Origin of the sequence: Rubellimicrobium rubrum, from assembly GCF_006152115.1 — a bacterium.
In the GTDB taxonomy this organism is placed as follows: Bacteria; Pseudomonadota; Alphaproteobacteria; order Rhodobacterales; family Rhodobacteraceae; genus Rubellimicrobium; species Rubellimicrobium rubrum.
In genome coordinates this window covers 113,835-170,122 of the sequence record NZ_VDFU01000007.1, presented here as the reverse complement: position 1 = coordinate 170,122, position 56,288 = coordinate 113,835, and the positions used below count along the sequence as shown (strand labels likewise).

The 56,288-nt window shown below is 64.8% G+C and carries 52 protein-coding genes, 1 tRNA gene and 1 other RNA gene (2 of these 54 cut by a window edge); 24 read left to right on the top strand and 30 right to left on the bottom strand.

The features are described 5' to 3' along the window. The 3 genes in view from gcvP to gcvT are tightly spaced (at most 9 nt apart) and all read right to left on the bottom strand, a layout consistent with a single transcriptional unit that may run on beyond the window. Window positions 1–1,866 carry the 5' portion of an aminomethyl-transferring glycine dehydrogenase gene (gene gcvP, locus FHG66_RS08500; RefSeq protein WP_139076317.1) on the bottom strand. The gene continues 972 nt to the left of window position 1, outside the view, so only the first 1,866 of its 2,838 coding nucleotides appear in the window; its start codon is at window positions 1,864–1,866; the stop codon falls past the left edge of the window. A gap of 4 nt (window positions 1,867–1,870) precedes the next feature. After that, entirely contained in the window at window positions 1,871–2,230 is a 360-nt protein-coding gene (gene gcvH / locus FHG66_RS08495; protein WP_139076316.1) for a glycine cleavage system protein GcvH, read from the bottom strand. A gap of 9 nt (window positions 2,231–2,239) precedes the next feature. Continuing rightward, window positions 2,240–3,370 (bottom strand): glycine cleavage system aminomethyltransferase GcvT, encoded by a 1,131-nt coding sequence (gene gcvT / locus FHG66_RS08490; protein WP_281282910.1) that lies wholly within the window; start codon window positions 3,368–3,370, stop codon window positions 2,240–2,242. A gap of 273 nt (window positions 3,371–3,643) precedes the next feature. Here gcvT and FHG66_RS08485 point away from each other — a divergent pair, with 273 nt between their 5' ends. Next, window positions 3,644–4,942 (top strand): D-amino acid dehydrogenase, encoded by a 1,299-nt coding sequence (locus FHG66_RS08485; protein ID WP_139076315.1) that lies wholly within the window; start codon window positions 3,644–3,646, stop codon window positions 4,940–4,942. 1 nt (window position 4,943) lies between these two features. Here FHG66_RS08485 and FHG66_RS08480 read toward each other — a convergent pair whose 3' ends face one another. After that, window positions 4,944–5,777 (bottom strand): sulfite exporter TauE/SafE family protein, encoded by an 834-nt coding sequence (locus FHG66_RS08480; protein ID WP_139076314.1) that lies wholly within the window; start codon window positions 5,775–5,777, stop codon window positions 4,944–4,946. A 212-nt stretch (window positions 5,778–5,989) separates the two neighbouring features. On the opposite strand from FHG66_RS08480, the gene FHG66_RS08475 reads away from it, so the two are divergent. Further along, on the top strand, window positions 5,990–6,745 hold the full coding sequence (locus tag FHG66_RS08475; RefSeq protein WP_139076313.1) for a cytochrome c biogenesis CcdA family protein: 756 nt from the start codon (window positions 5,990–5,992) through the stop codon (window positions 6,743–6,745). Between the two features lie 7 nt (window positions 6,746–6,752). Here FHG66_RS08475 and FHG66_RS08470 read toward each other — a convergent pair whose 3' ends face one another. The 10 genes from FHG66_RS08470 to edd all read right to left on the bottom strand — a co-directional run bounded on the left by FHG66_RS08470 (window position 6,753) and on the right by edd (window position 15,024). Then, window positions 6,753–7,424 (bottom strand): hypothetical protein, encoded by a 672-nt coding sequence (locus FHG66_RS08470; protein ID WP_139076312.1) that lies wholly within the window; start codon window positions 7,422–7,424, stop codon window positions 6,753–6,755. 37 nt (window positions 7,425–7,461) lie between these two features. Then, window positions 7,462–7,680: a ribbon-helix-helix domain-containing protein gene (locus FHG66_RS08465; protein WP_139076311.1), complete on the bottom strand. Its 219-nt coding sequence runs from the start codon at window positions 7,678–7,680 to the stop codon at window positions 7,462–7,464. Beyond that, a complete protein-coding gene (locus FHG66_RS08460) occupies window positions 7,677–7,859 on the bottom strand; it encodes a DUF4169 family protein (protein WP_139076310.1) in 183 nt (60 codons plus the stop codon). The genes FHG66_RS08465 and FHG66_RS08460 overlap by 4 nt, the downstream gene beginning before the upstream one ends. Next, entirely contained in the window at window positions 7,856–9,247 is a 1,392-nt protein-coding gene (gene fumC, locus FHG66_RS08455; RefSeq protein WP_139076309.1) for a class II fumarate hydratase, read from the bottom strand. The genes FHG66_RS08460 and fumC overlap by 4 nt, the downstream gene beginning before the upstream one ends. Before the next feature lie 64 nt (window positions 9,248–9,311). After that, complete coding sequence (locus tag FHG66_RS08450) at window positions 9,312–9,791, bottom strand: SspB family protein (RefSeq protein WP_139076308.1); 480 nt, start codon at window positions 9,789–9,791, stop codon at window positions 9,312–9,314. A 68-nt stretch (window positions 9,792–9,859) separates the two neighbouring features. Further along, window positions 9,860–11,128, bottom strand: coding sequence for a chromate efflux transporter (gene chrA, locus FHG66_RS08445; RefSeq protein ID WP_139076307.1), 1,269 nt, complete (start codon window positions 11,126–11,128; stop codon window positions 9,860–9,862). A gap of 24 nt (window positions 11,129–11,152) precedes the next feature. Then, a complete protein-coding gene (locus FHG66_RS08440; RefSeq protein WP_139076306.1) occupies window positions 11,153–11,821 on the bottom strand; it encodes a DUF1194 domain-containing protein in 669 nt (222 codons plus the stop codon). 317 nt (window positions 11,822–12,138) lie between these two features. Further along, window positions 12,139–12,497: a transfer-messenger RNA gene (gene ssrA, locus FHG66_RS08435) on the bottom strand. Between the two features lie 3 nt (window positions 12,498–12,500). Further along, window positions 12,501–13,151 carry a bifunctional 4-hydroxy-2-oxoglutarate aldolase/2-dehydro-3-deoxy-phosphogluconate aldolase gene (eda, locus tag FHG66_RS08430; RefSeq protein ID WP_139076305.1) on the bottom strand — a complete coding sequence of 217 codons (651 nt, stop codon included), beginning with the start codon at window positions 13,149–13,151 and terminating at the stop codon, window positions 12,501–12,503. 70 nt (window positions 13,152–13,221) lie between these two features. Further along, a complete protein-coding gene (gene edd, locus FHG66_RS08425) occupies window positions 13,222–15,024 on the bottom strand; it encodes a phosphogluconate dehydratase (protein ID WP_139076304.1) in 1,803 nt (600 codons plus the stop codon). A gap of 147 nt (window positions 15,025–15,171) precedes the next feature. On the opposite strand from edd, the gene FHG66_RS08420 reads away from it, so the two are divergent. Further along, on the top strand, window positions 15,172–16,383 hold the full coding sequence (locus tag FHG66_RS08420) for an RSP_2647 family RNA methyltransferase (RefSeq protein ID WP_139076303.1): 1,212 nt from the start codon (window positions 15,172–15,174) through the stop codon (window positions 16,381–16,383). Further along, window positions 16,380–16,940, top strand: coding sequence for an RSP_2648 family PIN domain-containing protein (locus FHG66_RS08415; protein ID WP_139076302.1), 561 nt, complete (start codon window positions 16,380–16,382; stop codon window positions 16,938–16,940). The genes FHG66_RS08420 and FHG66_RS08415 overlap by 4 nt, the downstream gene beginning before the upstream one ends. On the opposite strand, the gene FHG66_RS08410 is transcribed toward FHG66_RS08415, so the two are convergent. Further along, window positions 16,930–17,517: a retropepsin-like aspartic protease family protein gene (locus FHG66_RS08410; protein WP_139076301.1), complete on the bottom strand. Its 588-nt coding sequence runs from the start codon at window positions 17,515–17,517 to the stop codon at window positions 16,930–16,932. The two genes, FHG66_RS08415 and FHG66_RS08410, sit on opposite strands and share 11 nt — an antisense overlap. A 59-nt stretch (window positions 17,518–17,576) precedes the next feature. Continuing rightward, complete coding sequence (locus FHG66_RS08405; protein ID WP_139076300.1) at window positions 17,577–19,427, bottom strand: ABC-F family ATP-binding cassette domain-containing protein; 1,851 nt, start codon at window positions 19,425–19,427, stop codon at window positions 17,577–17,579. A gap of 357 nt (window positions 19,428–19,784) precedes the next feature. Between FHG66_RS08405 and ndk the strand changes: the two genes are divergently transcribed. The 3 genes from ndk to aguB all read left to right on the top strand — a co-directional run bounded on the left by ndk (window position 19,785) and on the right by aguB (window position 22,193). Then, on the top strand, window positions 19,785–20,207 hold the full coding sequence (gene ndk / locus FHG66_RS08400) for a nucleoside-diphosphate kinase (RefSeq protein ID WP_139076299.1): 423 nt from the start codon (window positions 19,785–19,787) through the stop codon (window positions 20,205–20,207). 104 nt (window positions 20,208–20,311) lie between these two features. Then, window positions 20,312–21,343: a histone deacetylase family protein gene (locus FHG66_RS08395; protein ID WP_139076298.1), complete on the top strand. Its 1,032-nt coding sequence runs from the start codon at window positions 20,312–20,314 to the stop codon at window positions 21,341–21,343. Further along, a complete protein-coding gene (gene aguB / locus FHG66_RS08390) occupies window positions 21,336–22,193 on the top strand; it encodes an N-carbamoylputrescine amidase (protein ID WP_139076297.1) in 858 nt (285 codons plus the stop codon). Before FHG66_RS08395 ends, aguB begins: the two co-directional genes overlap by 8 nt. A gap of 35 nt (window positions 22,194–22,228) precedes the next feature. On the opposite strand, the gene FHG66_RS08385 is transcribed toward aguB, so the two are convergent. From FHG66_RS08385 to FHG66_RS08365, 5 genes are all read right to left on the bottom strand, one after another. Continuing rightward, on the bottom strand, window positions 22,229–23,254 hold the full coding sequence (locus FHG66_RS08385) for an extracellular solute-binding protein (RefSeq protein ID WP_139076296.1): 1,026 nt from the start codon (window positions 23,252–23,254) through the stop codon (window positions 22,229–22,231). 14 nt (window positions 23,255–23,268) lie between these two features. Then, window positions 23,269–24,054 (bottom strand): ABC transporter permease, encoded by a 786-nt coding sequence (locus tag FHG66_RS08380; RefSeq protein ID WP_246082519.1) that lies wholly within the window; start codon window positions 24,052–24,054, stop codon window positions 23,269–23,271. A gap of 76 nt (window positions 24,055–24,130) precedes the next feature. Further along, window positions 24,131–25,045, bottom strand: coding sequence for an ABC transporter permease (locus FHG66_RS08375; protein ID WP_139076294.1), 915 nt, complete (start codon window positions 25,043–25,045; stop codon window positions 24,131–24,133). 3 nt (window positions 25,046–25,048) lie between these two features. Next, window positions 25,049–26,110: an ABC transporter ATP-binding protein gene (locus tag FHG66_RS08370; RefSeq protein WP_425471718.1), complete on the bottom strand. Its 1,062-nt coding sequence runs from the start codon at window positions 26,108–26,110 to the stop codon at window positions 25,049–25,051. Window positions 26,111–26,135: 25 nt separating this feature from the next. After that, window positions 26,136–27,584 carry an amidase gene (locus tag FHG66_RS08365; protein ID WP_139076292.1) on the bottom strand — a complete coding sequence of 483 codons (1,449 nt, stop codon included), beginning with the start codon at window positions 27,582–27,584 and terminating at the stop codon, window positions 26,136–26,138. Window positions 27,585–27,751: 167 nt separating this feature from the next. On the opposite strand from FHG66_RS08365, the gene FHG66_RS08360 reads away from it, so the two are divergent. Further along, the gene (locus tag FHG66_RS08360; protein WP_139076291.1) at window positions 27,752–27,982 is read left to right on the top strand and encodes a con-10 family general stress protein; all 231 of its coding nucleotides are present in this window, start codon (window positions 27,752–27,754) and stop codon (window positions 27,980–27,982) included. Between the two features lie 93 nt (window positions 27,983–28,075). Then, complete coding sequence (locus tag FHG66_RS08355) at window positions 28,076–29,293, top strand: MFS transporter (protein WP_139076290.1); 1,218 nt, start codon at window positions 28,076–28,078, stop codon at window positions 29,291–29,293. A gap of 9 nt (window positions 29,294–29,302) precedes the next feature. On the opposite strand, the gene FHG66_RS08350 is transcribed toward FHG66_RS08355, so the two are convergent. Continuing rightward, a complete protein-coding gene (locus FHG66_RS08350; RefSeq protein ID WP_139076358.1) occupies window positions 29,303–30,883 on the bottom strand; it encodes an alpha-amylase family glycosyl hydrolase in 1,581 nt (526 codons plus the stop codon). 92 nt (window positions 30,884–30,975) lie between these two features. Between FHG66_RS08350 and FHG66_RS08345 the strand changes: the two genes are divergently transcribed. From FHG66_RS08345 to FHG66_RS08305, 9 genes are all read left to right on the top strand, one after another. Continuing rightward, entirely contained in the window at window positions 30,976–32,025 is a 1,050-nt protein-coding gene (locus tag FHG66_RS08345) for a LacI family DNA-binding transcriptional regulator (RefSeq protein ID WP_176556168.1), read from the top strand. A 162-nt stretch (window positions 32,026–32,187) separates the two neighbouring features. Next, window positions 32,188–33,477, top strand: coding sequence for an ABC transporter substrate-binding protein (locus tag FHG66_RS08340; RefSeq protein WP_139076288.1), 1,290 nt, complete (start codon window positions 32,188–32,190; stop codon window positions 33,475–33,477). 116 nt (window positions 33,478–33,593) lie between these two features. Continuing rightward, window positions 33,594–34,574 (top strand): carbohydrate ABC transporter permease, encoded by a 981-nt coding sequence (locus tag FHG66_RS08335; protein ID WP_139076287.1) that lies wholly within the window; start codon window positions 33,594–33,596, stop codon window positions 34,572–34,574. After that, a complete protein-coding gene (locus tag FHG66_RS08330) occupies window positions 34,574–35,407 on the top strand; it encodes a carbohydrate ABC transporter permease (protein WP_139076286.1) in 834 nt (277 codons plus the stop codon). The genes FHG66_RS08335 and FHG66_RS08330 overlap by 1 nt, the downstream gene beginning before the upstream one ends. 3 nt (window positions 35,408–35,410) lie before the next feature. Continuing rightward, a complete protein-coding gene (locus tag FHG66_RS08325; RefSeq protein WP_139076285.1) occupies window positions 35,411–36,436 on the top strand; it encodes an ABC transporter ATP-binding protein in 1,026 nt (341 codons plus the stop codon). Window positions 36,437–36,553: 117 nt separating this feature from the next. Then, window positions 36,554–37,792 carry an efflux RND transporter periplasmic adaptor subunit gene (locus tag FHG66_RS08320; protein ID WP_139076284.1) on the top strand — a complete coding sequence of 413 codons (1,239 nt, stop codon included), beginning with the start codon at window positions 36,554–36,556 and terminating at the stop codon, window positions 37,790–37,792. A 1-nt stretch (window position 37,793) separates the two neighbouring features. Continuing rightward, complete coding sequence (locus FHG66_RS08315; protein WP_139076283.1) at window positions 37,794–40,898, top strand: efflux RND transporter permease subunit; 3,105 nt, start codon at window positions 37,794–37,796, stop codon at window positions 40,896–40,898. 56 nt (window positions 40,899–40,954) lie between these two features. Further along, window positions 40,955–42,127 carry a fumarylacetoacetate hydrolase family protein gene (locus tag FHG66_RS08310; RefSeq protein WP_139076282.1) on the top strand — a complete coding sequence of 391 codons (1,173 nt, stop codon included), beginning with the start codon at window positions 40,955–40,957 and terminating at the stop codon, window positions 42,125–42,127. A 121-nt stretch (window positions 42,128–42,248) separates the two neighbouring features. Then, window positions 42,249–42,530 (top strand): hypothetical protein, encoded by a 282-nt coding sequence (locus FHG66_RS08305; RefSeq protein ID WP_139076281.1) that lies wholly within the window; start codon window positions 42,249–42,251, stop codon window positions 42,528–42,530. A gap of 61 nt (window positions 42,531–42,591) precedes the next feature. Here FHG66_RS08305 and FHG66_RS08300 read toward each other — a convergent pair whose 3' ends face one another. From FHG66_RS08300 to FHG66_RS08290, 3 genes are all read right to left on the bottom strand, one after another. Further along, window positions 42,592–44,403, bottom strand: a complete 1,812-nt coding sequence (locus FHG66_RS08300; RefSeq protein WP_218013806.1) for an MFS transporter — start codon at window positions 44,401–44,403, stop codon at window positions 42,592–42,594. Between the two features lie 151 nt (window positions 44,404–44,554). Beyond that, a complete protein-coding gene (gene acs / locus FHG66_RS08295; protein ID WP_139076356.1) occupies window positions 44,555–46,522 on the bottom strand; it encodes an acetate--CoA ligase in 1,968 nt (655 codons plus the stop codon). Between the two features lie 293 nt (window positions 46,523–46,815). Next, window positions 46,816–48,009: a low temperature requirement protein A gene (locus tag FHG66_RS08290; RefSeq protein ID WP_139076280.1), complete on the bottom strand. Its 1,194-nt coding sequence runs from the start codon at window positions 48,007–48,009 to the stop codon at window positions 46,816–46,818. 112 nt (window positions 48,010–48,121) lie between these two features. Between FHG66_RS08290 and FHG66_RS08285 the strand changes: the two genes are divergently transcribed. Continuing rightward, on the top strand, window positions 48,122–48,958 hold the full coding sequence (locus FHG66_RS08285) for an SIR2 family NAD-dependent protein deacylase (RefSeq protein WP_139076279.1): 837 nt from the start codon (window positions 48,122–48,124) through the stop codon (window positions 48,956–48,958). A 13-nt stretch (window positions 48,959–48,971) separates the two neighbouring features. Here FHG66_RS08285 and FHG66_RS08280 read toward each other — a convergent pair. Then, a tRNA-Ile gene (locus tag FHG66_RS08280) sits at window positions 48,972–49,047 on the bottom strand. A 101-nt stretch (window positions 49,048–49,148) separates the two neighbouring features. Between FHG66_RS08280 and purM the strand changes: the two genes are divergently transcribed. The 4 genes from purM to FHG66_RS08260 all read left to right on the top strand — a co-directional run bounded on the left by purM (window position 49,149) and on the right by FHG66_RS08260 (window position 52,464). Further along, window positions 49,149–50,183, top strand: coding sequence for a phosphoribosylformylglycinamidine cyclo-ligase (gene purM / locus FHG66_RS08275; protein WP_139076278.1), 1,035 nt, complete (start codon window positions 49,149–49,151; stop codon window positions 50,181–50,183). Then, window positions 50,180–50,794: a phosphoribosylglycinamide formyltransferase gene (gene purN, locus FHG66_RS08270; protein WP_139076277.1), complete on the top strand. Its 615-nt coding sequence runs from the start codon at window positions 50,180–50,182 to the stop codon at window positions 50,792–50,794. Before purM ends, purN begins: the two co-directional genes overlap by 4 nt. 9 nt (window positions 50,795–50,803) lie before the next feature. Further along, entirely contained in the window at window positions 50,804–51,967 is a 1,164-nt protein-coding gene (gene rnd, locus FHG66_RS08265; RefSeq protein WP_139076276.1) for a ribonuclease D, read from the top strand. 86 nt (window positions 51,968–52,053) lie between these two features. Beyond that, a complete protein-coding gene (locus FHG66_RS08260; RefSeq protein WP_139076275.1) occupies window positions 52,054–52,464 on the top strand; it encodes a SufE family protein in 411 nt (136 codons plus the stop codon). 2 nt (window positions 52,465–52,466) lie between these two features. Here FHG66_RS08260 and FHG66_RS08255 read toward each other — a convergent pair whose 3' ends face one another. Continuing rightward, entirely contained in the window at window positions 52,467–53,093 is a 627-nt protein-coding gene (locus tag FHG66_RS08255; RefSeq protein WP_139076355.1) for a DUF1638 domain-containing protein, read from the bottom strand. Further along, window positions 53,080–53,778, bottom strand: a complete 699-nt coding sequence (locus FHG66_RS08250; RefSeq protein WP_139076274.1) for a corrinoid protein — start codon at window positions 53,776–53,778, stop codon at window positions 53,080–53,082. Before FHG66_RS08250 ends, FHG66_RS08255 begins: the two co-directional genes overlap by 14 nt. Before the next feature lie 157 nt (window positions 53,779–53,935). On the opposite strand from FHG66_RS08250, the gene FHG66_RS08245 reads away from it, so the two are divergent. Beyond that, entirely contained in the window at window positions 53,936–55,018 is a 1,083-nt protein-coding gene (locus tag FHG66_RS08245; RefSeq protein ID WP_139076273.1) for a PA0069 family radical SAM protein, read from the top strand. On the opposite strand, the gene FHG66_RS08240 is transcribed toward FHG66_RS08245, so the two are convergent. Together FHG66_RS08240 and bmt are read right to left on the bottom strand one after the other, a co-directional pair. Continuing rightward, window positions 55,000–55,230 (bottom strand): hypothetical protein, encoded by a 231-nt coding sequence (locus FHG66_RS08240; protein ID WP_139076272.1) that lies wholly within the window; start codon window positions 55,228–55,230, stop codon window positions 55,000–55,002. The two genes, FHG66_RS08245 and FHG66_RS08240, sit on opposite strands and share 19 nt — an antisense overlap. A gap of 119 nt (window positions 55,231–55,349) precedes the next feature. After that, a protein-coding gene (bmt, locus tag FHG66_RS08235) for a betaine--homocysteine S-methyltransferase (RefSeq protein ID WP_139076271.1) crosses the window boundary here: on the bottom strand, window positions 55,350–56,288 show its 3' portion. The gene runs 75 nt beyond the window's last position; the window shows 939 of its 1,014 coding nt (coding positions 76–1,014); its start codon lies off the right edge, out of view — the gene reads right to left on this strand; it ends in the stop codon at window positions 55,350–55,352.

Genomic DNA, 56,288 nt, shown 5'->3' with positions numbered 1-56,288 from the left:
TTCCAGATCGATGTCCCCGTTGGGGGCGGTCCGGACCACCACCACCTCCATGCCCACCATCTGCGCCGAGGCCGGGTTTGTGCCATGGGCCGAGACGGGGATCAGGCACACCTTGCGATCATGGTCCCCGTTGGCCCGGTGGAACGCCTGGATGGTCAGCAGACCGGCATACTCGCCTTGCGCGCCGCTGTTGGGCTGCATCGAGAACGCGTCATAACCAGTTATCTCGCAGAGCTTTCTCGAAAGATCCTCGATCGCTTCGGTGTACCCCTGAGCCTGATCGCGCGGGGCGAACGGATGCAGGCCCCCGAATTCGGGCCAGGTCAGCGGCATCATTTCCGCAGCCGCGTTCAGCTTCATGGTGCAGGAGCCGAGAGGGATCATCGCGCGGTCGAGCGCCAGATCCCGATCCGACAGCCGGCGCATGTACCGCATCATCTCGGACTCGGCCCGGTTCATCTGGAACACCGGATGGGTCAGGTAGTCGGAGCTGCGGACCAAGGAGTCCGGAACGGCAAGGCCTCCCCGGTGCGGCGGCGCCGCATCGATGCCAAAGGCGCGAAGAATGCGAAGCAGGACGGACTCGTCCGTCGTCTCGTCCAGGGAGATGCCGACGCGGTCCACCCCGATCTTCCGAAAGTTAAGCCCCTCGGCGCGGGCCGCCGCGAGGATCCCCGCCTGACCGACGCCGACCTCGACCGTGATCGTGTCGAAAAACGCTTCGGGGGAGACCGTGGCGCCAGCGGCCCGGAGCGCACGCGCCAGCCGTTGGGTACTCAAGTGAACCCGCTCGGCGATTGCCCGGAGACCCTTGGGTCCATGGAACACAGCATAGAATCCAGCCATGACCGCGAGCAGGGCCTGTGCCGTGCAGACGTTGGAGGTGGCTTTCTCGCGGCGTATGTGTTGCTCACGGGTCTGGAGGGCCAGACGGTAGGCCCTGTTGCCACGCGCGTCCACCGAAACGCCCACGATGCGTCCCGGCATCGCACGCTTGATCGAATCGCGGCACGACAGGAAGGCCGCATGAGGGCCGCCATAGCCCATCGGCACGCCGAACCGTTGCGCCGAGCCAACGGCGATATCGGCCCCCATAGCGCCCGGCTCTTTGATGAGGGTGAGGGCCAGGAGGTCCGTCGCCACGATCGCAATGGCTCCGTGCCGGTGCAGTTGCGCAATGTCGTCGGTCAGGTCGTGCAGGTGGCCATATGTGCCGGGATACTGAAAGATCGCTGCGAAAACCTTGGAAGGATCGAGGGAATCCACCGATCCCCTGATGATCTCAATGCCCAGGGGAAGGGCCCGCGTTTCGATCACGGCTGCCGTTTGTGGATGCAGGTCATCCGCCACGAAGAAGGCGCGCGCCTTGGACTTGGCCGTCCGCTCGGCCATCGTCATGGCTTCCGCCGCCGCGGTCGCCTCGTCGAGGAGAGAGGCGTTGGCCACCGGCAGGCCGGTCAGGTCCGCGACCATGGTTTGGTAGTTCAGCAGAGCCTCGAGCCGACCCTGCGCGATCTCGGGCTGATAAGGCGTATAAGCCGTGTACCAAGCCGGATTTTCCAGTATGTTCCGCTGGATGGCGGGCGGAGTTACCGTGCCGTAGTAACCTTGCCCGATAAGCGAGGTCATCACCTTGTTCCTGCCCGCGACCGCGCGCATGCGGGCCAGCAGACCCGCTTCCGTCAGCGGGCTCCAGGACAGGGGTGTGGTTTGCCGGATCGAGGCCGGCACGGTCTCGTCGATAAGGTCATCGAGACTGACTGCCCCGACGGCCGCCAGCATCTCCTCCATCTCGCTCGGGGATGGACCGATATGGCGACGATTGGCGAAATCATCCGGATCATAGGCCGTCGGAGTCCAAGGCATCACGTCACCCGATCGAGTCCTGGTATTCGTCTTCATCCATGAAGTCGTCGAGAACCGCCATATCATCCACGCGGACCTTGAAGAACCAGCCAGCCCCGAGCGGATCCTCGTTCACGAGCCCCGGGTTGTCGGCCAGCTTGCTGTTCACTTCGACGATCTCGCCATCGACAGGGGCCAGGATGTCAGAGGCGGCTTTGACGCTCTCGATCACCACGACCTCGTCGCCCTGAGCCACCATGGCCTCGATTTCGGGAAGTTCGACAAAGACGATGTCGCCCAGTTCCTTGGCTGCGTGTTCGGTGATGCCGACGACGATCAGGTCGCCTTCGGGACGGAGCCATTCATGATCTTCGGTGAACTTCATTCGAATTCCTCAACGCTTGAAAGACGGAGCCACAAAGGGGAGCGGGACGACGCTGACCGGAAGGGATCGGCCCCTGACGTCGCCGTTGAGCCGGGTGCCCGGCTGCGCCAGCTTGGCATCGACATAGCCCATGGCAATCGGCGCTTGCAGGGTAGGTCCGAACCCACCCGAGGTCACGTGCCCGACATGGCCTTCGGGGCTGGTGATCGCGGTGCCGGCACGCATGGGCGCGCGACCTTCGGGCTGCAGGCCCACCCGCTGTCGGCGCGGACCGAGTTCCAGTTGCCGCAAGATACGGTCCGCGCCAGGAAAGCCACCGGCGCGCGATCCGCCGATCCGACGCGCCTTGCCGATCGACCAGGACAGACCCGCCTCCACGGGGCTGGTCGTGCGATCAATGTCGTTGCCATAAAGGCAGAGCCCGGCCTCAAGCCTGAGGGAGTCGCGCGCCCCAAGGCCGGCCAGCTTGACCTCCCCACCAGCCAGCAGCGCCTCGGCCAAGGTCTGGGCGCCTGTGGCAGGAACCGAAATCTCGAAACCATCCTCGCCGGTATAGCCGGAGCGGGACAGCCAAAGGTCCATGCCGCCCCACGGGACGATCGCCACGTCCATGAAGCGCATTCCGCTGACCGCAGGAACAAGGCGGCCCAGCGCGTGTTCTGCTGTCGGACCCTGAAGGGCCAGCAGCGCGCGATCGGCGGCTTCCTCGACCTCGGCATGCCCGAGGGATTCGCGAAAGTGGGCCAAGTCCGCATCGCGCGTCGACGCATTCACGACCACGAACAGATGGTCGCCCCGGTTCGCCATCATGACGTCATCCCGGATTCCGCCGGCATCGTCTGTCAACAGGGCGTAACGCTGCCGGCCTCGGGGTAGCCCCAGAATGTCCGCTGGCACCAGCGCTTCGACGCAGGATGCCAAGTGGTCCAGCCCGTTCCTGGGGCGGAGGAGAACCTGGCCCATATGGCTCACATCGAACAGGCTCGCGGCCGAGCGCGTGTGCAGATGCTCGGCCATCACGCCCGCCGGGTAGTGCACCGGCATCTCCCATCCGGCGAAGGGCACCATGCGCCCGCCCTGGCCGACATGCAGGTCGTGCAGTGGCAAACGCCTGAGCGGTATCGCCTGACCGTCGTCCACGCGCGTCTCCCTCGTTGGCGGCCGCTTCTTCCCTAGGCGTAGCGCCGTGGCACCTCCGCTGGCAAGTGGCCTGAGCCACGCCGCGCAGCAAGCGCGCGTGATAGGATGGATTCTACCGGCAACGGGCCTGTTCTAACAAGCTACTGCCGATCAGGAGCTTTCACGTAGGAGAATCTCCTGATCATTGCTTGAGAAGCAGGAGCAATCGCGACCTCCTTCTTCTCGCCCCGGGATAGGCTTGCGCAGGAATCGGTTGTCGCTGCGGAGCGCGTCATGAAGATCATCGTCGTTGGAGCGGGTGTGATTGGGGTCACCTCGGCGTGGTACCTGGCCAAGGCCGGTCACGATGTCGTCGTGATGGACCGGCAGCCTGCACCCGGACGTGAGACGAGCTACGCCAACGCTGGTGAAGTCAGCCCCGGGTACTCCGCACCATGGGCCGCACCCGGCATCCCGCTCAAGGCGCTCAAGTGGATGTTCCAGCGTCATGCGCCGCTGGTGGTTCAGCCGAAGCCGGATCTCGCCAAACTGAGCTGGCTTGCCAAGATGCTGGCCAACTGCACGCCGGACGCCTATGCGGTCAACAAAGCCCGCATGGTCAGGCTTGCCGAATACTCGCGCGACAGCCTTGCCGCCCTCCGCGAAGAAACGGGTATGGCCTATGATGAGCGCACGCAGGGCACGCTTCAGTTGTTCCGCACGCAGGCGCAGGTCGAAGCGGCCGAAAAGGACATCGCCGTGCTCCGCGACGGCGGCGTTCCCTTCGAGGTGCTGGACGAGGAAGGCTGCCTTAGGGCGGAACCCGGCCTCGCCGGAGCCCAGGCCCCCATAGCCGGGGGCCTTCGGCTGCCCGGGGACGAGACCGGCGATTGCTTCAAGTTCACGACGGCGCTGGCCCACCTGGCGGCAGCCACGGGTGTGGAGTTCCGCTACGGCGTGACCGTGGACCGCCTCTTGCTTGAGGACGGTCGGGTGCGTGGCGTTGTGACAGCGGACGGACAGCACAGGGCCGATGCGGTCGTGGTGGCCTTGGGCAGCTACTCCCCGGCACTGGTCAGGCCTCTGGGGATCGCCTTGCCGGTCTACCCGGTCAAGGGCTACTCGCTCACCCTGCCCATCATCAACGAGAATCGGGCGCCTGTGTCCACGGTCATGGATGAAACCTACAAGGTCGCGATCACCCGGCTTGGCGAGCGGATTCGGGTAGGGGGCTTGGCCGAGATCGCGGGCTTCGACCTGTCGCTGCCCCCGTCGCGCCGCGCGACGCTTCTCCATTCCGTGCAGGGCCTGTTCGACGGGGCAGGCGACGTGCAACAGGCGGCGTTCTGGTGCGGGCTCCGTCCCATGACGCCGGATGGAACCCCCGTGATCGGACGGACGCCGGTCCCGGGCCTGCTTCTCAACACCGGGCACGGTACGCTGGGCTGGACCATGGCCGCCGGGTCCGGTCGAGTGCTGGCCGACATCGTGTCCGGGCGCAGGACAGACATCGAGACTACCGACCTTGGCATCGCGCGGTACGCGCGGGGATCTTCATCCCCAACGGGCGCGCTGCGCCCTGCCCGGACCTAAGCTAGAGCAAGTCCCAGAGGAAGCGGGCTGATACAAAGAGCAGGAAGAGTCCGAATGCCGTTTCGAGGGCACGTCGCGACAGCCTGTGGGCCACCGCGACGCCCAAACGGGCGGTCAGCAAAGTCGTGGGCATGGTTGCAGCGAAAGTGAGCCAGGATACGTATCCCGTGGCATCGATGGGCAGCCCTGGCTTGCCCCAGCCTGCGAAGACATAGCCCAAAGTCGCGGGCAGTGCGATCAGCACGCCCGCTCCCGCCCCGGTCGAGACTGCACGGTGGATCGAGACGCCGTGCAGGGTCAGGATCAGGTTGGTGATGGCGCCGCCCCCGATCCCCATGAGGGCCGAAAGTAGACCAGTAATCACCCCATAGGCCCGGAGGGCCGCCCGCCCCGGAAGGCCGTCCCGCAACCGCCAGCCTTGACCGCCGAACAGCAGCTTGGCGGCGTTGATGCCGGCGACAGCGACGAACACGACCTTGAAGACCCAAGGATCGGCGTAGCGGGCAATGATCGAGCCCAAAACAACCCCCACCAGCACCGGGACGATCCAGAGCCGAAGGAGCTGGGTGTCGACGGTGCCTTTCTTAAGGTGCGCACGTGCGGAGACAAAGGATGTCGGGATGATGACCGCCAGCGACGTTCCGACCGCGAGAGGCATGCGGACCTCGTCGCTGATCCCCAGAACGCCGAACACCTGATAGAACACTGGGACCGAGATCGCGCCTCCCCCGATCCCGAACATCCCGGCCAGAAAGCCGATCACGGTGCCGGCGACGAGCAGGGCCACCAGCATGGGAGTCACCTCGGTCAGGAGATCGGCGAGTACGTCGGCCATGTCAGGCTCCTGCTAGGGTCGCTGCTTGGGTTAGGCATGTTCAGTCCGAAGGGGAAGACTCCGAGAAGCCCGCGGAGGCCGGTCCGGAGAGCGAGCGGCCTCCCCGGACACGGCAAACCTCGCTTCCGCAGTTGTGACGCCCTGTCCCGGTGACGTCCGGCGCGCTGCGCGATAAGGCTTTCCGCGATGACGCCAATGCCGGATGCCTTCTGATGTTCTCCTCGGACATGATCCTCGACGCGACGCTGCTCCCGGCAATGGCGGTGGCGCTCCTCGCCGGGGTGCTGTCGTTCCTCAGCCCCTGCGTGCTTCCGATCGTTCCCCCGTACCTGGCCTATATGGGCGGCGTGTCGGTGGGAGAGATGTCGGAGGAGCGCGCCGCGCGCCGGCGTGCGTTACTGGCTGCGGTCTTCTTCGTCCTGGGGCTGTCCACCGTGTTCCTGCTGCTGGGGGCCGCCGCTTCGGCCGCCGGCCGAGCGTTGCTCCAGTACCAGGGATGGTTCGTCACGGTCGCTGGCGTGGTGATCATGGTGTTCGGCGCGCACTTTCTGGGGGTGCTCCGGATCCCGTTCCTTTCGCGCGAGGCGCGGCTCGATGCCGGGGATCAGGGGGGCTCGGCCTTCGGAGCCTACGTGCTCGGCTTGGCGTTCGCCTTTGGTTGGACCCCCTGTCTCGGACCTGTCCTTGGCACCATCCTGGGGCTTGCCGCAACCGAGGCTGATGTGCTCCGGGGCATGGCTCTCCTTGCGACCTATGCCTTTGGACTGGGGTTGCCGTTCCTGCTGGTCGCGGCCTTCTTTCCGCGCCTCCGGCCGGTCATGGCTGCCATGAAGCGCAACATGGGTTGGATCGAGCGTTTCTCAGGCCTGCTGCTTTGGACCGTCGGGCTTCTTATGCTGACGGGCCAGTTCACGGCCTTTTCCTGGTGGCTGCTCGAGACCTTTCCCGCCCTGGCCGCGATCGGCTGATGCCGGTTCAGCGCCGGGATTGCCGGGGGATGCGGACGGGCAAGGGAACCCGCCGTGCCGTCCAGGACCGAAGATGCGTCAGCCGATGGTGTCCAACGGGAGGCAACCCGCGCTGGTCGATGAGCCAGATGGCGAGCCAGCCGCCCAGGGCCGCGCCGGCTCCATCCATCACGAGGTCCAGGATCGTGTCGGGCCAGGTCAACGGCAGGTAGGTGTACTCGAACAACTCCCAGGCGATCCCAAGTCCCAGGCCGCCCAGAGTGGACCAAAGGACGAAATGGCCCTGATACGGGGCAGGGGTCAGGAGGTCCGCCTTCCAGATCATGAACATGGAGGCGGACATGATGACCAGCGGGTTCAACGCATGGAGAACCACGTCAAACCACCAGAACCGCCCATACCAGTCCCAGGCCCATCCTGCTGCGCTGACCAGGAAACAGGCCGTGATAAGCGAAGTTAGAAGGTTCGGCAGGCCGTGAGGCGCGAGCTTGATGCCGAGCAACGGTGCGAAGAAGCAGACGGCGATCTGCAGTTCCGCCCAGCGTGCCAAGGTGAGGAGTGCCGCCAGGCTCGTGGCGAAAAGACCGACCCCCCACCAGGACAGGGTGAGCCAGATCCTGGCGTCGATCGAAGCGCCGGGCAATGGGCGCGTCGAGGCACGAAGTGGCGAGGCGGTCATGCAGCGGCTCCTTGCCGACCGAACGACCGATAGGGCGCTAGCGTTCCGCCAAAGCCTGCTGGAGCACAAAGACCCGGATGGCCGAGGCGAGACCGACATCGCCCCGCGCCTCATCAATGCGTTCGGCCAGTTGGTTCAAGGGCAGGCCGTCACGGGCTGCTAGGCGTCGGAATTCCTGCCAGAAAGCATCCTCCAGAGACACGCTTGTGCGATGGCCGTGCAGGCTGAGCGACCGTTTGACGGGTCGGCCGCTCAATCGTCTTCGATCTTTGCTTGATCGAGGGCACGTCGGACCTTCTCGGCCTGTGTCGCCTCGAGAATCCGCTGGGCCTTGGTCCGGCCGTGCTTGAAGGCGTTGGCGTCCGCGCGAGCCTTGTCCTCGGTGCGCGCGCGTACCTTCCGGGCCTTGTTCAGGTTGACCACCTGACCGGTCATGATGGCGCGATCATGTCCTCGGGGCGGACGACGCGGTCGAAGGTTTCCGCATCGACGTACCCCAGGTTTATCGCCTCCTCGCGCAAGGTGGTGCCGTTCTTGTGTGCGGTCTTTGCGACCGTGGTGGCTTTGTCGTAGCCGATGGTCGGGGCGAGCGCAGTGACCAGCATCAGCGATTCGCGCATGAGCTTGTCGATCCGTGTACGGTCCGCCCCGATCCCTACGACGCAGTTGTCTGTGAAGGCCATTGCGGCATCCCCCAAGAGCTGCATGGACTGCAGCACGTTGTAGGCGATCATGGGCTTCATTACGTTCAGCTCGAAGTGGCCCTGCGACCCGGCAAAGCCCACGGCGGCGTCGTTGCCCATCACATGGGCGCAGACCATGGTGATGGCTTCGACCTGAGTGGGATTCACCTTGCCGGGCATGATCGAGGAACCGGGCTCGTTCTCGGGAAGCCTGAGTTCCCCCAAGCCGCAGCGTGGACCGGAGCCCAGCATCCGGATGTCATGTGCCAGCTTGTAGATGCCCGCCGCGGCCGACTTGAGCGCGCCCGAAAGCTGCACCAGCGCGTCATGGGCGGCCAGCGCCTCGAACTTGTTGGGTGCGGTGACGAAGGGCAGGCCGGTGAGCCGCGCAAGGTTCGCGGCGACGGTTTCGCCCCAGCCTACCGGAGAGTTGAGGCCCGTTCCGACGGCAGTGCCGCCCTGCGCCAGTTCGTACACATCGGGCAAAGCCGCTTCGATTCGCTGGATCGCCTTGGCCAGCTGGTGGGCGTAGCCTCCGAACTCCTGCCCCAGAGTCAGGGGTGTGGCGTCCATCGTGTGCGTTCGGCCGATCTTGATGATGTCGGCGAATTCCTCGGACTTGGCGAGCAACGCTGCATGGAGGTGCCGCAACCCGGGCAGCAGCACGTCACGCGCGGTCATCGCGGCCGCCACATGCATGGCGGTGGGGTAGGTGTCGTTGGACGACTGGCCCATGTTGACGTGATCATTCGGGTGCACGGGCTTCTTTGAGCCCATCTCGCCGCCCAGCATCTCGATGGCACGGTTCGAGATGACCTCGTTCGCGTTCATGTTGGTCTGGGTGCCCGAGCCGGTCTGCCAGACTACCAGCGGGAAGTGATCATCGAGCTTGCCGGCCGCGACCTCGGCCGCAGCCGCGATCATCGCATCAGCCAGTTCGGCCGGAATCGCGCCACGAGCCTTGTTCGCTTCGGCGCAGGCCTGCTTGATGAAGCCCAGGGCTCGGACGACGGCGATCGGCTGGCGTTCCCAACCGATGGGGAAGTTCTGGATCGACCGCTGGGTCTGCGCGCCCCAGTAGCGGTCGGCGGGGACCCCGATGGGCCCGAAGCTGTCGGTCTCGGTGCGTGTCGCAGTCATCGGTGGCCCCCTCGGTATACCGTCGCATGCGCTTTAGCGTCACGCGGGCAGGCGGGCAACGGGCCTACTTGCGAAACTTGTCGAGGCTCACGACCTGAGCTGCCGCGCGATTGCCAGCGTCCGGCCGATCCTCGCCTTCCTTGTCCTTGCCGGGTGGCGGAGACTCGGGCTCGGTCGGCTGAGCGGCGGCACCCTGCAACTCGAAGCGGAGGCCGAACTCGACCGACGGATCGACAAACGTCCGGATCGCATCCCACGGGATGTACAGTGGTTCGGGGTTGTCGCCGAAGTTGAGCGTGATGGAGAAGCCTTCCTCGCTCGTCTCCAGATCGGCGAACCAGTGCTGGAGCACGATCGTCATCTCGCCCGGATAGCGGTCGGACAGCCAGTCGGCGATCTCTACATCGGGGTGCTGCGTATCGAAGGTGATGAAGAAGTGGTGCTTCCCCGGGAGACCATGGGCGGCCACATCGTCAAGGACTTCGTGGATCAGGTGCCGCATGTGGCGATGCATGAGGTGTCCGTAATCAATGGAACGCGTCACGGGCCCAGCCCTCCCTAGTCTCACCGTGGTAAGCATAGGGAATTCCTTGCCGGGCGGAAGAGGGTGCATCAGGCCAGCCCGGCCAGATGGATTGCTCCTGCCACGGCCGTTATGATGGCCAACGTCAGCGGCATGGAAACATGGCGTTTCAGCAGGAGCCAGCCCGCGGCAAGCGCGAGCAGGGCGGCCACGGGCTGAAAACTTGCCCACACGGGTCGGAGCGTCTGGATAGGTCCCATCTGGAGCGGAGCGACCTCGGCAAAGAGGACATGAAGGGCGAACCATACGGACAGGTTAAGGATAACGCCCACCACGGCCGCCGTAATGGCCGACAGGGCCGCGCGGAGCCGGGGCTGCCCGGCGAGCCAGTCCACCAGCGGAGCGCCAGCGAAGATCCACAAGAAACAGGGCACGAAGGTGACCCATACGGCGATCAGACCACCCGCGAGGCCCAGTAGGGCGCTGCCCTGATTAAGTCCTGCAACGATGGCCACGAACGCGGTAACGAGGATAAGCGGTCCCGGCGTCGTCTCGGCAAGGCCCAACGCATCCATCAGTTGCTCGGTCGAGACCCAGCGGTAGCCGGATACGACCTCTTGCGCCATGTAGCTGAGCACGGCGTAGGCGCCGCCGAACGTCACAACCGCGAGTTTCGAGAAGAAAAGCCCAAGATCCGTCAGGAAGTCCTGCCCTGCTAGGGCCACAAGCACCACGGGCGCCCACCACAGCGCCAGTCCCAGAGCCAGCGTGGTGGCGAGGGTTCCCGGCCGGATCCGAGGGAGAGCCAGATCACGCGGAGCCGACCCCGCCGTCAGCCCACCCCAGAGCCCTGCGGTGATCACAACCAGCGGGAACGGAACGGCGAAGGCGAACAGGGCCACAAAGGCAAGACCCGCAAGAACCCATTGGTCGGTCGACCCAAGGGCCCGCTTGGCCACGCGGAGGATGGCCTCGATCACGATCACCACGACGGTGGCCTTGACGCCTAGGAACAGCGCCTGGACCAGAGCCATGTCGATCAGGGCACCATAGACGAAAGCCAGGGTGAAGATGACCAACATCCCCGGCAGCACGAACAAACCCCCGGCGACCAGTCCTCCGGGCAAGCCGTGCAACCGCCATCCCGCGAAGGTCGCCAACTGCATGGCCTCGGGGCCTGGCAGCAGCATGCAGAAGCTGAGCGCGCGCAGGAACTCCTGTTCTTCGAGCCACGGCCGTTCCTCGACCAACTCGCGATGCATCAGCGCGATCTGAGCCGCCGGGCCGCCAAAGCTGAGAAGGCCAATCCGCAGGAACACGCGCGTGAGTTCGCCAAGAGTGGGCTTAGATGGCATCATTCGGGGAGTCCTTGGGTGGAAGGGTCAGCCGACTGGCGGGCTCAGCTCTCGCTGGATCTTGCGGCGGATCGCACGTGGATAATCGCGATGCCCGCGCGCCGACATGACAAAGCCGTCCGGGGTCACCATTTCGCTGCGATAAAAATCGGAGATGGCGGTTCCGGTCGTCTCGATGGCGATGGCGTTGATGGTCACGCCCTCCGCGACAGCCGCGTCTCGGGCACGGGAGACGTTGAGCCCCATGTTGCGCTGACCGTCGCCCGAGAGGTCGATCACATGGCGCCTGCATTCCGGCACCTCCGACAGGAGAGCCAAGCCGCGCCGTATGGCGTCAGCCGGAGCAGTCCCCGACCGGATGTACGCGCGCGGCAGCGAGCGAATCGTACCCGCAAGGATGGCGACATCCGCTTGGGTGGCCATGCGTCGCCACGGAACTGAGACTCGTTGTTCGCGAGCGCCCGACCACTGCATGACTGCGAGCGCGACCTGCCCTTCGACCAGTGCATCAGTGATCACGGGGTCCTCAAGGGCTTCCACAAGGCCATCGATCTGGAGCCGGAATTCCGCCTCTTCGACCGAATTGGAGACATCGATGGCCAGGACCAGCGCGGTGTCGCAACGGCCGTCAACGGTTCCGGCCAAGGCCGAGAACGCAAGCAAGCCCGCGAGGGCGCTGAGGCAAGCACGCAGCATGGCGCCATGCTGCGTGTGGCACCCGCTCCGATCAAGCCTGATCGTTCGCCAGAACTCGATGCCGCGATGATGGTGCGGCTTGCATCGGGCGCAGCGCAGGACAGAACAGGCAGGGAACACCAGTCAAAGGCGTTACGCCTGTCGTGATGGCCGTCCTGGCAGAACTGTTCTTGTGAGGCGATTTCAGCCCCAAGGACACGAACGAGGGCCTTTCGTTTCCCTGCAGTCACGCACCAAGACCTGCGGGTGAAGGATCAGCGTCAGACCGAGCCCGTTGTCCTATCGCATTGGGATGAGCCGGCTTAGGGAAGGGGGAAGGTGCAGGCTTCTGTTGCCAGGTGCCTGCGGACCCCGCCTAAAGGTGCTACCCCTTAGGACTTAGGTTCGGGATACCCGGACTGCTTACGCAGCCAGAGCCATCGCCGGAGCACGGTTGTCGTTGGCAACTGTACTTTTCGGACCGATAACGGTGGTACCTCACCGGGACAAAGCAAAAACCCCTTTACACGTTCGTCGATCCTGTTTCGACCCCATTTGCCCCCAACGAAGGGTTGTTTGGTGGAGTCGCCGGGTACCGCCCCCGGGTCCGATCCGCTTATTACGAGCGCGTTTATGTCCATAGTCCGGTTGCCCGGACGCCCTCTAGATAGTGTGCGCGGTGTTCGCGCACAAGACCCTGTCAGCTTGAGGCGCGGGGAAGACTGGCCGCTTCGGCAGCTAGGCGGGCGACTCCCGCCCAGTCACCCGAACGGACCAGCGCCGCGGGGGCCACCCACGAACCGCCCACACAGGCCACGTTCGACAGCGCAAGATAGGTCGGCGCGTTCTGGAGCGAGACCCCCCCGGTCGGGCAGAACCGCACCTGCGGAATCGGGGCACCCCAAGCCTTGAGCACGGGGACGCCGCCGTTCGCCTCGGCCGGGAAGAACTTCTGGATGCGGTACCCGCGCTGGAAAAGGTACATCGCCTCGGAGGGGGTTGCGGCTCCGGGCAGCATGGGCAGGTCGTTGGCTTCGGCGGCATCAAGAAGGCGTCGCGTGAAGCCGGGCGAGACCCCGAAGTTCGCGCCAGCCTCCTTGGCAGCTTCGACGTCCTTTTCGGTCAGCAGCGTGCCCGCGCCGACGACTCCGCCCTCGACCTGGGACATCTCCCGGATGGCCTCCAGGGCCGCAGGAGTGCGGAGCGTCACCTCCAGAGCCGGAAGCCCTCCGGCCACCAGTGCGCGGGCTAGATCCGCCGCGCTGGCAGCGTCATCGATCACCAGCACGGGAATGACGGGCGCCAGTCCACAGACGCGGGCCGTCAGCTCGGAAGCGTGGTCGGGGGTCATGGTCGATCCTTGTTGCGCCGGGCGGAAAGGGATCACCGACCGGGTTGTCGAAGAAGGTGGAAAGCTTGGCCTATAGCACCACGGCCGCGCCTTCCGTAGCGGAGCCGACGTTCCGGCGGAAGACCGCGAAGAGATCGCGCCCCAGCCCATCCTCGTTGTCCGACAGGTCCACCGGATCGGGCGTGCGCCCCGTCATGTCCGCAAAGACGTCGAGCCGTCCGATACGGGCGTCCAGGCGCAGCATGTCGCCGTCCCGGATCAGGGCGATGGGGCCGCCATCGGCCGCCTCGGGGGAGACGTGAATGGCGGCGGGAACCTTGCCGGAGGCCCCTGACATCCGTCCATCGGTGACCAAGGCGACCTTGTAACCCCGGTCCTGAAGCACCGCGAGGACCGGCGTCAGGGCATGAAGCTCGGGCATGCCGTTGGCCTTGGGGCCCTGGTAGCGCACGACAACAATCGTGTCGCCCGTGAACTCCCCGGCCTTGAAGGCGTCCTTGACGGCCTCTTGGGAGTGGAAGACGCGGGCCGGAGCCTCGATCACCTGCCGTTCGGGCGCGACGGCGGAAACCTTGATGACGGACCGGCCAAGATTGCCGGACAATTGCACGAGCCCGCCCTGAGGCTGGAACGGATCTTGGGCCGGGCGGAGGATCCTGTCGTTCTCGGTCGCTTTGGGGCCGTCAGCCCAGACGAGGCCGGCCTCGGTCAGCCGGGGTTCCTTGGTATAATGGTGCAGCCCATCGCCAGCCACGGTCACCACGTCATCGTGCAAGAGACCCGCATCCAGCAGTTCGCCGATCATGAACTGCAGCCCGCCTGCCGCGTGGAAGTGGTTCACGTCCGCCAGGCCGTTCGGATACACCTTGGCCATCAGCGGGATCCGGGCCGAGATGTCGGCAAAGTCCTGAAGGTCGAGAAGCACCCCCGCTGCCCGCGCCATCGCCGGGAGGTGAAGCACAAGGTTGGTGGAGCCACCTGTCGCCATCAGGCCGACGATGCCGTTCACGAAGGCCCGCTCATCCAGGATGTCGGCGACGGGGCGGTATTCGTTCCCCAGCGCCGTGATGGCGACGGACCGTTCGGCGGCCGCAGTGGTCAGGGCCTCGCGCAGGGGGGTGTTCGGGTTCACGAAGCTCGCGCCGGGCAGATGCAGGCCCATGAATTCCATGAGCATCTGATTGCTGTTCGCGGTGCCGTAGAACGTGCAGGTTCCCGGACCGTGATACGAGGCCATCTCGGCCGCCATCAGTTCGCTGCGGGTCGCATCGCCTGTCGCGAACCTTTGGCGGACCTTGGACTTTTCTTCGTTCGGAATGCCCGATGTCATCGGGCCGGCCGGGATGAAGATGCCGGGAAGATGCCCGAATGACGCCGCCGCCATCACGAGGCCGGGGACGATCTTGTCGCAGATCCCAAGATAAATCGCCGCATCGAAAGTGTTGTGCGACAGCGATACCCCGGCTGCCAGCGCGATTACGTCGCGAGAGAAGAGCGACAACTCCATCCCGATCTGGCCCTGCGTGACCCCATCGCACATGGCGGGAACGCCGCCTGCCACCTGGGCCGTGCCGCCCGCGCGGTTGATGGCGGCCCTAAGCATCGGCGGGTAGGTCTCGTAGGGCTGATGGGCCGAGAGCATGTCGTTGTAGGCCGTCACGATGCCGACGTTCGGAACCCGACCCTCGACCAGCGCATCCTTTTGGGGTCCCATCGCCGCATAGGCGTGGGCCTGGTTACCACAGGTCAAATGCGCGCGGCGGGTTCCGGCTTCCTGCGCGCGGGCGATCTTGTCCCGATAGCGCGTGCGGGCGGTCCGGGAACGTTCCCGGATCCGGTCGGTTACGGAAGCGATGTGAGAGTCGAGGGGCATGGACGTTCTCCTGCGGGCGCCTGTCATGTAGCATCAGCCGTTAGCGCTAACAATGCCCGTGAGCTGCGCCAGAGGGGCGCATTTGATCCAATGTGGTCCCGGAACTTTGGTCTTTCGGACCCAAGCCCCCGGCGCTAATGGGACGGCATGACTCTACCCCAATTCTTCGAACCGCCATACCCTGTCGTGCGCCTGAGCCCCAAGGCCGAGGCGAGGGCCATCCGGCACGGCTTCCCCTGGATCTACGCCGGCGAGATGGTCATGGACCGCCGCACCTCCAGTCTCCTGCCGGGCAGCTTCGCCGTACTCGAGGACAGCGAACGTCGGCCCATGGGCGTGGTGACCGTCAATCCGCAATCCAAGATCGTGGCGCGGGTGCTGGATCAGGACCCCGCCGCCGTCATTGACGAAAGCTGGATCGCAGCGCGGCTGTCGCGCGCCTTGGCGCACCGTGAGGCGTTGTACGACCGGCCGTTCTACCGTCTTGTCCACGCAGAGGCCGACGGCTTGCCAGGTGTCGTGATCGACCGGATGGGCGATCTGGCCGTCGTCCAGCCGAACGCGGCCTGGTCCGAGGCCATGCTGGGCGTCCTTGTCGCCGCGCTGACGCGGGTCACTGGCATCTCCCAGGTGGTCAAGAATGGCTCCGGACGCGCGCGCGCTCTCGAGGGCCTGACTGAAGAGATCGTGATGGCGCTTGGCACCGCTCCGGACGGGCCGATTGAGGTGCCGATGAACGGAGCTACCTACTTCGCGGATGTGATGGGCGGCCAGAAGACCGGGCTGTTTTTCGACCAGCGCCCCAACCACGCCTTCGCGGCCAAGCTCGCCCGCGGGGGGCGCATCCTGGACGTGTTCAGCCATGTGGGGGGCTTTGGGCTCGCAGCCCTCGCGAACGGTGCCGAGTTCGCGCTGTGCGTCGATGCCTCTGACTCGGCCCTGAGCCTTGCCCGCGCCGGCGCCGAGAACATGGGCGTCTGGGAGCGCTTCGAACGCCGGAAGGGCGATGCCTTCGAAGAACTGGAGCGCCTGGCGGCGGAGGGCCAGCGCTTCGACGTCGTGGTCTGCGACCCGCCGGCATTCGCGCCGTCCAAGAACGCGCTGGACGCGGGGCTCCGCGCCTATGAGCGGATCGCGCGCTTGGCCGCACCGCTCGTCAAGGATGGCGGGTATCTTGGCCTTTGCTCCTGCTCTCATGCGGCCGATCTTTCCAAGTTCCGTGCGGCCAGCGCCCGCGGGATCGGGCGAGCCGGACGGCGCGGACAGATCATCTGGACCGGCTTTGCCGGGCCAGACCATCCGACGCTGCCGCATCTTGCCGAAAGCGGCTATCTCAAGACGCTGTTCTTCCGGCTGTGAAGCGGCTCCGCGTCCTTCTGGATGCCAACGTCCTGTATCCGACCGTCCTGCGCGAGATCCTGATGGGAGCCGCGTCCGAAGGGCTGTACGAGCCGCTCTGGTCCTCGCGTCTTCTCGAGGAATGGGCGCGGGCCGCGGCTCGGCTCGGCCCAGAGGGGGAGGCGGTGGCTCGAGCCGAGATCGCGTCCCTTCAGGCGCGCTGGCCTCAGGCGATGGTCACAGGCGCGGAAGGGCAGGAACGGCGCCTGTGGCTTCCCGACCCGGATGACGTTCATGTGCTTGCGGCGGCCGTCGTGGGGTCCGCTGACGCCATCCTCACGATGAACGCCAAGGATTTCCCACGGGGTGTCCTGGCCGAGGAAGGGCTTCAGCGCCTGGATCCCGACCACTTCCTGGCCGGACTTGCGCAGGCATCGCCGGGGGTCATGAACCAGGTCGTGTCGGAGTCGGTCGCCAAGGCCACGCAGCTGTCTGGCGAGGAGTGGACCACACGGACGCTGCTCAGAAAGGCCCGGCTGAACGTCTTGTCCAAGACGCTCGCGCGGCTCAGCGCGTAAGGACCAGCTCCCCGTCCGCGATCTCGATCCGCGAGAACCGGTGCAGATAGCTCATCCCGAGCAGCGACGAGTCCAACTCGCCATCGGTGACAACTGCCGAAAGATCTCGATCCACGATCCCTTCCAACTCCACCTCGTCCAGTGTCACCCGAGCCGTGCGAACCTGTCCGTTGGCGGTTCCGGCAACGCCGAGATAAGCCAAGTCGTCCGGATCGATCCCTGCCGTCCGCGCGTCGGCGCGGGACAAGACCAGATCCGTCGCGCCCGTGTCCACCGTGAACACGATCGGCTCGTCATTGATCTCCAGCGTCAGGTAGTAATGGCCGTTCATGGCCCGCGGCACCGCGACGGCCTGTCCGCTTGGCGTCACGAGCGCCGCCTGTGTCGGGATCACCGCCGAACGGATCTCTGGCCAAAGGCCGAACGCAGCGATCACGCCCAGGAAGATCAGGGTCCAAATGGCGGCCTGGGTCAGGATCTGACCCATGCGCCCCCGCGAAGCGATCAAGTAGGATCCCGTGACCAGCAGGAACAGAAGTCCAAGGTAAAGAAGGCTTGCCGTGTCATCCGCGCTCATGCCCCAGATATGGGGCGACGGAGGCGCGGAAGAAAGGGCTGGACCGCTGCGACACGAGGTCAGGCTGTCTCGGCCTCTTCAAGTTTTCCCTGGGCTGCCATCCAGAGCGCTTCCGCCCGGCGCAAACCGTCCATGACCTCGGCATACTTCTTGTTCCAAGTCTCCAGCTCCCCCTTGCGGGCGTCCTCGTAAAGCTCTGGATCGGACAACTTTTTCGCAAGCTTGTCGCGCATATCGTTGATCTTGGCGAGCCGCTCCTCGCACTTCCGCACCTCGGCCCGCAGCGACAGGAGCGCCTCGCGCGAGGGGCGGGCGGCCTTGGGCTTCTCGACCGGCTTCTCGACGGGCCTGTCCCCGGCGAGGAGCATGCTGCGATAGGCATCAAGGTCGTCGTCATACGGCCGCACACGGCCACCCTTCACCAACCAGAGACGGTCGGCGACCATCGACAGCAGGTGCATGTCGTGGCTGACGAGGATCACCGCGCCGTTATAGGCGCTCAGCGCCTCGACCAAAGCTTCGCGACTCTCGATATCGAGGTGGTTCGTCGGCTCGTCGAGGATGAGAAGCTGGGGTGCGTCGATCGTCGCCAAGAGCAGGGACAGGCGCGCCTTCTGACCGCCGGAGAGGCGGCCGACGACCGTCTCGGCCTGTGCGGCCAGAAGGCCGAAACCGGCAAGGCGGGCACGAAGCTTCGACTGATGATCGTCGGGCCGGAGGCGCTGAAGGTGCTGCAACGGCGTCTCGTCGACATGAAGCTCATCCACCTGATGCTGGGCGAAGAAGCCGATGCGGAGCTTGTTGGATCGGGTAAGCCGGCCACGCGCGACGGCCAGTCGGTCGGACAGCATCTTGGCAAGCGTGGTCTTTCCCTCGCCGTTGCGACCCAGGAGCGCGATCCTGTCATCCTGATCGATCCGCAGGTTGAGCGAATGCAGGACGATGTGGTTGCCATAGCCCACCGCTGCGTCCTCGGTCGTGATGATCGGCGGCGACAGCTCTTCGGGCTCGGGAAAGGTGAAGACAGTGCGGGCGTCATCCTCGGGGAGGCGGATCGTCTCCATCTTGGCAAGCATCTTGACACGGGACTGGGCCTGCTTGGCCTTGGAAGCCTTGGCCTTGAACCTGTCCACGAAGGCCTGGAGGTGGGCTCGGCGGTCCTCCTGCTTCTTGCTTTGGGCGACAAGGTTGGCCCGCTGCTCGGCCCTCTGCCTAGCAAACTGGTCGTAAGGGCCGTTCCAGTAGGTGAGCTTCTTCTCCGACAGGTGCAGGATGCCCGTGACAGAGCGGTTCAGAAGCTCGCGGTCGTGCGAGACGATCAGGACAGTGTGGGGATACTTGACGAGGTAGGACTCCAGCCAGAGCGCGCCTTCCAGATCGAGGTAGTTCGTGGGCTCGTCAAGAAGCAGCAGGTCCGGCTGTGCGAACAGGACGGCAGCAAGGGCCACGCGCATCCGCCAGCCACCCGAGAAGTCAGAGCAGGGCTGGCGCGTTTCCTCGTCGGTGAAGCCCAGGCCCTTGAGGATCCCGGTCGCCCGCGCCTCGCCGGACCAGGCGTCGATGTCGGCAAGACGGGTCTGGATGTCGGCGATCCGGTGCGGGTCCGTGGCGGTGTGCGACTCTTCGAGGAGAGAGGCGCGCTCTGTGTCGGCGGCCAGCACGGTGTCGAGCAGGGACATGTCGTTGCCCGGAACCTCCTGCGCGACGCCCCCGATCCGCGCGCCCCTGGGCACCTCGATGGTGCCAGTGTCCAGGGTCAGCTCACCTCGGATGAGGCGGAACAAGGTGGTTTTGCCCGTGCCGTTGCGGCCGACCAAGCCAACTTTGTGGCCCGTCGGGATGGTGGCCGAGGCGTGTTCGATCAAGGGGCGGCCTTCGACCGAGTAGGAGATATCGTCGAGGCGGAGCATCGCGGAACCTTCCGGGGTGGCGTGGACGCGGTTTCCTGCCGCAACAGAGACAGTGCGTCAACCAGAGCGCTCGGGAACTCGCTTCGCCTTCGGCCATTCCCTTCGGGCATGCACAGGGTTGCGGCGGGTTGGACCTCCCCGAGAAGCGTGTGAAGCGCAGTACATCCCGCCCTTAGGCGCACCTCGCTGGCTGCTCGCCGGCGAACCGGCGCGGGTCAAGGGTCGAGCCCGTCGCGGGATCGCGGCTGCCTGAGCACAATCCCGGCCAAGGCTGCCACTCTTTTCAGGCCGGGCAGCCCGTGCTAGGCGCGCGCCGGAATGCCTGGGCAAGGGGCCCGGGCCTGCAAGGACGAGATCATGGCCATCGAGCGCACCCTTTCGATCATCAAGCCCGACGCGACCCGCCGCAACCTCACGGGCAAGATCAACGCGAAGTTCGAGGATGCGGGTCTTCGCATCGTTGCCCAGAAGCGCATGAAGCTCAGCATCGAGCAGGCCCAGCAGTTCTACGCCGTCCACTCGGCCCGTCCGTTCTTTGGTGAGCTGACCGAGTTCATGGCGTCCGGCCCGGTTGTGGTCCAGGTGCTCGAAGGCGAAGGCGCAGTGCTCAAGAACCGTGAAGTGATGGGCGCAACGAATCCGAAGGACGCCGCGCCGGGCACCATCCGCGCCGAGTTCGCGGAGTCGGTCGGCGAGAACTCGGTCCACGGCTCGGACGCCCCCGAGACCGCCGCGCAAGAGATCGCGTTCTTCTTCGCTGGCACCGAACTGGTCGGCTGATCCAGCCAGTAAGAGATCGAGAGGCTCGCGCCGGTCAGTCGCGGGCCTTTTTCTTTCGGACCCGGTCGGGCAGGCTCTACTCTGCATAAGGCCCGGAGAGTCGAATGAAGACGTTTTTCAGCGAGGATCACCGCCTGCACTTTCCGCAGGCCGAGTTGTCGGGGGGCGAGTTCGTCACCCCCTACGAGCGCCCCTCCCGGATCGAGTACGTGCTAGCCCGGCTCAAGGAGCGCAAGTTCGGAGAGATCGTTGCGCCTGGTCCGATCGACATGGGGCCTGTTCGCACGCTGCTCGATCCTGGGTTCCTTGCGTTCCTGGAAACCGCCTACGACGAATGGAAGGCGGCCGGGCAGGGCGGGGAGGTGATCGCGGCCGGGATGCCGACACGGCGGCAGCGGCATGACCGCATCCCCCGCAACATCGACGGCAAGGTCGAATACTACTGCCACGCCAGCGAGACCGCCATCACGGGAGGCACTTGGCGGGCCGCCCAATCTTCCATGGCTTCGGCTCAGGCGGCGCAGCGCGAAGTAGCGAACGGGGCGCGAGCGGCATTCGCCCTGTGCCGCCCGCCCGGGCACCACGCGACATCGGACCAGTACGGCGGCTACTGCTTCCTGAACAACGCTGCGGTCGTGGCCCAGATGTTCCGCGATCAGGGCGCCGGGCGGGTGGCGATCCTCGATGTGGACTTCCATCATGGGAACGGGACGCAGGACATCTTCTATCGCCGGGGTGACGTGCTGTTCGCGTCGATCCATGGCGACCCGCTGGACGCTTATCCTTACTTCGCGGGCTTTGCCGATGAGATGGGCGAGGGCGAAGGCGAGGGGGCCAACATCAACGTCCCATTCGGACCCGGCACGGCTTATGGGCCGTGGGCCGAGGCGCTGGATGGTGTGGTCCGCCGCATCACGAACTGGGGCGCGGAGGCGTTGGTCGTGTCGCTGGGCGTGGATGCCTACAAGGACGATCCGATCAGCTTCTTCAAGCTGGACAGCCCCGATTTCCTGGATTGCGGCCGGCGAATCGGCCGCATGGGCCTGCCGACCGTGTTCTGCATGGAGGGCGGCTATGCCATTGAACAAGTAGGCCTCAACACGGTGAATGTTCTGGAAGGCTTCGAGGATGCGTGAGGTTACGGTCGCTGCCCTCCAGTTTGCAGCCTCCGAGACCCTGGCCGACAACGCGGACAAGGCCGAGGCGATGGTTCGGGAGGCCGCGGCGCGGGGTGCGCGGCTCGTCCTGCTGCAGGAACTGTTCGAGTCGCGGTACTTCTGCATCACCCAGGACCCTCGGTTCCTGGCGCTGGCCCAGCCTGTCGACAGCCACCCGCTGATCGCACGCTTTGCCGATCTCGCGAGAGAACTGGGGATCGTGCTGCCAGTGCCGTTCTTCGAACGCGCGGGGCAGGCCCACTTCAACTCCGTGGCGGTGGTGGACGCTGACGGCCGTGTGCTGGGCGTCTACCGCAAGAGCCACATCCCGCAGAACCCGGGATATGAGGAGAAGTTCTTCTTCTCGCCCGGCGACACGGGGTTCCAGGTCTGGGACACGGTCGTCGGACGGATCGGTATTGGCATCTGCTGGGACCAGTGGTTTCCCGAGGCGGCACGGGCCATGGCGCTCATGGGGGCCGAGGTCCTGCTCTACCCCAGCGCCATCGGCAGCGAGCCCGAAGCTCCGGGTTATGACAGCCAGCCCCATTGGGAAACGGTGATGCGCGGTCATGCGGCCGCCAACCTCATGCCGCTGGTCGCCTCCAACCGCATCGGCGCGGAGGTCCAGGGCGGGCGCAAGGTGGCCTTCTACGGATCATCCTTCGTCGCCGGCGCGACGGGCGAGACTCTGGCCAAAGGTTCGCGCGAGCACGAGGAGATCGTACTCGCCACCATCGATCTTGATCGATGCGCCGCGCTACGCCGGGAATGGGGCTTGTTCCGCGACAGGCGGCCGGCTCTTTATGGCCGCCTGAACGCACTCTGAGGAATTGGGCACCGTCTAGGTGCCCGCCTGCTGGGTTAGCTCTGAAGCTCGGTCCAGATCTGCGAGTAGATGTTGACCGCCGAGGCCGGGCAGCTTGGCAGGAACACGCCGGCGGCGCGGTGCTCCTCCGGGATGGCGATCTCGGGTGCGGTGCGCATCTCCGCATCCATGAACTCTTCGGACCCAGCGATGCCGTTGCCATAGCGCGCATAGTTGGAGATCATGGCCGCGTTCTCGGGGGCCATAATGAAGTCGAGGAATTCATAGGCTTCGTCCACGTTCTGCGCGTCCGCAAGCAGCGCCACCGAGTCCATCCAGAGCGGATAGCCTTCCTTGGGATAGCCGAACTGCACCGGCGGGTTGTTGAGCCTGGCGCGCATCGACGGCCCGTTCCAAGTGGCTGCCGCCATGATGTCGTTGGCCGACAGCTTGGCCTCTGAATCGTAGTCCATGGACAGCCAGTACTGCTTGGCGTTCATGAGCTTGTCGCGGACCTGGCGCAGGACCTCCAAGTCCTCGGTGCAGGGCTCGCCCCCGACATTCATGATGGTTAGGGAGATGATGTCGTTCATCTCGGGCACGACGTTGATTTTGCCGTGCAACTCGGGCGGCGGGTCGAGGAAGATGTTCGACGTGTTGATGTCGCCTGAATAGACCGAGGTGTTGACCGACACGCCGGTAGAGCCCCACTGCCATGGAATGGTGTAACGGCGGCCGGGATCCCAAGCGACATCGACCCATTCGGGGGCGATGTTGCCGATGTTGGTCAGGCGCGCATGATCCAGTTCTTGCAGGAGGCCCTGCTCGACCCAGATCTGCACATAGTTGGCCGACGGAACCACGAGGTCGAAGCCGTGTCCGCCTGCCTGCACCTTGGCCAAAGCCGTGTCGTTGCTGTCGTAATCGGTGATCGTGACGTCGATGCCGGTCTCGCCTTCGAACTTCTCGATCATCTCGGGCGAGGTGTAGTCGCCCCAGTTGTAGAGCTGGAGCTGCCGGTCCTGCGCCGCCGCAGCGGTGGTGAGCAGGCCGAGCGCCGCGCTGAGGTAAAGCGTCTTCATGAGGACTCCCTGAGTTATCGCGGGTCTCGGGCCCGCTTTCGCGTGATGAGGAAGAAGCCAGTCAGCAGCACCAGCGTAAACCCCAGGAGTGCCGTCGAGATCGCGTTGACTTCGGGCGTAAGGGTTCGGCGAAACTGGCCCAGCATGTAGGTGGCCAATGTGTCCTGGCCGGCCGATTTGACGAACTCCGTGATGACTACGTCATCGAGAGACACCACGAAGGCCAGCATCGCGCCCGCCATGATGCCCGGCGCCAGAAGCGGCAGAGTGATCCGGCGGAACGCCTGGACTGGCGAGGCGTAAAGGTCGGCGGCCGCAAGCTCCAATGTCCGGTCCATGCCCTCCAGCCGGGCCCGGATCGGAAGATAGGCGAAGGGCACGCAGAACGCCGAATGAGCCAGGATCAGATAACCGAGCCCTTGATAGCCGGTCAGGCTACGAACGAAGCCGAACACGATCAGCAGCGACACCGCCGTGACGATCTCGGGCACCATCAGGGGCTGGTTGACCATGGCATAGATAGCGGTCCGGCCCGGGAAGCGGCCCTGACGCGTCGTGCCAAGGGCCGCCAGGGTCGCCACGGTCGTCGAGATGACCGCAGCCGAAGTGGCCAGGATCAGCGACCGGACCGTCGCCTCTTGCACCACCTCGTTTCGCCAAGCTGCCCGATACCAGTCGAGCGACAAGCCGCCCCAGGATGACATCGAAGTGGAGGCGTTGAAGGAGAAAATCACAAGAGTGATGATAGGCAGGTAAAGGACGGCGAACGACGCCACGGCCACCAGCCCGAACCCCGGCATTCGGGTGACCGAAAACGGGGGCGCCGTACGGGTGGCTGCAAGGGGTGGAGCATCCGGTGCAGCGGCAACGCGAATCTCAGTCATCCCGTCCCTCCCGCGCCGACACGCGCACATAGACCAGCAGGGCGGCCATCACGACCACCATCAAGGCCATCGACAGGGCAGCGCCAAGCGGCCAATTGCGGGCTTGGCCGAACTGCAACTCGATGAAGTTGCCGATCATCATGTTCTTCCCTCCGCCCAAGATCCGGGGCGTCACATAGGCGCCGAGCGACGGGATGAAGACCAGGATGCAGCCCGCCACGATGCCTGGCCGCACGAGCGGCAGGATCACGCGTCTCAGCACGCTCCAGCGGCTGGCATAAAGGTCGTAGCCGGCTTCGAGCAGGCGCATGTCGAAGCGATCGATGGCGGCGTAAAGCGGTAGCACCATGAGCGGCAGGTAGACGTAGGTGGTGCCGATGAGGGTGGCCCAATCGGTGAACAGGATCTGGATCGGCTGATCGATGACGCCGAGGCTGAGGAGCGCCGTGTTCAGTAGCCCCTCGTTCCGGATCACCTCCATGATCGCAAAGGTCCGGATCAGGAGATTGGTCCAGAACGGGATGGTGATGAGGAAGAGCCAAAGGCTCCGCTGCCCGGGCGGTCGCGTCGCGATGAACCATGCCGTCGGCAGCCCCATCGCGAAGGTGATGAGGGTGGTCGCCAGGGAGATCCAGACCGAGCGCCAAAAGATCGCCAGGTGAGCGTCGGCGGCGCTGACCGTTCCGTCGAAGATGTCGCGTTGCAGGAAGATGCGAAACCAAGCCTCGCCAGAGAAGGGGAGGGACACGCCTCCATACTCGCCTTGGCTCAGGAACGAAAAGACCAGCACCACGAGCAGGGGGCCGGCCGCACCCGCGGCCAGAAGAACCAGCGCGGGCGTGGACAGGAGCCATCCGGCTCGGGTCCGGCGCCGCAGGCCAGCCGCTTCGGCGGCTCCTGACGTCATGCCTCAGTCCTCCAGCACCTGAACTGCCCCGGGTGCCACGCGCAACCCGACCGAGCTGCCCGGCGCTGGGCCGGGTTCAGCCGAGGGCAGGGAGGGCACCCGCGCCACCACGGGCGACCCGTCCTTGAGGCGCAGATGGATGTGGCTGTCTGTCCCCAAGTAGGTCGCGCCCTCTACGGTCGCCGGGATGCCTCCGACTTCGCCGGGCTCGGATAGGCGGATCTGCTCGGGCCGAATCGCCACGGTGACGGGGCCGGCCTGCGCGCTTTCGCCCACCACCTCGCCCGAGGCGAGGCGGACCTGGCCACCCTGAGCCATAGCGGGGATGAAGTTGGTCTCACCGATGAAGTCGGCGACGAAGCGGTTCACCGGCCTGTTGTAGATCTCGCGCGGCGGGCCGACCTGCAGGAGCCGTCCGGTCGACATCACGCCGATCCGGTCCGACATGGTCAGGGCCTCTTCCTGATCGTGCGTCACGAAGACGAAGGTGATCCCCGTCTCGTGCTGGAGCCGTTTCAGCTCGGATTGCATCTCCTTGCGGAGTTTGAGGTCGAGAGCCGACAAGGGTTCGTCGAGAAGCAGGACTTCGGGCTGCGGCGCGAGCGCGCGAGCCAAGGCCACGCGCTGCTGCTGTCCACCAGACAGTGCCTCGGGTCGGCGGGCAGCCAGTTGGTCGAGCCGGACGAGCGCCAGCATACGGTCAACGGTCCGGCTGACCTCCGCGCGTGGCTTGCCCATCATCTCCAGCCCGAACGCCACATTCTGTGCCACGGTGAGATGCGGGAACAGGGCATAGGACTGGAACACCGTGTTCACGCGCCTCCGGTTCGGAGGTTCGTCGGTGATGTCCTTTCCGTTCAGATGGATACGGCCCGCACTTGGAGTTTCGAAGCCCGCGATGCAGCGCAGGAGGGTGGTCTTGCCGCAGCCGGACGGCCCGAGCAACGTGAAGAACTCGCCTCTGGCGACGCTGACCGAAACCTCGTCCAAGGCGCGCACGTCGGCGGTGCCTTGGCCGAACCGCTTGGTGACCCTTTCTGCGGAAACCGCCGGCCTTGCGCTCACGTGCTGTCCCCCATGGTTGTTGGGGTCATGCTGCATCGGGGCGCTCCGGCTTGTCCAGCGGGGGCGACCTGCGGTGGAACCAGGGCCGGGCCATCTCGACCTCGCGGCACAAGGCGATCAGCGTCTCATCCTTGCCGAAGGGGGCGGCGAGTTGAACGCCGACCGGAAGGCCACCGGCCGTCCAATGAAGCGGAAGGGAGGCAGCGGGCTGCCCACTGGCGTTGAAGGCGGTGCAGAACGGCGAGTAGGGCCACACGCCGTGGGGCCCGAGCCGATAGTCCACGTAGTCGTCCGATCGGTGGGCGAAGCGACCGATCCGAGCAGGCGGTTCGGCCATAACTGGGGACAGGAGAATGTCGATCGGCTCGAAAGCTTCCGCCATCTGGCGGCCATAGGCATGGATGCGACCTATCGCATCGAGATAGTCTTCGCCGGACAAAGTGGCCGCATGCGCCAGCGCCCCGCGTGAAACTGGCTCGATCCAGTCCTCGGCCGGGCGGCCTGCAAGCGCCGACCGGATCCCCAGCGCGGTTCCGCAGGCCACGATGTCAACCCAGGCCCGGATCATGCCGTCGTGGTCCGCTTTGGGGCGATAGGGCCGGATTTCGTGACCCAGCGCATCGAGAAGCTTCGCCGCTTCATGGACCGCTTCGGCACAGTCCTTGTCCACAGGGTCCCCTGTGAAGGTCGTGTCGCAGACGCCGATCCGGAGTCGCTCGGGAGGGCGGGCGATGGCTGCCATATAGCCCTTGACCAGCGGGGGGGCCACGTAGGGCGCGCCAGCATCAGCGCCTTCGCAGGCGTCCATCAACGCCGCAGAGTCGCGAACGGTTCGGGTCAGGAAACCGTCGATCGCCATGCCGCCCCAGCCCTCGCCGGCATAAGGCCCATCCGGGAAACGGGCACGGGTGGCCTTGAAACCGAACAAACCGCAGTTCGAGGCGGGGATCCGGATCGATCCGCCCCCGTCCGACCCGTGCGCCGCGGGCACGATCCCTGCGGCGACGGCTGCACCAGCCCCGCCCGAGGACCCCCCTGGCGTATGATCGAGGTTCCAAGGATTGCGGGTCGGCCCACGGTAGACGGCGGCTTCGGTGGCAGGCCCGATCCCCCCTTCGGGCGAGGTGGTGCGCCCGAAGATGACGAGCCCCGCAGCCCGGAGCCGTGCCACAAGGGCCGAATCCTCTGGCCATACGGTGTCGGCGTGCAGCCGCGACCCGGAATGGCTTGGAAATCCCACCGCTTCGGCACCGAGATCCTTGAGCAGGAACGGCACTCCTTGGAAAGGCCCGCGAGGCAGGCCCTTACGGATTGCCTCGCGCGCACGGTCCTCTTGAACCAGAACCACTGCGTTGATGGCAGGGTTTCGGGATTGCACGCGGGTCAGCGCCTCGTCCAGCAGTTCGTCCGGGCTTGCACGGCCCGCTTCCACGAGTTCGGCCAGACCGGTCGCGTCGTGGTCGTCGTAGCTCATTGCTGCCCACCCATGCCAGCCGCCCAAGGACAGAAAGCCCGACCTGAACGGAAAAGGCCAGCCGGGACCAACGATGGCGGGGAAGCGAACTTTGCGAAACGAGCGTGGAACATTCGCGACCGATCCCGGTTCGGTGGGCCGCATGAGTCAACGGACAGGAGGCCACGATGGCCAACCAAGAAGGCACCAGCACACCTCCGCGCGGCTTTGCAGCCATGGATCCGGAAAAGCAGCGGGCCATCGCCAGCAAGGGCGGCAAGGCTTCGGGCGGGAACTTCCGGAACGATCCCAAGCGTGCGGCGGCGGCCGGTCGAAAGGGCGGCGAGTCGTCGGGTGGCAACTTCGCCAACGACCGCGCGCGTGCGGCCGAGGCCGGTCGCAAGGGCGGCCAGGCGTGATCGGACCAGGGGGGAGGGCGAGAGCGCTCTTCCCCCTTGCATGCAAATACCGAGGGGCGTAGCCCTCCTCCGGTTTTGGGGCGGGGTGAAGCCATGACGACGACGGCGCGGGGCGCGGGCGGATCATTCGCCGGCGCCCAGGGAACGGTCTGGGCCGTTCTGGGCGGAGTGGCCCTCTGCCACTGCATCAACGACATCATGCAATCCCTGGTGTCGGCGATTTATCCACTGCTCGAGGAAGAGTTCGCGCTCTCCTATGCGCAGATCGGCTTCCTCACCTTTGCCTTCACGGTGACGGCATCGGTTCTGCAGCCGCTCGTGGGGGTCGTGACCGACAAGCGGCCCCTGCCTCTGGCGCTTCCGCTCGGAATGGGTGCGACGCTGCTTGGCATCGTGACGCTCGCCTTCGCGCCAAGCTATGCCGTGCTGGTGTCGGGGGCGATGCTCATCGGTCTGGGGTCCGCCATCTTCCACCCCGAGGCATCCCGCGTTGCGCGGGCCGCCTCGGGCGGGCGTTTCGGCACGGCCCAAAGCGTCTTCCAGGTCGGAGGAAACGTGGGGCATGCGGCCGGTCCGCTGCTGGCCGCATTCATCGTCGCGCCCTTCGGGCGGTCGAGCCTTCTGTACTTCACCCTCGGGACAATGCTGGGCATCACCGTCCTGTGGCGGGTGGCCGACTGGTACAGAAAGCGCCCGCCCGCGCCACCGAGGGCGACGCGGGATCAGGGCGTGGCGTCCTTGTCGCGCAGCCGCGTGATGGGCGCTCTGATCGTGCTCGGCATCCTCGTGTTCACCAAGAACGCCTACACCTCGTCGCTGTCGTCGTTCTACACCTTCTACGTCATCGAGCGCTTCGGCCTGTCGGCCCAGCAATCCCAACTCATGCTGTTCGTCTTCCTGGGGGCCATGGCGGCTGGCGTCCTGATCGGCGGACCGATGGGAGACCGGTTCGGCCCGCTGGCGGTGATCTGGTTCTCGATCCTCGGCGTACTGCCGTTCACGTTGGCGCTGCCCTTTGCCAGTCTTTGGGGATCTGTCGTGCTAACTGCCGTGATCGGCGTGGTCATCTCGTCCGCCTTTCCAGCCATCCTCGTCTTTGCCCAGGAACTCGTCCCGGGGCGGGTGGGTCTCATCAATGGGATCTTTTTCGGACTGGCCTTCGGGATGGGGGGCATCGCTGCGGCAGGGCTCGGAGCGCTGGCCGATGCGAGGGGGATCGAGTACGTCTATCAGGTCTGCGCCTGGCTGCCGGCTCTGGGTTTGCTGACCATCTTCCTCCCGCGCGGCGTGTTCGGCACCCGTCGTCTTTGACGCCAAGCGTTATCTGACCCGTGCCACGATCGCGCCGTTCGGCCCCAGCCGCACGCGGCCGTCGGTCCACTGACCATCCTGTGCCAAGAGCGTTTCGCCTTCGCCCGGCAGGTCTGCCTCCACCCCTTGCGGCGAAAGATTGAAGGCGCAAAGCAAGTCGCCACGCCGGAAGGCAAGGATGGGCTCGGGCGTGTCAAGAAACGCGGTGCCGGCCGTACGCAGCGCCGGTTCGTGCCGGCGAAGGTCCAGCATTGCCTTATAGGTGGCGCGGACCGACTGTGGGTCGTTCACCTGCCCGTCCATCGCGTGCAGGCGCTGCGGAGCTTTGATCGGAAGCCAGGGCCGGCCCTCGGTGAAGTCACCCTGCGGGTGAAGCCCGTCCCAGACCATGGGCGTGCGGCACCCGTCCCGTCCCTTGTCCTCGGGCCAGAACGCGATCCCCTGCGGATCGATGACCTCCTCCAACGTCAGATCAGTCTGCGTCTGGCCTAGCTCCTCTCCCTGGTAAAGGCAGACCGACCCTTCGAAGGACAGGAGAAGCATGGCGCACAGCTTGGCGAAGCGGTCCGGGTCGGCAGCGAACCGGGCCCAGCGGCTGGCATGTCGTGGCACGTCGTGGTTGGAAAAGGCCCAGCACGGCCAGCCCTCCGGCGCGAGCTGGCGAAAGCTTTCAAGGGTCGCTCGGAAGAAGGCTGCAGAGAAGCGATCCTCCATCATCTCGAACGAATAGGCCATGTGGAGGCGGTTCCCCGAGGTGTACTCGCCCATCATCTGGATGGGGTGGTGGGCCTCTCCGACCTCTCCCACCGTGACGGTCGCGCCGTAGCTGTCCATGAGACCCCGGATGCGCCCGAGGAAGGCCAGGTTCTCGGGCTGGTTCTTCGAAAACAGGTGGTACTGCATGTCGTAAGTCTTGAAGGCCGGCCTGTCCTTCACCCGGAAGTCGGCGGCATCGTCGCGCAGCAACCGGTCATGAAAGTAGAAGTTCACTGTATCGAAGCGGAAACCGTCCACGCCCCGATCGAGCCAGAACCGGAGGGTCCCGAGTGCCCAGTCCTGCACGTCGGGATTGTGGAAGTTGAGGTCGGGCTGCGACACCATGAAGTTGTGCAGATAGTACTGGAAACGTCGGGCGTCCCACTCCCAGGCCGGGCCGCCAAAGACGGACTGCCAGTTGTTCGGCGGTGTCCCATCGGGGCGAGCGTCCGACCACACGAACCAGTCGGCCTTGGGATTGTCCCGGCTTCGCCGGCTTTCCTGAAACAGGGGATGCGCGGACGAGCAGTGATTCAGCACCTGATCGAGGATAACCCTGAGACCCAGGCGATGCGCCTCGGCCAGCATGGCATCGAAGTCGGCCATCGTTCCGAACAGCGGGTCGACGGCGCGATGGTCGCTGACGTCGTAACCCATGTCCACCATGGGCGAGGGGCAGATAGGCGACAGCCAGATCGCATCAACTCCCAGGTCGGCGATCAAGGGCAGGCGTCTGGTAATTCCCGCCAGATCGCCCACACCGTCGCCGTTCGAATCCTGAAAGCTTCGGGGATAGATCTGATAGGTCACCGACCCACGCCACCAGTCGTCCATGATGTCCATCTCCAAAATCTTTCGAGGCAGACTTGTCCGAAACGCTTCGGACTGGCAAGGTTGAGATGTTCTGGCGATGGCGGCGAGGGTTCATGACGACGCTGAGAGATCTGAGCCAGCGTCTCGGGTTATCCGTCACGCAGGTCAGTCGTGCGCTCAACAACCATGCCGATGTATCTGCCGAAACTCGCGAGCGCGTCCAAGCGGTCGCCCGGAAGTTGGGTTACCAGCCAAACCTATCGGCACGCCGGCTGGCCACGGGCCGATCCGGCATGCTCGGTCTGGTGCTGCCCGACATTCCGCAGGAGCCCGAGGACGGAATGTTCGTTCAGATCGTCGGCGGCCTTTCACAAAGGCTGGCGCGGCTGGGTCGGCAGTTCGTCCTTCATATCGCCGATCCCCAGGACGACATCGTGGAGGTGTACCGTCGTCTGATCGGAGGCGGGGCCATCGACGGCTTCGTCTTGCTGGAGCCCGAGATCAGGGACCGGCGCGTGGCGTTCCTCCGGCAGGCCGGGGTTCCGTTCGTGATCCACGGGCGGGTCGAGGACCCGGAGGATTACCCTTACTACGACATCGACAATCGGAGCGTGGCCCAGCAGCTGACCGGCCACCTCGTCGCCGCCGGCCATCGTCGGATCGCGTTCCTGAACGGGCCGAAGACAAGGACCTATGCCGTCTCGAGGCGGCAAGGCTATCGCATGGCCTTGGCCGAGGCAGGTATCGAGGAAGAACGTGATCTGCACCGGTTCGGTCCCATGAGCGAGGCTCAGGGCCTTCTCGCAGGGGTCAGCCTGTTCGGAGAGGGTGGACCGCGCCCGACTGCGGTGGTGTGCGGAAACACGCGCCTTGCCAAGGGTCTTCTCCAGGCGTTGCAGGCGATCGGTCTCTCCGTTCCTGCGGGTGTGTCCGTAGTGGTGCACGATGATCAGCTGCCCGGGCTCAAGAGCGAGGCCATGGATCCTCCGCTCACTGCAACCTGCTCGCCGCTGGCAGAAAGTTGGCCTCATCTGGCCCGGATCCTGGTTGCGGCGGTCGACGGAGCGCAGCTATCGGCGCTGCAGCTCCTTGGGCATGTAGAGTTTAACGAACGTGGTTCCGTCTCAGTCTGCCGTGACGTCCCAGCAGTTCTCGTTCGTTGACGGAAAGAACTGGTGACGTAAGTTAATGAACTAGAATGAACACGAAATGGTTGACGTGCAAAGCACGCAATCGTTATCGTCCAAAGCGTTTCGGATGACGTCGTGAGCCGCGTCCGGGGGGAACAAGAGGGCGGACTACCGCCTGCATTCGGGAGGACATCCATGATCCATAGGACAAAGGCGATTGCTCTGCGGTCGTCCGCCTTGGCCGCTGTCGCGGCATTGGGCGCATCGGGCGCTTTCGCGCAGGGTGTGGAGGTCACGATCGTGTCCGGCGCCGTGGGCGCGGCGGTCGCGAACTTCGACGCCTTGGTCAAGCCCTGGGAGGAGCGGACCGGCAACGACGCCGTGCTCGTGCCCATGCCCGCGTCCACCACCGACCAGTTCGGTCAGTATCGGCTTTGGCTGGCGGCGCAGAACGGGGACATCGACCTTTACCAGACCGACGTTATCTGGGCGCCACAGCTGGCCGAGCATTTCGTCGATCTCATGCCGGCCGCGCAGGAAGCCGGCCTGATCGAGCAGAACTTCCCCTCGATCATCGAGTCGCAGACGGTCGAAGGACAGCTGATCGCGATCCCGATGTTCACGGACGCGCCCGCCCTGTATTATCGCACCGACCTGCTCGAGAAGCATGGCGCGTCCGTCCCGACCACTTGGGAGGAGCTTCAGCAGACCGCGCAGACCATCCAGGACGCCGAACGTGCCGAGGGCAACTCGGAGATCTGGGGCTTCGTCTGGCAGGGCAATGCCTATGAGGGGCTGACCTGCGATGCGCTCGAATGGATCAAGTCGAATGGCGGCGGGCAGATCATCGAGCCCGACGGGACCATTTCCGTGAACAACGAACAGGCTGCTGCGGCGCTGGACATGGCGGCCGGCTGGGTCGGGACCATATCCCCCGAAGGCGTTCTCGCCTACCAAGAGGAGGAGTCGCGCGGTCTCTGGCAGACTGGAAACGCGGTGTTCATGCGGAACTGGCCTTATGCCTATTTCCTGAGCAACGGTGCTGACTCGGCGGTTGCCGGCAAGTTCGACGTCGCGCCGCTCCCCGCCGGCTCCGGCGAAGGCGCGCAGTCGGCAGCGACGCTGGGCGGCTGGAACATGGCTGTGTCCAAGTACAGCGCCAACCAGGAGGTTGCGATCGACCTCGCGCTTTATCTGGGGTCTGCCGAGGCCCAGAAGCAGCGCGCCTTGAACGAAGGTAACCTGCCCACCATCCAGTCGCTCTACGAGGACCCGGAGATCCTGGAGGCCTACCCCTATTTCGCCCGGTGGCAGGAAGTGTTCCAGACAGCCGTGCCGCGGCCGTCGGCCCCGACCCAGCAGAACTACAACGAAGTCTCGACGATGTTCTTCACGGCCGTCCACAGCGTCATCTCGGGCGAGGAGGACGCCGCGACGGCGCTCGAGGATCTCGAGGCCGACCTCGAGGATCTGCTTCAGGAGTGATCTCCTGATCTTCGGCCCGGGCGGAGCGATCCGCCCGGACCAGACCGGGCTGCGGGCCGTCCCGAGATGCAGACGGAGGTCCGAGCGGCCCCGCCCCCGAGGGAGGATCCGTCACCATGACCACTACCGTAACGGCCCCCGGCCTACGTGCCGCGCGGCAGGAGACGGGCCTCCAGCAGCAGCGCGCCCGCGCCGCCTTCTGGTTCCTGGCGCCGATGCTTCTGATGCTGTTCTTCGTCGCCGCCTGGCCGCTGTTCCGGTCGATCATGTTCTCGTTCACCGACGCGACGGCGAACACGATCTTCAACGGGCAGTCTGAATGGGTCGGCTTCGACAACTACCTGACATGGCGCGTTCGCGACAACGGTGACATTCGCTGGAGGGGCGTCCTCGCGGATCCCGACTGGTGGAACGCCGTCTGGAACACGGTTCGCTTCGCCTTCGTCTCGGTGACGCTCGAGACCGTCCTCGGCCTTCTGGTCGCATTGGTCTTGAACGCTGAATTCAAGGGTCGCGGCTTTGTCCGGGCGGCCATCCTGATCCCGTGGGCGATCCCGACGATCGTCTCTGCCCGGATGTGGGGATGGATGCTGAACGACCAGTTCGGCATCATCAACGATCTGCTCTTGCAGCTGAACCTGATCGACTCTCCGATCGCGTGGACGGCACGGCCGGACACGGCCATGATCGCCGTGCTGATCGTGGACATCTGGAAGACGACGCCGTTCATGGCCCTGCTGATGCTCGCAGGTTTGCAGATGATTCCGCGCGACATGTACGAAAGCGCCAAGATCGACGGCATTCACCCGGTCAAAGTTTTCTTCCGCGTGACGCTCCCGCTGCTTCGACCTGCTCTGATGGTGGCGGTGATCTTCCGTCTTCTGGACGCTCTTCGGATCTTTGACCTGATCTACGTGCTGACCCCCCGATCCGAAGGAACGGTCACCATGTCGGTGCTGAGCTACCTGAATCTTCAGCAGTTCGGCGACTACGGCGAGGGGTCGGCCCAGTCGACGCTGCTGTTCCTCATTATCGCGGTGTTCGTGGTGCTCTACATCTGGCTGGGCCGCGTCGATTTGAGCGGGGAGCGCAGCTGATGACCGCTTCATCCATCTTCTGGAACGTCATGTTCTATATCGGGGTGGCGCTGATCGTCCTGGTTGCCGTCTTCCCGTTCTACTACGCCGTGCTTTCGAGCTTTGAGACGGGCACGCAGCTGTTCATCCCGAATTACCTGCCGCAGTCGTTCGACCTCAGCAACTACACGAGCGTCCTGACGGCGCGGTCCTTTGGCCGGAGCGTGCTGAACTCGGTCTTCGTGGCCTCGGTCACGGTGATCGCGGCCCTGTTCCTTGCCGTGACGGCCTCCTACGCTCTGGCGCGGGTGCGGTTCCGGGGTCGTGGGCTCCTGCTCATGACGATTCTGGCGGTGTCCATGTTCCCGCAGATCGCGGTGCTGTCGGGCCTTTTCGAACTCATCAACTGGCTGGGGCTCTACAACACGCCGTGGTCCCTGATCCTGAGCTACACGATCTTCACGCTGCCCTTCACCGTCTGGGTGCTGACCACGTTCATGCGCGACCTGCCAGTGGAGATTGAGGAAGCGGCCATCGTGGATGGAGCGAGCCCCTGGATCATCATCTCGCGGGTTTTCCTGCCTTTGCTCTGGCCGGCGCTTGTCACCACGGGCCTCCTTGCGTTCATTGGGGCTTGGAACGAGTTCCTGTTCGCCCTCACCTTCACGGTGGATGAATCGCGGCGAACGGTTCCGGTCGCGATCGCCCTCCTGTCCGGCGCCTCCGTTCAGGAGATCCCGTGGGGCCCGATCATGGCGGCATCCGTTCTCGTGACGGTGCCGCTGATCGTCCTCGTCCTCATCTTCCAGCGTAAGATCGTGGCGGGCCTGACCGCCGGCGGCGTCAAGGGGTAAGCCATGGCCAACATCCAGCTTCGCAACGTCACCAAGACCTACGGGGCCGTCACGGTCATCAAGGGAATCGACCTCGAGATCCGGCGTGGCGAGTTCATGGTCTTCGTCGGTCCGTCGGGCTGCGGAAAATCCACGCTGCTGCGCCTGATCTCGGGGCTCGAGAGCATCAGCACCGGCGATATGTATTTCGACGGGGAGTTGATGAACAACGTCATGCCGTCGAAGCGCGGGATAGCAATGGTGTTCCAGAGCTACGCTTTGTACCCCCACATGACCGTGTACGACAACATGGCCTTCGGGATGAAGCTCGGGGGCTCCAGCAAGTCGGAGATGGAAGCCCGGGTTCGCCGCGCAGCCTCCATGCTGCAGATCGACCACCTTCTGGACCGGCTGCCCAAGCAACTGTCGGGCGGCCAGCGGCAGCGAGTGGCGATCGGGCGCGCCATCGTGCGTGATCCCCGGGTGTTCCTGTTCGATGAGCCGCTGTCCAATCTCGATGCGGCTCTGCGAGTGCAGACCAGGCTCGAGATCGCGAAGCTGCATCACGAGATGCGCGACGTCACCATGATCTACGTAACCCACGATCAGGTGGAGGCGATGACACTGGCGGACCGCATCTGCGTGCTCCGCGACGGCCTCGTGGAGCAGGTGGGAACGCCGACCGAGCTTTACGATCATCCGAACTCGATCTTCGTCGCCGGATTCATCGGCAGCCCCAAGATGAACTTTCTGGACGGGCAGTTCGCTGCCCCGCATGGCTGCGCCACGCTGGGCATCCGGTCCGAGCACATCGACATCGTGCCCCAAGGCGCGGGGCTGTGGACCGGCACGGTCATCCACGCCGAGGATTTGGGGAGCGACAATTACCTGTTCGTGGACCTCGGGGCCAAGGAGCCCGTGATCGTCCGCCAGCCCGGCAAGGTGGCAATCCCGGAAGGATCGACCGTGTCTCTCATGCCCCGGGCAGGACTGCTGCACCGTTTCGACGAGTCCGGCCGCCCGGTTCAGGCGCCACTCGCGGCGGAATGACAGCGCACGCTGGCATCACCTCTTAGCGCCCTAGGTCCTGTTGGCCTTGACGCTTTGCATTGGCATTCCCACCCTTGAAATGGCGGTCCCGTCTGACCGCGTACCAGAGCGGTGGACATGGCCAAGGACCTATCGGACGTGAGGGCGGCAGAGCCGCCGGCCAAGCCCGACTGGGCCATGTCACGGCGCGAGCAGGCTGCGGCGGAGCGTGTTCGGCAGAGTCTTCCCAAAAAGCGGCGGATCTGGCCTTGGGTCCTTCTTGTTGTGGCTCTTGCGGCTGTCGCCCTCGGCGTCTGGCAGTGGCGTCAAAGCCAGACCACGACGGCAGCAGGGGATGCTCAGCCCGTTGCCGAGTCGGAGACGACGCGCGCGACCCAGATCAACCGTGATGAATGGACTCTTGTGGAGCCTTCGACGCTTCGGCGGACCGTCAAGGTGATCGGGACGTTCCAGCCCTCGCGCCGTACCGACCTGTCCGCCGAGACCGGAGGGCGGGTCGAGAGCGTCGCGGTCCGTCCGGGCGATCCGGTGAGCGAGGGGCAGACCCTCGTGCAACTGGACGTGGAGCGCCTGACGCTGGAGGTGGAACTGGCACGCAGCAACGCCGAAGCGACCCGGTCTCAGCTTGCCCTTGCCGAGGATCAACTGCAGCGCCAGCAGGCACTGGTGGAGCGAGGGGTCGCGGCCGAGACCTCCGTCAACGAGTTGCGGACCAACGTGCAGGCGTTGCGGGCGAACGTGGCGGCCCAGGAAGATCAGATCCGCGCGGCGGAACTCGCGCTCGAGGGGGCGACGGTCCGAGCGCCCTTCTCTGGGATCGTGGCGTCGCGCTCTGTGGAGCCAGGGTCGGTCGTGGCAGCCGGGACGCCGTTGCTTACGATCGTGGACCTGAGCCAGATGGAGATGCAGGCCTCCGCTCCTGTCGGTGCGGGCGCGCAGGTGCGCGTGGGTCAGACGGTGGAGATCGGGGTCGATGGGATCGAAGGTCGGATCTTCCAAGGCACCGTGGCACGGATCGCCCCGGTCGCCCAGGAGGGAACGCGGACGCTCCCGGTCTTTGTCGAGGTGGCGAACGACGACGGTGTGCTCCTGGGTGGAATGTTCGGCAGCGGCCAGATCGTCACCGCCGAGGCCCTCGACGCGGTAGCCGTTCCGGTAGCTGCCGTCCGCGAGGAGGGCGGCACTCATGTGCTCTTGGTTGAAGGAGAGGCTCTGGCCCGAAGGGACGTGACTCCGGTCGAGGAGTGGCCGGGTGGGTTGCTTCAAGTCGAAGGGCTGGAGGGGGGCGAACGGGTCGTGACCACGGCGCTGGAGGGCCTCGAGCCTGGGGAAGCTATCGAGCTCGTGGACTTCTGACGTGTTCCTGACCCGCATCAGCGTGAGCCAGCCGGTGTTCGCCACCATGGTGATGGTGGCGATCATGGTGTTCGGGCTGGTCAGCTTTTCCCGCCTGCCGATCGAGCAGCTGCCTGATGTCGACTTCCCGGTAGTCGCGGTCGTAGTGTCCTATCCTGGCGCAAGCCCCGAGGCCGTAGAGGCCGACGTGGTCGAACCGATCGAGGAGTCGGTCAGCACCATCGCCGGGATCGACGAGGTGCAGTCCACGGCGCAGGCCGGTCAGGCCATTATCGTCATGTTCTTCGACCTGGGCGTGCAGTCGGCCGATGCCGCGCAGGATGTGCGGGACAAGGTCGCGACGGTGAGCGCCGCCCTTCCTGACGGAGCCGAGGACCCGCAGATCCTGCGCTTCGACCCGGCCGAACAGCCGATCATGTCGCTCGCGGTGAGCGGAACGCTCGACGCGCGGGACCTGACATCCTTGGCCGAAGACGTGATCTCCCGGCGGCTCCTGGCGATCCAGGGCGTCGGTCGTGCGTCGGTCGTGGGGGGAACCCCGCGCCAGATCGATATCTTGCTCGACCCCGACCGGATGAACGCCTTTGGGATCGGCGTAGGCCAGGTCACTGCCGCCCTTGCGGCCGAGAACCAAGATGAACCCGCCGGTGAGATCGATACCGGTCGGACCGTGCAGACCGTTACGGTGGAAGGCCGCGTCGAAAGGGCCGAGGACTTCCTCGACCTTACCGTCGGCCTGCAGGGAGGACAGCCCGTGACGCTGGGCGACGTCGCCACCTTGCAGAGCGCTTCTGGCAACACGAACTCTCTGGCGCTCCTGGACGGCGGGCAGGCCCTCGCGATCGACGTCGTCAAGCAGCAGGGCGCCAACACGGTCGAGGTCGCCCGGCAGATCCGAGCGGCGGTCGAGGAGATGAACGCCACCGACATGCCCGAAGGCGTGTCCATCGATATCGTCAGCGACAACGCCGTGGAGGTCGAGGAAAGCTACTCGAGCGTGCAGTCCATGCTGATCGAAGGGGCGGTCCTGGCCACGGTGATCGTCTTCCTGTTCCTGAACTCCTGGCGTTCGACGCTCATCACCGGTCTCACGCTGCCCATCTCGGTCATAGGCACCATGACGGTGATCTACGCGCTGGGCTTCACGCTGAACATCATGACGCTGCTGGCGCTCAGCCTCGCTATCGGGTTGCTGATCGACGATGCCATCGTCGTGCGTGAGAACATCGTGCGTCACCTCCGCATGGGAAAGCCGCATCGGCAAGCGGCGCTGGAAGGCACGGACGAGATCGGGCTTGCCGTTCTGGCGACCACCTTCTCCATCGTCGCGGTGTTCCTTCCCGTGGCGTTCATGGAGGGGATCATCGGCCGGTTCTTCCTGCAGTTCGGCGTCACCGTATCCGTCGCGGTGCTGATCTCGCTGTTCGTGGCCTTCACGCTCGACCCCATGCTGTCATCGGTCTGGTATGATCCATCGGCGGACCCGCAAACTCCCAAGGGGCCGGTCTGGCGGCTCGTGGACCGTTTCGATCGCGCCTTCGAGGCGCTTGGCCGAGGGTACGGGAGGCTGATCCGGCTGACCTTGCGCCACCGTTACACGACTCTGCTCGTGGCGCTGCTGACTTTCGTGGGCAGCTTCGCCCTGGTGCCCCTGGTCGGCGCGGAGTTCGCCCCCGCCGTGGACGACGGACGGTTCCAGGTAGAGATCGAGACCCCCCCTGGTTCATCGCTCGACCACATGGCATCCAAGATCCGGCAAGCCGACGCGGTGCTGGCCGCATTCCCCGAGGTGGCGCGCACCTACGCAACCGTCAATTCCGGCACGTCGGCCAACGGCGTGACCCAAGCCACGATCCAGGTGAGCATGGTCCCGGCCGAGGAGCGCGCATTGACTCCGCAAGACATGACCGAACCCGTGCGGGACGCGTTGGCGGTCATTCCCGGCATCGAGGTCACGATCGGAGCAGCGGGTGGTCTGGGTGGCGTTCAGGCTCCGGTCGAGTTGACCTTGTCTGGCGACAGCTTCGTCGAGCTGGAGCGCCTCGCGGACGTTCTATCGGCCCGGCTCGAGGAGATCGAAGGTCTGGCCGATGTCACCAGCAGCCTTCAGGAAGTCGAGCCTGTCCTGGCCGTCCGGCTCAACCGAGACGCGGCCAACGATCTGGGCGTGAGCCTCGCTGCGGTGGGGGACTCCCTTTCGACACTTCTCGGTGGGCAGAATGTCGGTGAGTGGACGGCGCCGGACGGACGGAACTACGCCTTGAACGTGCAACTGCCCGATGAGGCTCGCACCGATGCGGACAGCCTTGGTGCCCTTCCCATCGCGAACAGCGGGGGCCAGCTCATCCGGCTGGATCAGGTGGCCGTACTCGCGCCCTCGGTCGGGCCGTCCGAGATCAACCGGCAGGATCTGTCTCGGACGGTCTCGGTGTCCGCGAACCTTTCGGGTGTGACGCTTGGCGAGGTGCTGCCCGAGGTCACCGCGGCGACCGAAGCGCTGGATCTGCCGCCCGGCTACCGGGTGAGCCAAGGCGGCGACGCCGAGCAACTGCAGGAGTCGGGTGCCTCGGCGCTGACCGCGCTCATCCTCGCTGTGGTGTTCATTTATCTGGTGCTGGCCTCCCAGTTCGGAAGCTTTCTACAGCCGCTGGCGATCATGATGTCGCTGCCGCTGGCCCTGATCGGCGTGCTCCTCGGGCTCCTGATCGGAGGCAGCACCCTCAACATCTTCTCGGCTATCGGGTTCATCATGCTCATGGGCCTGGTGGTGAAGAACGCTATCCTGCTGGTGGACAATGCGAATCATAGGGTGCGTGAAGGGGTCAATCTGTACGACGCGCTGGTGATGGCGGGGCAGACCCGGTTCCGGCCCATCGTGATGACGACCCTGGCCATGATCTTCGGCATGCTGCCCCTGGCTCTCAACATCCACGAAGGCAGCGGGCAGAACGCCCCGATGGCCCATGCGGTGATCGGCGGCCTGATCTCGTCCACGCTGCTCACCCTGGTCGTGGTGCCCGTGGTGCTGACCTTCGTGGACGGGCTAGGCCGACGGGTGGCCCGGCTGCTCCCGACCCCGCCCGATCACGGAGCACCGGCCGAGTAGGACCCTTTCGGACTTCGCGCGCGGCTGACATGGTGCCCGCGAAAGGGAGGAGCGTCATGGTGCATTCATTTCCGGATCTTCCGGCCGAAGGGCTGTTCGTCGGACGGATCTGGCGCAAGGGGCTAGGGCCGAGCGTCGTCACTGTGCGGTCAGGGGCGGTGTTCGACATCACCTCGCCCCACGTCCCGACCATCAGTGCTCTCCTTGAGAGCGACGATCTGCCTGCGCTTGTGCGGGATCTCCCGGCTGAAGAGGTGGGATCCCTGGACCGGTTGGCCGAGGCCAGTCTGGCGGCTGCACGGTCGGGCGATCCCGATGCCACGCGTTTCCTCGCGCCTTGCGATCTCCAGGCCGTGAAAGCCTGCGGCGTCACCTTCGCCCGTTCCATGATCGAGCGGGTCATCGAGGAACGCGCGGGCGGCGACCCCGCGCGAGCCGAAGGCATTCGCGTGCGCGTGGGCGAGGTGGTAGGCGAGCGGCTGCGGGACCTCGTGCCGGGATCGGACGCGGCAGCCGAGGTCAAGCGCGTCCTGCAAGCCGAGGGGCTGTGGTCGCAGTACCTCGAGGTCGGCATCGGTCCGGATGCCGAGGTCTTCACCAAGTGCTCCCCGATGGCAGCGGTGGGCTGGGGTTCTGACGTCGGTCTCCACCCCATATCCCGCTGGAACAATCCCGAGCCCGAGGTCGTGCTGGCCTGCGACAGCCAAGGACGCATTCGTGGCGCATCCCTCGGCAACGACGTGAACCTCCGCGACGTGGAGGGGCGTTCGGCGCTGCTCTTGGGCAAGGCGAAGGACAACAACGCGAGCGCCGCGATCGGGCCTTTCATCCGGCTTCTCGACGACAAATTCACAATCGACCATGTACGGCAACTGGAGCTGACGCTGGTCGTGGAGGGGGACGGCGGTTACCGCATGGAAGGCCGGTCCTCCATGCGCGAGATCAGCCGCGACCCGGTCGATCTTGCCGCGCAGACCTGCGGCCAACACCACCAGTATCCCGATGGGTTCATGCTCTACCTCGGCACCCTGTTCGCGCCGGTGGAGGATCGCGACGGGCCGGGGCAGGGGTTCACCCACCATCTGGGGGATCGTGTGACAATTGCAGCGCCCGAGCTTGGCGCGCTTGTGAATACCGTGCGGCTCGCGATAGAGGTGCCGGCATGGACATTCGGCCTTGGGGCTCTCATGCGGAACTTGGCAGACCGTAAACTGCTTGCGGGTTCCTGAAGCCAGTTCGCCTTCCTGAGCCTGACGGTCCCGCAATGACGTAACCCAAGTCGGGCCATCCCCTGGCCAAGGTGTTCGCAAGAGGCATCCCTTCGGCTAGCATGGAGGCGGAGGATGCCCCATGACCATGACCGAACTTCTTTCGACTCAACTGACCGACCCGTTCCGCCTCGGGCTGATCGTGGCTCTTGTGGTCACCATGCTCAGGACAGAAGCCGTCACAGGTCGATGGCTGCCACTGGCCGCAGGCGTGCTCTTCGTGGCCTTCATCATCCCGGCCACGATGGGGCAGGGCGCGGCCACGCCGTTCTGGCAACTCGTGGCTGCAGGCGTGATCGCCAATGTTCTGCTGCTCGCGGTGGTCATGGCGATCCGCCATGTCGTGCTGCGCATCATGCCCTGACATGCGAACCGCCCCGGAGATATCTCCGGGGCGGCTGCATCGGCGCAATGATGTCAGGCGATCAGCGATGCATCTTGTGCTCAGGATCGTCGGTGAACATCGACTTGTTCTGGGTGCCGCCGGGAACGAAGATCGCTCCGATGATGACGGTCATGGCCGCCACGATGATGGCATACCACAGGCCCGAGTAGATGTTTCCGGTCTGCGCCGAGATCGCGAAGGCGGTCGCGGGCAGCAGGCCGCCGAACCAGCCGTTGCCGATGTGATAGGGCAGCGACAGGCCCGAGTAGCGGATCCGGGTCGGGAACATCTCGCAGAGCATGGCCGCGATCGGGCCATACACCATGGTGACGAGCAGGATCAGGTAGGTGAGGATCGCGATGATCGCGAGCTTCTGGCCGGTGAAGATGTCCACGAAGTTCGAGGCCACCGCCACCGAGGTGTTGTCAGCCGCGACGAGCGGGTAGCCCGCGCCCTTGAGAGCGTCAGCGACGCTAGTGTCGAAGGTGGACTTGGCGGCTGCGAGTTCTTCGCCCGCCAGGTTCCCGGCGTCGTAGGACGGGATGACCGCGTCACCGATCTGGATGGCGGCGGCGGTCGCATTCGGATCTTCGATGGTGGTGTAGTTGACCGAGGTCCGGGCAAGCTGGGCCTTGGCGATGTCGCAGGACGAGGTGAACTTGGCCGTTCCGGTCGGGTTGAACTGGAACGAGCAGTCTTCGGGATTCGCCGTCACCGTGACCGGGGTCTGGTGGGCGGCATGCAGCGCCGGATTGGCGACGCGGGTCAGGGCCTCGAAGACCGGGAAGTAGGTCAGGGCTGCGATAAGGCAGCCGGCGAGGATGATCGGCTTGCGGCCGATGCGGTCCGAGAGCGAGCCGAAGAACAGGAAGCCACCGGTGCCCAGGATCAGCGACCAGGCCACGAGGACGTTGGCGGTGAAGCTGTCCACCTTGATGACGTTCTGGAGGAAGAAGAGTGCGTAGAACTGGCCCGAGTACCAGACCACGGCCTGACCGGCAGTGAGGCCGAACAGCGCGATCAGGGCAAACTTGCCGTTCCTCCAGTTGCCGAAGGCTTCGCGCAGCGGCGCCTTGGACGCCGAGCCTTCTTCCTTCATGGCTTTGAAGGCGGGCGATTCGTTCATCTGCAGACGGATGTAGAGCGAGATCAGGAGCAGGAAGACTGAGCCCAGGAACGGGATCCGCCAGCCCCAAGCGTTGAACGCCTTCTGCATCATCGGCGAGCCGTCGAGGTTGGTCATCGCAGCGCCCGCCGCGTCAAGAACGGGCTGGTCGGGCCAGTTTCCGTTCACGTAACCCTGCACCGAGATGATCACGATCAGCGAGAGCAGCAGGCCCAGCGTCGCCGTGGTCTGGATGAATGCGGTGTAGTAGCCACGACGCCCGATGGGTGCATGCTCGGCCACATAGACTGCGGCGCCGCCGTACTCGCCCCCGAGCGCGAGGCCCTGCAGCATCCGCAGCACGATCAGGATGATCGGCGCGGCCACGCCCCATTGGTAGTAGTTGGGCAGGAGACCCACAAGGAATGTGGACAGGCCCATGATAAGGATCGTCATCAGGAAGGTGTATTTCCGGCCGACCAGGTCACCCAGCGAGCCGAACACCAGCGCGCCGAACGGGCGGACAATGAAGCCCGCCGCGAACGCCAGGAGCGCGAAGACGTTCCGCGTGGCCTCGGGGAACGGCGTGAAGAACTGCGCGCCGATAATCGCGGCGAGCGAGCCGTAAAGGTAGAAGTCGTACCACTCGAAGATTGTGCCGGCGGAGGAGGCCATGATGACCTTCTTCTCCTCGGCGGTCATGGGACGCGTGCGGTTCACGCCGGTCCCTGCGTCGATCGATGCCATTCCTTCCTCCTTGATGCCGGTCGTTGCCGGCCGTCTCCTCCCGCGCCGCTTGGCATGGCTCCGGCTTCCCCTCCTCTTGGGAAGGACGGGCCCGGCGCGGGTCGTTGGCTGGGTATCCCCGGCCCGGTTCAGTCCGGGCCGGGGCAGTCAGTCATGACGTGCCGCGGTTCATGCGGTTCTCGATGAGCTCCTCGACGACGCCGGGGTCGGCGAGCGTCGAGATGTCGCCCAGTGCGCCGAAGTCATTCTCGGCGATCTTGCGCAGGATGCGGCGCATGATCTTGCCCGACCGGGTCTTGGGCAGGCCGGGCGCCCACTGGATCAGGTCGGGCTTGGCGATCGGCCCGATCTCCTGGCGGACCCAGGTTTCGAGCTGCTTGCGCAGCTCCTCGGTCGGCTCCACGCCACGCATCAGGGTGACATAAGCGTAGATGCCCTGGCCCTTGATGTCGTGCGGGTAGCCCACAACCGCGGCCTCGGCCACGACTTCGTGGGCCACGAGGGCGCTTTCAATCTCGGCCGTGCCCATCCGGTGCCCGGACACGTTGAGCACGTCGTCCACGCGGCCGGTAATCCAATAATAACCGTCCTCATCGCGCCGGCAGCCGTCGCCGGTGAAGTAGAGGCCCGGGTACTGCGCGAAGTAGGTGTCCTCGAACCGCTTGTGGTCGCCCCAGACGGTGCGCATCTGCCCTGGCCAGGAGTCCGCGATGCAGAGCACGCCCTCGGTCTTGGTGTCCTCGATGACCTCGCCCGAGGAGGCGTCAACCACGACCGGCTTGATGCCCCAGAACGGCGTCGTGGCCGAACCGGGCTTGAGCGTCGTCGCCTTGGGGTGCGGGCAGATCAGGTGGCCGCCGGTCTCGGTCTGCCAGTAGGCGTCGATCACGGGCAGCTTACCCTTGCCGACATGCTGGTGATACCAGTTCCAGGCTTCGGGGTTGATGGGCTCGCCCACCGTGCCGAGTAGCTTCAGCGAGGACAGGTCGTGCTTGTCCACCCATTCCGTGCCTTGCGCCATCAAGGAGCGGATCGCGGTGGGGGCGCTATGGAAGTGGGTCACTTTGTGCTTGTCCACCACCTCCCAGAAGCGGCCCGGATCGGGCCAGGTGGGAATGCCCTCGAACATGAGGACGGTAGCGCCATTCGCGAGTGGACCATAGACGATGTAGCTGTGCCCGGTCACCCAGCCCACGTCCGCCGTGCACCACCAGATGTCTCCGGGCTGGTAGTCGAAGCAGACCTCGTGCGTGAGGGACGTGTAGGCGAGATAGCCCCCGGATGTGTGCACCACGCCCTTGGGCTTGCCGGTGGAGCCGGAGGTGTAAAGGATGAACAGCGGATCCTCGGCTCCCATCTCGGCATAGGAGCAATAGGATGGGGCGTTCCGCATCTCCTCGGTCAGGTCGATGTCGCGCCCTTCCGTCCAGTGAATCTGCCCACCCGTGTGACGGACGACCATGCACTTGACCTTGTCCGAGCAGTGCAGGAGCGCGGCGTCGGTGTTCGACTTGAGAGGGGTGGTCTTGCCGCCACGGGGCGCGAAGTCAGCGGTGATGACCACAGACGCGTCCGAGTCGTTGATGCGGTTGGCCAGCGAGTCCGGCGAGAACCCTCCGAACACGACGGAATGGATGGCTCCGATCCGAGCACAGGCTAGCATTGCGAACGCTGCTTCGGGGATCATCGGCAGATAAATCACGACCCGGTCGCCCTTGCGGACACCGTGGGCCTTGAGAACGTTCGAGATGCGGCAGGTCTCTTCCAGCAACTCGCGATAGGTAATGTGGCGAGCGGGAGCCTTGGGGTTGTCAGGCTCCCAGATGATGGCGACGCGATCGGGATTGGTGGCGACATGCCGATCGATGCAGTTCGCCGATACGTTCAGCGTGCCGTCCTCGAACCACTTGATCGACACGTTGTCCTTTTCAAAGGAGGTGTTCTTGACCTTGGTCGGCGGGGTGATCCAGGTCAGCCGCCTGGCCTGCGCACCCCAGAAGGTATCAGGGTCCGTCACGGAGGCGTCGTAGTACCGCTTGTAGGCTTCGCCCTCGGTCGGCGCGGACGCGGTGGCATCGGCGGCAGTGCCCTGGGCACCCCGCAGCTCGTGGTCGAGCATCATTCTCTCCTCCTCGTGCCGGGATCTTGGTCCCTGGCGTCCGTCAGACCTGCACGTCCGACGCTCCATCCCATGTCAACGATACGTTAATGGACCGAGGGAAAGTTCGCCTTGGTTCCTCGCTTGCGCACTTTCGTCAACAAATTGACAGTCCTGGCCGAGTGGGTGTGAAAACGCGTCACCGCCGTTTGTGTATCTCTATATTCTATAAACAAAATAGCGTTGACAGGCCGAGTGAGGCTTGATGTTTGCAAGCATGTCGAATGCGACGACCCACTGCATTGGACCTCCCCTCAGTGCAGCCCCTGCGATGCTGCTGTCCTGGATCGTGCCAGACGTCCTTCCAACAACGCCACCACGATCAATGCAACAACCGTCACCATGCTCAGCGCGAGCGGGGGCAATAACGTGGCAAACGGCGCGCAGAGGGCCAGGATGCCCAGACCAGCCAGATGCGAGACCGGACGTCGGCCGGTCACGGCCGCCTTGAACAACAGGTTTCCCAGCATGAACAGGCCTGGGCCTGCCAGGATCACGGCACCCGTGACCCAGGTCGTTTCTCCCAGGGGATCCTCGAGCACCTTGGCGTCGCCTACGGCCGATACCACGATGCCGGCCACGATTGGCATGTGCAGATAGGTATAGGCCAGTTGGGCGAGCCGTCCCGGCGTGTCCGACCTCTCAAGGGCACGCTCGCCTCGGTGGGCTCCCAGATCGAAGTATACCCACCACATGGATACCGCGCAGGCCAGGGCGGCCAGGAAGCCTGCAAGATTCGCAGGTGAGAAGTTGATGTCCTGTAATGTCGTCCCCGTGACCAGCAGGGATTCTCCCAGGGCGATGATGATGAACAGCCCGCACCGCTCGGCCAGATGTGGTCCCTCGATGTCCCAGTCCTCCGGCGACGAGCGCCCCATCGTCGGGACCCAGAACCCGATGGACGGTGACAGCAGCTCAACTCCGACGGCAAGCAACCAAAAGATGTAGCGCAGGTCGTTCTCGAACAGCGTGCCCGACATCCAGAGCGCTCCGGAAAGGAGGAGCCAGATGGTGATGCGCTGGAAGCTGTCCCGTGCGTCGTGCTTGGCCAGGGTGAGGGCCCAGATCATGAAGAATGACCGACCGACCTGCATGCCGACATAAGCCAGCGCGAAGGCGAGACCCCTGTCCCCGAACGCTTGGGGGATCGACGCCGACATCATGAGCCCGGCGAACATCAGGGCGAACAGCAGCAGGCGAACGGGTGTCCTGTCCGGATCGAGCCAGTTGGTGACCCAAGAGGTGTAGATCCACACCCACCAGACGGCCACGAACAGCAGAAGCGTCCGCAGCACCCCCTCGGCCGAAAGGTTCAGTAGCAGGTAGTGCGACAGCTGCGTCACCGCGAAAACGAACACCAGGTCGAAGAACAACTCGACATAGGTGACTTCGGCCGACTCGTCCTTGGACCGGTCGCGCAGCCAGTGTCGAGAGGTCGCGTCGGCCATGAGCCTTCCCCTTGGGTCGTCAGGACCACTGTCGCCCAAGGAACCCGGATACGAGCCTGCCGGGTCCCTGTCGGATGGAACATTCCCACGATAGCCATGTTGGGCGTTCATTATGCAAAGCGACATCGACGATCTTGCCGGATCCATCAACGAGCGCCGGGCCATTCTTTTCGTGGGCGCTGGCGTGTCGATGGTCGTGGGCCTCCCCTCGTGGCAGGACCTGATCGACCACATGATCGGGGAGTTGAAGCTGGAGGAGGACGACCTCGGGCGGAACCTGGGCCACCCTATCCTGGCCGAATACTACCGCCTCCGCCATGGCAGCATCGGCCCGCTGCGAAGCTGGATGGACAGGGAATGGAAGGTCTCCGAGGAACGGGTCAAGGACTCGGTGATTCATCGGCACATCGTGGACCTGGACTTTCCCCTGATCTACACGACCAACTATGATCGGAATCTCGAGGTGGCGTTCACCATCCAGGGGAAGCCCTTCACCAAGATCGCCAACGAGCGCGATCTGACCTTTGCCACGTCCGAGCACACGCAGATCGTCAAGTTTCATGGCGACTTCGACGACGACGCGAGCCTCGTGCTGACCGAGACGGATTATTTTGCCCGTCTCAACTTTGACTCTCCTGTGGACGTCAAGTTCAGGGCCGACGCGATGAGCCGGACCCTTCTGTTCGTCGGCTACTCGATGCAGGACCTCAACATCCGGCTCCTCCTCCACAGGGTGTGGGAATCCTGGAGCCGCTCCGCTTACGAGCGGAACCGACCGCGGAGCTACGTTTTCCTGCCAAGGGCCGGGCGCGCGCAGGAAGCCGTGCTCAACAGTTGGGGAATCACGGTCCTGACCTCCGAAATGTCGGATCCAGGCGCTGCGCTTGCAGACTTCCTGACCCGCCTGACAGAGCGGGTAGGACAATTGCGCAGCGGAGACGAGGCCTGACGACAGGGCCCCATGGTAGGCCGGGAGGGACTCGAACCCCCAACCAAAGCGTTATGAGCGCTCGGCTCTAACCATTGAGCTACCGGCCCGCCAATTGTTCCCGTGGCAGAGGGCATGCGATCCGTCAAGCGGCTCTGGCTCCTCGGTCGCAGTTAGGCTAACGCAGGCGCGTCACAACGGAGGTGCGGGCATGAGCGGGCTGACCTACGCGCAGGCGGGCGTGGACATCGACGCGGGCAATGCCCTTGTGGACCGGATCAAGCCGCATGCGAGGCGGACCGAACGGGCCGGCACGATGTCGGGCCTTGGCGGGTTCGGAGCGCTGTTCGATCTTCGGGCCGCCGGATATCAGGATCCGATCCTCGTGGCCGCGACGGACGGGGTAGGGACCAAGCTGCGCATCGCGATCGAAACCGGACACCTTGATGGCGTCGGCATCGACTTGGTCGCCATGTGCGTGAACGACCTCGTCTGCCAGGGCGCGGAGCCGCTGCTCTTCCTTGACTACTTCGCGACCGGAAAGCTGGAGGTCGAAGAGGCCGCCCGAGTCATCGCCGGCATCGCCGAGGGTTGCGCGCGCTCGGGCTGCGCCTTGGTCGGCGGAGAGACGGCCGAGATGCCGGGCATGTATAACGGGGGTGACTTCGACCTCGCGGGGTTCGCGGTTGGCGCCATGGAGCGCGGGGGCGATCTGCCGAAGGGCGTCGTCGAAGGCGACATCCTACTTGGCCTGGCTTCGGACGGGGTGCATTCGAACGGCTTCTCCCTCGTGCGCCGCGTGGCCGAGGTTGCTGGGCAGTCCTGGAGTTCTCGCGCGCCCTGGTCGGATCAAGCTTTGGGCGAGGCGCTGCTTACCCCGACGCGCCTTTATGTGAAGCCTGCGCTGGCGGCCATTCGGGCCGGCGGTGTCCACGGCCTTGCACATATCACGGGGGGCGGCCTGACCGAGAACCTGCCGCGCATCCTTCCTGCTGGCTTGGGCGCTACGATCGACCTTGGCGCGTGGCGGCTGCCGCCGGTTTTCGCTTGGCTCAAGGAGGCTGGCAGAATCGCCGAAGCCGAGATGCTCAAGACGTTCAATGCGGGGGTCGGGATGGTGATCGTCGCTGCGGCTGACCGGGCCGATGATCTGACCCAACTCCTGCAAGACGCGGGAGAGACCGTGGTCCCACTGGGCCGCGTCGCGGCGGGAGAGGGCGTAACCTATAGGGGTCAACTCGCGTGAGCCTTCGGCGGGTCGCCATTCTCCTGTCGGGCGGCGGCTCGAACATGGTGGCTCTGGTCAGATCCATGACGGGCGATCATCCCTCAAGGCCGGTTCTAGTGGTGTCCAACGACCCCCAGGCTGGGGGGTTGGCAAAGGCGCGGGATCTCGGCATTCACACGGCTGCCGTGGATCACCGTCCCTTCGGCCGCGATCGATCGGCCTTCGAATCCGAGCTTCAGGCGGCCTTGGCGACCGAGGAACCCGACCTGATATGCCTTGCCGGCTTCATGCGCATTCTCACGCCCGATTTCGTCGCAGCCTGGAGAGGACGGATGCTCAACATCCATCCCTCGCTTCTTCCGCTTTATCCAGGGCTTCACACCCATGCGCGGGCTTTGGCGAACGGTGACCACGAGCATGGCTGCACCGTTCACGAGGTGACCGAGGAACTCGACTTCGGCCCGATTCTTGGCCAGGCCCGCGTTCCCGTAGAGCAGGGCGACACGCCGGACAGCCTGGCCGCTCGTGTCCTGGTGCAGGAGCACCGGCTGTATCCCGAGGTGTTGCGGCGTTTCGTCGTGGGCGACCGCACACCGATCCACCTTTCCAACTTCCATTCGATGACCTAGGCGTCAATCATGCAGATCATCACCACGACCGAGGCCCTTGTCGCCTTTTGCGACCGTGCTGCCCAGCATCCCTTTGTGACCGTCGATACGGAATTCCTTCGCGAGCGGACCTACTATTCCAAGCTTTGCCTTCTTCAGATCGCCTATCCCGGCGACACGGACGAAGCTGTTGCCATCGTGGACCCCATCATCGGCGCAGATGGACTGAGTCTTGCTCCCCTCTACGCCCTGTTCCAGAACCCCGACGTGGTGAAGGTCTTCCATGCTGCGCGGCAGGATCTCGAAATCTTCTATGTGGACGCGGGCGTAATCCCGAAGCCGCTCTTCGATACCCAAGTGGCCGGGATGGTCTGCGGCTTCGGCGATCAGGTCAGCTACGAGACTCTGGTCCGCAAGATCGCCAGGGCCGAGGTGGACAAGTCCTCGCGGTTTACCGACTGGTCGAGCCGGCCGCTGACTGAGGCTCAGTTGCGATATGCGGCAGCCGACGTCACGCATCTCCGCTCTGTTTACATCCACTTGGCCGAACGCTTGGCCAGGAATGGGCGGGAACATTGGGTGGCGGAGGAGATGGCCATCCTCATGGATCCTGCCACCTACCGCACCGATCCTGCCGACGCTTGGGAGCGGGTACGGACTCGGCCCGGATCCAACAAGATGCTTGCGGCCCTGGTGGAACTGGCGCGCTTCCGCGAGGAATATGCGCAGGGCAGGGACGTGCCGCGAAGCCGGGTCTTCAAGGACGACGCCTTGGTGGAACTGGCCACAACGCGCCCCCAATCCGAGGCAGACCTTTCCAAGTCCCGCCTTCTTCTTCGCGAGGGACGCAGAGGGGATATTGCCGAAGGGATCTTGGCTGCGGTCAAGCGCGCTGCGGGCCTGCGCCCCGAGGACTTGCCCCGGCAGAGCGACCCGCGTGAGCAGCTTCAGGTCAACCCCGCCCTCGCGGACCTTCTCCGGGTTCTGCTCAAGGCCAAGTCGGACAGCGAAGGGGTGGCGGCGCGTCTGATCGCCTCCTCCGCCGAGCTCGATGCCATTGCAGCCGGGGGCCGCGACATGCCCGCCTTGCAGGGCTGGCGCCGGGAGGTTTTCGGCGAAGACGCGATCCAGCTCTGCGAAGGGCGAGTCGGGCTGGCCGCAAAAGGTCAGAACGTCGTGACCGTCCGCTTGTAGGCCGGGAACAAACCGCCATCTATGTCCTCCGGCAAAGCGAGGTATGTCGAAGCCCGCTTTGCTGCCACTGTCACCGGAGCCCTGCCATGGCCACGCCCGCCTTTGAGGATATTGCCGAAACCTTCGATTTTCTGGGTGACTGGGAAGAGCGCTACCGCGAAGTCATCGACCTGGGCAAAGCGATGCCGCCGATGCCCGAAGCGCTGAAGGTTCCGGCGACCAAGGTGAACGGCTGCGCCTCGCAGGTCTGGATCCACCCAGAGATCTCGGCCGGCCGGTTCGATTTTCTTGGCGACAGCGACGCGACCATCGTCCGGGGCCTTATCGCCATTCTCAGGGCTATGTATGCTGGCCTGCCGGTGTCCGAGGTCGAAAAGGTGGACGCCCAGGCCGAGTTGGCGCGCCTCGGGCTTGACAGCCATCTGTCTTCGCAGCGCTCGAACGGCTTGCGTGCCATGATCGTCCGCATTCGGGAGGCCGCGCGCGAGGCGGCCTGAAGTCACAACTCCCGAAGCGCGGCGGCCAAGTCGCCGTAGCCGGTGAACCTGCGTTCAAAGCCTAGGCCAAGCCTCTGGGCGCAGTCCCGCGCTTTGTGGGTCAGTGCGGGATCGTCGACCTGTGCCTGATACACAAGCGTCTCGTAGTGGCCGAAGTACAGGTTCCTCAGTTCGGGGTGGCGATCGAGACCCAAAGGCCGCCAGACGAATGCGTCGAACTGACGGACAAGGAAGTCTGTCAGATAGAAGGCGGTGAATTCATCACGGCCCGCAAAGGTTTGGTTCCCTTCGAAGAAGCTGTAGCAGTGCGGTCCTTCGATAAGCTCGACGCCGAGCCGTTCGCAGGCTGCCTTGAGCAGCCCCCCAGTTCCACAATCCGCATAGGCCACGAAGACAGAAGCATATCGTCCTGCCGCAGCCCTGACGGCTGCCTCGACCGCTGGCACGATCCGATCAGGCGTGTTGTGCAGGATGGCGGGTAGACACTGGAGATCCAGATGATCCAGCCGGCTGGCGTCCTGGATGGCCAGGATCTCACGAGCGATCGCTCCACAGGCGATCACAAGGACGCGGCCTCGTCCCTCGGGAGCGAGGCCGCCGTCGGTCAGGCGCTCGTCAGTGGGCGGCAGGTTGGTTGTGCTTGCGTGCGACAAGGCTCTTGGCGGTCTCCACGGCAACGGCGGCATCGCGGCAATAGGCATCGGCCCCGATCGCGCGCCCGAACTCCTCGTTCAGCGGCGCGCCTCCGACGAGCACGATATAGTCGTCGCGGATGCCCTTTTCCTTCATCGTATCGATCACGACCTTCATATAGGGCATCGTGGTCGTGAGCAGGGCTGACATGCCCAGAATGTCCGGCTTTTCGGATTCCAGTGCATCGAGGTACTTTTCGACAGCGTTGTTGATGCCAAGGTCGACGACCTCGAAACCGGCGCCTTCCATCATCATGGATACCAGATTCTTGCCGATGTCGTGGATGTCGCCCTTGACGGTGCCGATCACCATCTTGCCCACACGAGGCGCTCCTGTCTCCGCAAGCAGCGGCTTCAGGATGGTCATTCCGCCCTTCATCGCGTTGGCGGCGAGCAGCACTTCGGGCACGAACAGGATGCCGTCCCGGAAGTCCGCCCCCACGATCGTCATGCCCCCGACCAGGGCCTTGGTCAGAATGTCGTAGGGGGTCCAGCCGCGCTCAAGGAGGATGTTCACCCCTTCCTCGATCTCTTCCTTGAGACCATCGTAAAGGTCATCGAACATCTGTGCGACGAGTTCCTCGTCATCGAGTTCGGATAGGATGATCTCGTCGTCGGCCATGGTGGCTCCTCGGGTCGGGTCGTGGGACCTGTGTGCGCCGGCATGGTGAGCCGGTCGCAGCGGATTACGACACCGCCTGCCTCGCAACCGACGAAAGGGCAAGACCTCCCTGAGGATCAGCCTTGCTATGTTCACTAAATGTTCTAATCCTTGGCTCATGACAGAGATGCCGTCGCACCTTCCCGCCGCGCAGCGACCCGGTCGAGCGGCGGCCAGTAACCAAGCCGGTCGGTTCGAACCCTATGTTCGTGTCCCGGTCGATGATGGCTGGGGCCGTCACGAGCCTCTGCCTCCACTTCAGGCCGAAGTCGCCGACGAACGGCCGCGACGGATGATTGCCACGAACAACTCACCCGATATTCCGTTCGACCGCTCTCTCAACCCCTACCGAGGCTGCGAGCATGGCTGCATCTACTGCTTTGCGCGCCCGACGCATGCGTACTTGGGCCTGTCGGCGGGCCTCGATTTCGAGACTCGACTGATCGCCAAGCCGACTGCGCCCATTGTGCTGGCCCGCGAACTCGCGCAGCGTGGGTACGTGCCGAAGGTGCTGGCCGTGGGAACCGCCACTGATCCTTATCAGCCGATCGAACGCGACCGACGCATCATGAGAGGTCTGATCGAAGTTCTTGGCGAGCATCGTCACCCTTTTACGATCACCACGAAGGGAACGCTGATCGAGCGGGACATCGACCTGCTCGCGCCGTTGGCAAAGCTGGGCTTGGTGAATGTAGGACTTTCCCTTACCACGCTTGATGCGGCGGTCTCGCGCGCGATGGAACCAAGGGCACCCACTCCGGAACGCCGGTTGTTGACGCTGCAGCGGCTTTCCGCGTGCGGCATACCGGTCCGTGTTCAGGTCTCTCCCGTCGTTCCGGCTCTGACTGACCACGAACTCGAGGTCATCATGTCCGCCGCCAGGGAGGCCGGCGCTCACGCTGCAAGCATGATCGTGCTGCGGCTTCCGCGCGAAGTTAGCCCACTGTTTCGACAATGGGTGGTCGAACGCTTCCCTGACCGGGCCACGCGCATTCTGAACCGCGTGCGGGACCTGCACGGTGGACGCGACTATGACCCTGAATGGAACACTCGAATGACGGGCCAGGGAACATGGGCCCAGCTCCTTGCAGCTCGTTTCGAGTTGGCGCGGAAGCGACTCGGGTTTCTTCCGCTTCCGCCGCTCCAAACCGATCTGTTCACCGTACCCAAACCACCTGACTGTCAGCTTTCGCTGTTCTGACGTCGTTCCAGCGCAAGCCGCATCAACTCTGGCAGCGCGTCGACTGGCAGGACGAAACAAACATCCGACCATCCCTTCGAAACCGGAATCGAAGACTCAAAGACGATTTCCGAGCCGTCGTCGTTCAAGCGTGTCGTGACCTGTGCGTCGACCTTTCCGTAGCGCCGCCGGGTGTGCCCTTTCCTGAGAACCCTATGACCTTCCAACTGCATATCCACCTCCTAGTCTGTAGGAGGATATATGGGTATCGAAGCACCGAATTCTAAGAGCCGACCGGGACTTAAAGGCCGAAGATAACGCCCCGGATCAGCATCCCGGGGGTCCGAGCGTGTTAACTTCGGCTCCGGCGATTGCCCCGGCGCACCGGGGTCTGATCGTCGCCCGTGCCGTCGGAGGTGGACGAGAATTTCCCAAGAAGCTCAGCAATGATTTCAAGCGTCGGCCGTTCGCCACGAGGCCTGTTCTCCAACGCGTCCCGCATCAATCGCAGATGCTCCGACATCGTCCCGCAGCAGCCCCCAATGATCGTGGCACCGGCGTCCCGAGCGAGGATGGCGTACTCGGCCATCAGTTCGGGTGTCCCGTCATAATGGATGTGTCCTTCGTGGTAGCGTGGAATGCCGGCATTGCCTTTTGCGATGATCGGGCGTTCCGGCCCGGCGGCGGCAAACCCCAGGATTGTCCGAAGCAAGTCCGATGCTCCGACGCCGCAGTTCGCGCCGAAGGCGATGGGCTGGTTGGGCAGCTTCCCGACCAGCTTCACCATATCGGCCGAAGTTACCCCCATCATGGTGCGACCGGCGGTGTCAAAGCTCATGGTGCCGCACCACGGCATTCCAGCCATCGCGAACGCCTCTGCGGCGGCACGAAGCTCTTCGGTGGCACTGATGGTCTCCACCCAGAGAACATCGACACCACCCTCCTTCAGACCTTCCGCCTGCTCGTGGAACATCTCCACGGCCGTTTCGTGGGTCAGGGTGCCCATGGGGGACATGATCTCACCAGTGGGGCCGACCGACCCGGCCACGATCACCGGATGAGCCGCCTTGTCCGCGACCTCGCGCCCGATCTCGGCAGCCTGCCGGTTGAGTTCCCTCACACGGCCGTCGGCGCCATGAAGCTTGAGGCGTGACGCATTGCCCCCGAAGCTATTTGTCAGGAACAGGTCGCTGCCAGCGTCGACGGCACTTTGATAAAGAAGGCGGATGCGATCGGGATGCTCGTCGTTCCAAAGCTCCGGCGCCTCACCAGCGGTCAGACCCATGTTGAA

Excerpts from the sequence above, each read along its gene's own strand:
- gcvH (WP_139076316.1), bottom strand. The coding sequence starts at position 2,230 with ATGAAGTTCACCGAAGATCATGAATGGCTCCGTCCCGAAGGCGACCTG.
- FHG66_RS08485 (WP_139076315.1), top strand. The coding sequence starts at position 3,644 with ATGAAGATCATCGTCGTTGGAGCGGGTGTGATTGGGGTCACCTCGGCG.
- FHG66_RS08480 (WP_139076314.1), bottom strand. The coding sequence starts at position 5,777 with ATGGCCGACGTACTCGCCGATCTCCTGACCGAGGTGACTCCCATGCTG.
- FHG66_RS08475 (WP_139076313.1), top strand. The coding sequence starts at position 5,990 with ATGTTCTCCTCGGACATGATCCTCGACGCGACGCTGCTCCCGGCAATG.
- FHG66_RS08470 (WP_139076312.1), bottom strand. The coding sequence starts at position 7,424 with ATGACCGCCTCGCCACTTCGTGCCTCGACGCGCCCATTGCCCGGCGCT.
- FHG66_RS08460 (WP_139076310.1), bottom strand. The coding sequence starts at position 7,859 with ATGACCGGTCAGGTGGTCAACCTGAACAAGGCCCGGAAGGTACGCGCG.
- fumC (WP_139076309.1), bottom strand. The coding sequence starts at position 9,247 with ATGACTGCGACACGCACCGAGACCGACAGCTTCGGGCCCATCGGGGTC.
- chrA (WP_139076307.1), bottom strand. The coding sequence starts at position 11,128 with ATGATGCCATCTAAGCCCACTCTTGGCGAACTCACGCGCGTGTTCCTG.
- FHG66_RS08440 (WP_139076306.1), bottom strand. The coding sequence starts at position 11,821 with ATGCTGCGTGCTTGCCTCAGCGCCCTCGCGGGCTTGCTTGCGTTCTCG.
- eda (WP_139076305.1), bottom strand. The coding sequence starts at position 13,151 with ATGACCCCCGACCACGCTTCCGAGCTGACGGCCCGCGTCTGTGGACTG.
- edd (WP_139076304.1), bottom strand. The coding sequence starts at position 15,024 with ATGCCCCTCGACTCTCACATCGCTTCCGTAACCGACCGGATCCGGGAA.
- FHG66_RS08420 (WP_139076303.1), top strand. The coding sequence starts at position 15,172 with ATGACTCTACCCCAATTCTTCGAACCGCCATACCCTGTCGTGCGCCTG.
- FHG66_RS08410 (WP_139076301.1), bottom strand. The coding sequence starts at position 17,517 with ATGAGCGCGGATGACACGGCAAGCCTTCTTTACCTTGGACTTCTGTTC.
- FHG66_RS08405 (WP_139076300.1), bottom strand. The coding sequence starts at position 19,427 with ATGCTCCGCCTCGACGATATCTCCTACTCGGTCGAAGGCCGCCCCTTG.
- ndk (WP_139076299.1), top strand. The coding sequence starts at position 19,785 with ATGGCCATCGAGCGCACCCTTTCGATCATCAAGCCCGACGCGACCCGC.
- FHG66_RS08395 (WP_139076298.1), top strand. The coding sequence starts at position 20,312 with ATGAAGACGTTTTTCAGCGAGGATCACCGCCTGCACTTTCCGCAGGCC.
- aguB (WP_139076297.1), top strand. The coding sequence starts at position 21,336 with ATGCGTGAGGTTACGGTCGCTGCCCTCCAGTTTGCAGCCTCCGAGACC.
- FHG66_RS08385 (WP_139076296.1), bottom strand. The coding sequence starts at position 23,254 with ATGAAGACGCTTTACCTCAGCGCGGCGCTCGGCCTGCTCACCACCGCT.
- FHG66_RS08380 (WP_246082519.1), bottom strand. The coding sequence starts at position 24,054 with ATGCCGGGGTTCGGGCTGGTGGCCGTGGCGTCGTTCGCCGTCCTTTAC.
- FHG66_RS08375 (WP_139076294.1), bottom strand. The coding sequence starts at position 25,045 with ATGACGTCAGGAGCCGCCGAAGCGGCTGGCCTGCGGCGCCGGACCCGA.
- FHG66_RS08365 (WP_139076292.1), bottom strand. The coding sequence starts at position 27,584 with ATGAGCTACGACGACCACGACGCGACCGGTCTGGCCGAACTCGTGGAA.
- FHG66_RS08360 (WP_139076291.1), top strand. The coding sequence starts at position 27,752 with ATGGCCAACCAAGAAGGCACCAGCACACCTCCGCGCGGCTTTGCAGCC.
- FHG66_RS08355 (WP_139076290.1), top strand. The coding sequence starts at position 28,076 with ATGACGACGACGGCGCGGGGCGCGGGCGGATCATTCGCCGGCGCCCAG.
- FHG66_RS08350 (WP_139076358.1), bottom strand. The coding sequence starts at position 30,883 with ATGGACGACTGGTGGCGTGGGTCGGTGACCTATCAGATCTATCCCCGA.
- FHG66_RS08345 (WP_176556168.1), top strand. The coding sequence starts at position 30,976 with ATGACGACGCTGAGAGATCTGAGCCAGCGTCTCGGGTTATCCGTCACG.
- FHG66_RS08340 (WP_139076288.1), top strand. The coding sequence starts at position 32,188 with ATGATCCATAGGACAAAGGCGATTGCTCTGCGGTCGTCCGCCTTGGCC.
- FHG66_RS08335 (WP_139076287.1), top strand. The coding sequence starts at position 33,594 with ATGACCACTACCGTAACGGCCCCCGGCCTACGTGCCGCGCGGCAGGAG.
- FHG66_RS08330 (WP_139076286.1), top strand. The coding sequence starts at position 34,574 with ATGACCGCTTCATCCATCTTCTGGAACGTCATGTTCTATATCGGGGTG.
- FHG66_RS08325 (WP_139076285.1), top strand. The coding sequence starts at position 35,411 with ATGGCCAACATCCAGCTTCGCAACGTCACCAAGACCTACGGGGCCGTC.
- FHG66_RS08320 (WP_139076284.1), top strand. The coding sequence starts at position 36,554 with ATGGCCAAGGACCTATCGGACGTGAGGGCGGCAGAGCCGCCGGCCAAG.
- FHG66_RS08310 (WP_139076282.1), top strand. The coding sequence starts at position 40,955 with ATGGTGCATTCATTTCCGGATCTTCCGGCCGAAGGGCTGTTCGTCGGA.
- FHG66_RS08305 (WP_139076281.1), top strand. The coding sequence starts at position 42,249 with ATGACCATGACCGAACTTCTTTCGACTCAACTGACCGACCCGTTCCGC.
- FHG66_RS08300 (WP_218013806.1), bottom strand. The coding sequence starts at position 44,403 with ATGGCATCGATCGACGCAGGGACCGGCGTGAACCGCACGCGTCCCATG.
- acs (WP_139076356.1), bottom strand. The coding sequence starts at position 46,522 with ATGCTCGACCACGAGCTGCGGGGTGCCCAGGGCACTGCCGCCGATGCC.
- FHG66_RS08290 (WP_139076280.1), bottom strand. The coding sequence starts at position 48,009 with ATGGCCGACGCGACCTCTCGACACTGGCTGCGCGACCGGTCCAAGGAC.
- FHG66_RS08285 (WP_139076279.1), top strand. The coding sequence starts at position 48,122 with ATGCAAAGCGACATCGACGATCTTGCCGGATCCATCAACGAGCGCCGG.
- purM (WP_139076278.1), top strand. The coding sequence starts at position 49,149 with ATGAGCGGGCTGACCTACGCGCAGGCGGGCGTGGACATCGACGCGGGC.
- rnd (WP_139076276.1), top strand. The coding sequence starts at position 50,804 with ATGCAGATCATCACCACGACCGAGGCCCTTGTCGCCTTTTGCGACCGT.
- FHG66_RS08260 (WP_139076275.1), top strand. The coding sequence starts at position 52,054 with ATGGCCACGCCCGCCTTTGAGGATATTGCCGAAACCTTCGATTTTCTG.
- FHG66_RS08250 (WP_139076274.1), bottom strand. The coding sequence starts at position 53,778 with ATGGCCGACGACGAGATCATCCTATCCGAACTCGATGACGAGGAACTC.
- FHG66_RS08245 (WP_139076273.1), top strand. The coding sequence starts at position 53,936 with ATGACAGAGATGCCGTCGCACCTTCCCGCCGCGCAGCGACCCGGTCGA.
- FHG66_RS08240 (WP_139076272.1), bottom strand. The coding sequence starts at position 55,230 with ATGCAGTTGGAAGGTCATAGGGTTCTCAGGAAAGGGCACACCCGGCGG.